At 69.4% G+C, this 55,542-nt stretch carries 55 protein-coding genes, 2 tRNA genes and 1 pseudogene (1 of these 58 only partly in view); 24 read left to right on the top strand and 34 right to left on the bottom strand.

Annotation, left to right across the window (positions count from 1 at the left end; genetic code table 11):
* The 4 genes and pseudogenes from B0293_RS43965 to B0293_RS23160 all read right to left on the bottom strand — a co-directional run.
* Positions 1 to 303: pseudogene (locus B0293_RS43965) on the bottom strand (hypothetical protein); the annotation flags it as partial.
* Positions 304 to 520: 217 nt separating this feature from the next.
* Positions 521 to 1,249, bottom strand: a complete 729-nt coding sequence (locus tag B0293_RS23150; RefSeq protein WP_005168191.1) for a GGDEF domain-containing protein — start codon at positions 1,247 to 1,249, stop codon at positions 521 to 523.
* Between the two features lie 65 nt (positions 1,250 to 1,314).
* Positions 1,315 to 1,926: an isopentenyl-diphosphate Delta-isomerase gene (idi, locus tag B0293_RS23155; RefSeq protein WP_039920036.1), complete on the bottom strand. Its 612-nt coding sequence runs from the start codon at positions 1,924 to 1,926 to the stop codon at positions 1,315 to 1,317.
* Positions 1,927 to 1,984: 58 nt separating this feature from the next.
* Positions 1,985 to 2,818: an alpha/beta fold hydrolase gene (locus B0293_RS23160; protein WP_005168195.1), complete on the bottom strand. Its 834-nt coding sequence runs from the start codon at positions 2,816 to 2,818 to the stop codon at positions 1,985 to 1,987.
* Between the two features lie 123 nt (positions 2,819 to 2,941).
* On the opposite strand from B0293_RS23160, the gene B0293_RS23165 reads away from it, so the two are divergent.
* Positions 2,942 to 3,226, top strand: coding sequence for a hypothetical protein (locus B0293_RS23165; RefSeq protein WP_005168197.1), 285 nt, complete (start codon positions 2,942 to 2,944; stop codon positions 3,224 to 3,226).
* 52 nt (positions 3,227 to 3,278) lie between these two features.
* Here B0293_RS23165 and dusB read toward each other — a convergent pair whose 3' ends face one another.
* Positions 3,279 to 4,424 (bottom strand): tRNA dihydrouridine synthase DusB, encoded by a 1,146-nt coding sequence (gene dusB, locus B0293_RS23170; RefSeq protein ID WP_039920029.1) that lies wholly within the window; start codon positions 4,422 to 4,424, stop codon positions 3,279 to 3,281.
* 264 nt (positions 4,425 to 4,688) lie between these two features.
* On the bottom strand, positions 4,689 to 5,078 hold the full coding sequence (locus B0293_RS23175; protein WP_005168200.1) for a hypothetical protein: 390 nt from the start codon (positions 5,076 to 5,078) through the stop codon (positions 4,689 to 4,691).
* 323 nt (positions 5,079 to 5,401) lie between these two features.
* Here B0293_RS23175 and uppS point away from each other — a divergent pair, with 323 nt between their 5' ends.
* From uppS to B0293_RS23195, 3 genes are all read left to right on the top strand, one after another.
* Positions 5,402 to 6,172, top strand: coding sequence for a polyprenyl diphosphate synthase (gene uppS / locus B0293_RS23185; protein WP_005168201.1), 771 nt, complete (start codon positions 5,402 to 5,404; stop codon positions 6,170 to 6,172).
* 72 nt (positions 6,173 to 6,244) lie between these two features.
* A complete protein-coding gene (locus B0293_RS23190; protein WP_005168203.1) occupies positions 6,245 to 8,245 on the top strand; it encodes a DUF2339 domain-containing protein in 2,001 nt (666 codons plus the stop codon).
* A gap of 44 nt (positions 8,246 to 8,289) precedes the next feature.
* Positions 8,290 to 8,691 (top strand): TIGR03667 family PPOX class F420-dependent oxidoreductase, encoded by a 402-nt coding sequence (locus B0293_RS23195; RefSeq protein ID WP_005167177.1) that lies wholly within the window; start codon positions 8,290 to 8,292, stop codon positions 8,689 to 8,691.
* Here the strand turns inward: B0293_RS23195 and B0293_RS23200 are convergent.
* Positions 8,688 to 9,239 carry a superoxide dismutase family protein gene (locus B0293_RS23200; RefSeq protein WP_005167174.1) on the bottom strand — a complete coding sequence of 184 codons (552 nt, stop codon included), beginning with the start codon at positions 9,237 to 9,239 and terminating at the stop codon, positions 8,688 to 8,690. The two genes, B0293_RS23195 and B0293_RS23200, sit on opposite strands and share 4 nt — an antisense overlap.
* An 83-nt stretch (positions 9,240 to 9,322) precedes the next feature.
* Between B0293_RS23200 and B0293_RS23205 the strand changes: the two genes are divergently transcribed.
* Together B0293_RS23205 and B0293_RS23210 are read left to right on the top strand one after the other, a co-directional pair.
* Positions 9,323 to 10,285: a DMT family transporter gene (locus B0293_RS23205; RefSeq protein WP_039919773.1), complete on the top strand. Its 963-nt coding sequence runs from the start codon at positions 9,323 to 9,325 to the stop codon at positions 10,283 to 10,285.
* Positions 10,230 to 10,694, top strand: a complete 465-nt coding sequence (locus B0293_RS23210; RefSeq protein WP_039919772.1) for a DUF6328 family protein — start codon at positions 10,230 to 10,232, stop codon at positions 10,692 to 10,694. Before B0293_RS23205 ends, B0293_RS23210 begins: the two co-directional genes overlap by 56 nt.
* Here the strand turns inward: B0293_RS23210 and B0293_RS23215 are convergent, their stop codons facing one another.
* Entirely contained in the window at positions 10,695 to 11,237 is a 543-nt protein-coding gene (locus B0293_RS23215) for a hypothetical protein (RefSeq protein WP_005167166.1), read from the bottom strand.
* A gap of 77 nt (positions 11,238 to 11,314) precedes the next feature.
* Here B0293_RS23215 and B0293_RS23220 point away from each other — a divergent pair, with 77 nt between their 5' ends.
* Together B0293_RS23220 and helR are read left to right on the top strand one after the other, a co-directional pair.
* Positions 11,315 to 13,129, top strand: coding sequence for a LamG-like jellyroll fold domain-containing protein (locus B0293_RS23220; RefSeq protein ID WP_005167164.1), 1,815 nt, complete (start codon positions 11,315 to 11,317; stop codon positions 13,127 to 13,129).
* 189 nt (positions 13,130 to 13,318) lie between these two features.
* Entirely contained in the window at positions 13,319 to 15,529 is a 2,211-nt protein-coding gene (gene helR, locus B0293_RS23225) for an RNA polymerase recycling motor ATPase HelR (protein WP_005167160.1), read from the top strand.
* A gap of 75 nt (positions 15,530 to 15,604) precedes the next feature.
* Here helR and B0293_RS23230 read toward each other — a convergent pair whose 3' ends face one another.
* The 9 genes from B0293_RS23230 to B0293_RS23265 form a co-directional block, all read right to left on the bottom strand.
* Complete coding sequence (locus B0293_RS23230; protein WP_005167158.1) at positions 15,605 to 16,099, bottom strand: Lrp/AsnC family transcriptional regulator; 495 nt, start codon at positions 16,097 to 16,099, stop codon at positions 15,605 to 15,607.
* Between the two features lie 168 nt (positions 16,100 to 16,267).
* A complete protein-coding gene (gene lysA / locus B0293_RS23235) occupies positions 16,268 to 17,611 on the bottom strand; it encodes a diaminopimelate decarboxylase (protein ID WP_005167155.1) in 1,344 nt (447 codons plus the stop codon).
* Positions 17,612 to 17,752: 141 nt separating this feature from the next.
* Positions 17,753 to 17,911 carry a DUF6307 family protein gene (locus tag B0293_RS43750; protein ID WP_005167153.1) on the bottom strand — a complete coding sequence of 53 codons (159 nt, stop codon included), beginning with the start codon at positions 17,909 to 17,911 and terminating at the stop codon, positions 17,753 to 17,755.
* Between the two features lie 9 nt (positions 17,912 to 17,920).
* Complete coding sequence (locus B0293_RS23240) at positions 17,921 to 18,100, bottom strand: RGCVC family protein (protein ID WP_005167151.1); 180 nt, start codon at positions 18,098 to 18,100, stop codon at positions 17,921 to 17,923.
* A complete protein-coding gene (locus B0293_RS23245) occupies positions 18,097 to 19,122 on the bottom strand; it encodes a fatty acid desaturase family protein (RefSeq protein WP_005167150.1) in 1,026 nt (341 codons plus the stop codon). The genes B0293_RS23240 and B0293_RS23245 overlap by 4 nt, the downstream gene beginning before the upstream one ends.
* Before the next feature lie 435 nt (positions 19,123 to 19,557).
* Positions 19,558 to 20,493, bottom strand: coding sequence for a dihydrodipicolinate synthase family protein (locus B0293_RS23250; protein WP_039919769.1), 936 nt, complete (start codon positions 20,491 to 20,493; stop codon positions 19,558 to 19,560).
* A 260-nt stretch (positions 20,494 to 20,753) separates the two neighbouring features.
* Positions 20,754 to 21,842 (bottom strand): chitinase, encoded by a 1,089-nt coding sequence (locus B0293_RS23255; protein WP_005167147.1) that lies wholly within the window; start codon positions 21,840 to 21,842, stop codon positions 20,754 to 20,756.
* A gap of 165 nt (positions 21,843 to 22,007) precedes the next feature.
* The gene (locus B0293_RS23260; protein ID WP_005167145.1) at positions 22,008 to 22,469 is read right to left on the bottom strand and encodes a heme-degrading domain-containing protein; all 462 of its coding nucleotides are present in this window, start codon (positions 22,467 to 22,469) and stop codon (positions 22,008 to 22,010) included.
* 33 nt (positions 22,470 to 22,502) lie between these two features.
* Positions 22,503 to 23,732, bottom strand: a complete 1,230-nt coding sequence (locus B0293_RS23265) for a M20 metallopeptidase family protein (protein WP_039919767.1) — start codon at positions 23,730 to 23,732, stop codon at positions 22,503 to 22,505.
* A 76-nt stretch (positions 23,733 to 23,808) separates the two neighbouring features.
* Here B0293_RS23265 and B0293_RS23270 point away from each other — a divergent pair, with 76 nt between their 5' ends.
* From B0293_RS23270 to B0293_RS23280, 3 genes are all read left to right on the top strand, one after another.
* A complete protein-coding gene (locus tag B0293_RS23270) occupies positions 23,809 to 24,291 on the top strand; it encodes a tRNA adenosine deaminase-associated protein (protein WP_005167143.1) in 483 nt (160 codons plus the stop codon).
* Positions 24,292 to 24,314: 23 nt separating this feature from the next.
* Positions 24,315 to 24,767, top strand: coding sequence for a nucleoside deaminase (locus B0293_RS23275; RefSeq protein WP_039919781.1), 453 nt, complete (start codon positions 24,315 to 24,317; stop codon positions 24,765 to 24,767).
* Positions 24,768 to 24,852: 85 nt separating this feature from the next.
* Positions 24,853 to 25,059 carry a CsbD family protein gene (locus tag B0293_RS23280; RefSeq protein WP_005167141.1) on the top strand — a complete coding sequence of 69 codons (207 nt, stop codon included), beginning with the start codon at positions 24,853 to 24,855 and terminating at the stop codon, positions 25,057 to 25,059.
* 48 nt (positions 25,060 to 25,107) lie between these two features.
* Here the strand turns inward: B0293_RS23280 and B0293_RS23285 are convergent.
* Together B0293_RS23285 and B0293_RS23290 are read right to left on the bottom strand one after the other, a co-directional pair.
* Positions 25,108 to 25,195 (bottom strand) — tRNA-Ser (locus B0293_RS23285).
* Between the two features lie 42 nt (positions 25,196 to 25,237).
* The gene (locus B0293_RS23290) at positions 25,238 to 25,789 is read right to left on the bottom strand and encodes a DUF305 domain-containing protein (RefSeq protein ID WP_005167140.1); all 552 of its coding nucleotides are present in this window, start codon (positions 25,787 to 25,789) and stop codon (positions 25,238 to 25,240) included.
* Positions 25,790 to 25,882: 93 nt separating this feature from the next.
* Between B0293_RS23290 and B0293_RS23295 the strand changes: the two genes are divergently transcribed.
* Positions 25,883 to 26,329 (top strand): limonene-1,2-epoxide hydrolase family protein, encoded by a 447-nt coding sequence (locus B0293_RS23295; protein WP_209437365.1) that lies wholly within the window; start codon positions 25,883 to 25,885, stop codon positions 26,327 to 26,329.
* A 152-nt stretch (positions 26,330 to 26,481) separates the two neighbouring features.
* Here B0293_RS23295 and B0293_RS43755 read toward each other — a convergent pair whose 3' ends face one another.
* Entirely contained in the window at positions 26,482 to 26,652 is a 171-nt protein-coding gene (locus B0293_RS43755; RefSeq protein WP_005167138.1) for a hypothetical protein, read from the bottom strand.
* A gap of 124 nt (positions 26,653 to 26,776) precedes the next feature.
* The gene (locus B0293_RS23300) at positions 26,777 to 28,105 is read right to left on the bottom strand and encodes a BNR-4 repeat-containing protein (protein WP_005167137.1); all 1,329 of its coding nucleotides are present in this window, start codon (positions 28,103 to 28,105) and stop codon (positions 26,777 to 26,779) included.
* Positions 28,106 to 28,342: 237 nt separating this feature from the next.
* Between B0293_RS23300 and B0293_RS23305 the strand changes: the two genes are divergently transcribed.
* Positions 28,343 to 30,784, top strand: coding sequence for an endonuclease/exonuclease/phosphatase family protein (locus tag B0293_RS23305; RefSeq protein WP_005167136.1), 2,442 nt, complete (start codon positions 28,343 to 28,345; stop codon positions 30,782 to 30,784).
* Between the two features lie 61 nt (positions 30,785 to 30,845).
* Here B0293_RS23305 and B0293_RS23310 read toward each other — a convergent pair whose 3' ends face one another.
* The 6 genes from B0293_RS23310 to B0293_RS23335 form a co-directional block, all read right to left on the bottom strand.
* Positions 30,846 to 31,217, bottom strand: a complete 372-nt coding sequence (locus B0293_RS23310; protein WP_005167135.1) for a hypothetical protein — start codon at positions 31,215 to 31,217, stop codon at positions 30,846 to 30,848.
* Entirely contained in the window at positions 31,210 to 33,951 is a 2,742-nt protein-coding gene (locus tag B0293_RS23315; RefSeq protein WP_005167134.1) for an FtsK/SpoIIIE domain-containing protein, read from the bottom strand. Before B0293_RS23315 ends, B0293_RS23310 begins: the two co-directional genes overlap by 8 nt.
* A 190-nt stretch (positions 33,952 to 34,141) precedes the next feature.
* Positions 34,142 to 34,387 carry a hypothetical protein gene (locus B0293_RS23320; protein WP_005167133.1) on the bottom strand — a complete coding sequence of 82 codons (246 nt, stop codon included), beginning with the start codon at positions 34,385 to 34,387 and terminating at the stop codon, positions 34,142 to 34,144.
* Positions 34,388 to 34,389: 2 nt separating this feature from the next.
* On the bottom strand, positions 34,390 to 34,650 hold the full coding sequence (locus B0293_RS23325) for a hypothetical protein (protein ID WP_005167132.1): 261 nt from the start codon (positions 34,648 to 34,650) through the stop codon (positions 34,390 to 34,392).
* 139 nt (positions 34,651 to 34,789) lie between these two features.
* Positions 34,790 to 34,874 (bottom strand) — tRNA-Ser (locus tag B0293_RS23330).
* Positions 34,875 to 34,946: 72 nt separating this feature from the next.
* A complete protein-coding gene (locus B0293_RS23335) occupies positions 34,947 to 35,693 on the bottom strand; it encodes a PP2C family protein-serine/threonine phosphatase (RefSeq protein ID WP_005167129.1) in 747 nt (248 codons plus the stop codon).
* 77 nt (positions 35,694 to 35,770) lie between these two features.
* On the opposite strand from B0293_RS23335, the gene B0293_RS23340 reads away from it, so the two are divergent.
* The 5 genes from B0293_RS23340 (at position 35,771) to B0293_RS23360 (ending at position 44,938) form a co-directional block, all read left to right on the top strand.
* Positions 35,771 to 37,429: an N-6 DNA methylase gene (locus tag B0293_RS23340; RefSeq protein ID WP_005167128.1), complete on the top strand. Its 1,659-nt coding sequence runs from the start codon at positions 35,771 to 35,773 to the stop codon at positions 37,427 to 37,429.
* Positions 37,429 to 38,313, top strand: coding sequence for a serine/threonine-protein kinase (locus B0293_RS23345; protein ID WP_005167127.1), 885 nt, complete (start codon positions 37,429 to 37,431; stop codon positions 38,311 to 38,313). Before B0293_RS23340 ends, B0293_RS23345 begins: the two co-directional genes overlap by 1 nt.
* 93 nt (positions 38,314 to 38,406) lie before the next feature.
* Positions 38,407 to 39,069, top strand: a complete 663-nt coding sequence (locus B0293_RS23350; protein WP_005167125.1) for a L,D-transpeptidase — start codon at positions 38,407 to 38,409, stop codon at positions 39,067 to 39,069.
* 141 nt (positions 39,070 to 39,210) lie between these two features.
* Positions 39,211 to 42,033 carry a PQQ-dependent sugar dehydrogenase gene (locus B0293_RS23355; RefSeq protein WP_039919764.1) on the top strand — a complete coding sequence of 941 codons (2,823 nt, stop codon included), beginning with the start codon at positions 39,211 to 39,213 and terminating at the stop codon, positions 42,031 to 42,033.
* 85 nt (positions 42,034 to 42,118) lie between these two features.
* Complete coding sequence (locus B0293_RS23360; protein WP_005167122.1) at positions 42,119 to 44,938, top strand: PQQ-dependent sugar dehydrogenase; 2,820 nt, start codon at positions 42,119 to 42,121, stop codon at positions 44,936 to 44,938.
* Between the two features lie 12 nt (positions 44,939 to 44,950).
* Here the strand turns inward: B0293_RS23360 and B0293_RS23365 are convergent, their stop codons facing one another.
* Positions 44,951 to 46,474 (bottom strand): 3-hydroxyacyl-CoA dehydrogenase, encoded by a 1,524-nt coding sequence (locus tag B0293_RS23365; RefSeq protein WP_005167121.1) that lies wholly within the window; start codon positions 46,472 to 46,474, stop codon positions 44,951 to 44,953.
* 170 nt (positions 46,475 to 46,644) lie between these two features.
* Between B0293_RS23365 and B0293_RS23370 the strand changes: the two genes are divergently transcribed.
* Both B0293_RS23370 and B0293_RS23375 read left to right on the top strand, forming a co-directional pair.
* Entirely contained in the window at positions 46,645 to 46,839 is a 195-nt protein-coding gene (locus tag B0293_RS23370) for a hypothetical protein (protein WP_005167119.1), read from the top strand.
* A 9-nt stretch (positions 46,840 to 46,848) separates the two neighbouring features.
* Positions 46,849 to 47,472 carry a TetR/AcrR family transcriptional regulator gene (locus B0293_RS23375; RefSeq protein WP_005167117.1) on the top strand — a complete coding sequence of 208 codons (624 nt, stop codon included), beginning with the start codon at positions 46,849 to 46,851 and terminating at the stop codon, positions 47,470 to 47,472.
* On the opposite strand, the gene B0293_RS23380 is transcribed toward B0293_RS23375, so the two are convergent.
* Entirely contained in the window at positions 47,456 to 48,145 is a 690-nt protein-coding gene (locus B0293_RS23380) for a TetR/AcrR family transcriptional regulator (RefSeq protein ID WP_005167115.1), read from the bottom strand. The genes B0293_RS23375 and B0293_RS23380 overlap by 17 nt on opposite strands.
* A 117-nt stretch (positions 48,146 to 48,262) precedes the next feature.
* On the opposite strand from B0293_RS23380, the gene B0293_RS23385 reads away from it, so the two are divergent.
* Positions 48,263 to 48,715 carry a nitroreductase family deazaflavin-dependent oxidoreductase gene (locus tag B0293_RS23385; protein ID WP_005167113.1) on the top strand — a complete coding sequence of 151 codons (453 nt, stop codon included), beginning with the start codon at positions 48,263 to 48,265 and terminating at the stop codon, positions 48,713 to 48,715.
* 21 nt (positions 48,716 to 48,736) lie between these two features.
* On the opposite strand, the gene B0293_RS23390 is transcribed toward B0293_RS23385, so the two are convergent.
* From B0293_RS23390 to B0293_RS23400, 3 genes are all read right to left on the bottom strand, one after another.
* A complete protein-coding gene (locus B0293_RS23390) occupies positions 48,737 to 48,943 on the bottom strand; it encodes a hypothetical protein (protein WP_005167111.1) in 207 nt (68 codons plus the stop codon).
* A gap of 67 nt (positions 48,944 to 49,010) precedes the next feature.
* A complete protein-coding gene (locus B0293_RS23395; protein ID WP_005167109.1) occupies positions 49,011 to 49,667 on the bottom strand; it encodes a response regulator in 657 nt (218 codons plus the stop codon).
* Positions 49,664 to 50,839: a sensor histidine kinase gene (locus tag B0293_RS23400; protein ID WP_005167108.1), complete on the bottom strand. Its 1,176-nt coding sequence runs from the start codon at positions 50,837 to 50,839 to the stop codon at positions 49,664 to 49,666. The genes B0293_RS23395 and B0293_RS23400 overlap by 4 nt, the downstream gene beginning before the upstream one ends.
* Before the next feature lie 52 nt (positions 50,840 to 50,891).
* Here B0293_RS23400 and B0293_RS23405 point away from each other — a divergent pair, with 52 nt between their 5' ends.
* Positions 50,892 to 51,965, top strand: coding sequence for an AAA family ATPase (locus B0293_RS23405; RefSeq protein WP_005167106.1), 1,074 nt, complete (start codon positions 50,892 to 50,894; stop codon positions 51,963 to 51,965).
* Here the strand turns inward: B0293_RS23405 and B0293_RS23410 are convergent.
* Positions 51,959 to 52,606 (bottom strand): hypothetical protein, encoded by a 648-nt coding sequence (locus B0293_RS23410; RefSeq protein ID WP_005167104.1) that lies wholly within the window; start codon positions 52,604 to 52,606, stop codon positions 51,959 to 51,961. The two genes, B0293_RS23405 and B0293_RS23410, sit on opposite strands and share 7 nt — an antisense overlap.
* Positions 52,607 to 52,775: 169 nt before the next feature.
* On the opposite strand from B0293_RS23410, the gene B0293_RS23415 reads away from it, so the two are divergent.
* Entirely contained in the window at positions 52,776 to 53,525 is a 750-nt protein-coding gene (locus B0293_RS23415) for a response regulator transcription factor (RefSeq protein WP_005167102.1), read from the top strand.
* Entirely contained in the window at positions 53,503 to 54,975 is a 1,473-nt protein-coding gene (locus B0293_RS23420) for a sensor histidine kinase (RefSeq protein ID WP_039919762.1), read from the top strand. Before B0293_RS23415 ends, B0293_RS23420 begins: the two co-directional genes overlap by 23 nt.
* A gap of 1 nt (position 54,976) precedes the next feature.
* Here the strand turns inward: B0293_RS23420 and B0293_RS23425 are convergent, their stop codons facing one another.
* Positions 54,977 to 55,542: the 3' portion of a serine/threonine dehydratase gene (locus B0293_RS23425; protein ID WP_039919760.1), read on the bottom strand. The gene runs 325 nt beyond the window's last position; 566 of the gene's 891 nt are visible here — the last part of the coding sequence; its start codon lies beyond the right edge, outside the window — the gene reads right to left on this strand; it ends in the stop codon at positions 54,977 to 54,979.

The raw sequence follows: 55,542 nt of genomic DNA on the forward strand, positions 1-55,542 counted from the left end.
GGCCGGGCGGGGACGGCGGGGTGCCGGCGGCTCCGCCCGGTTCGTGCGCGGACCGGGTCTCGGAGGCTCGGGCGCGGGCTCGCTCTGCCGGAGGCGGCGGGGAGCGGGCGCCTCGGCGGCGGGGTCGAAGACCGGGCGTTCACCCGTATGACGTGCGACGACGTCGGAAACGCTGATACCGCCGTGGGTCTCCATCGAGCGGCGCCTGCCACTCTTTTGACGACCCGAACGGCCGCGCTCACCGGCACTTCTGTCCAGGTGGGTGTGGCGACCGGTCCCCGGGGTGTGGTGCTCGTCGGGCACTCGGTCTCCTTTCACAACGGGCGTCGAAGCTCTTTCGTTATCGTACGGACACCTCAGGTTCGTGACGACAACCATCCCGGAATTTTCTTCACCCAAGGTACCGACAAGCGCCGAACGGTCCATGCGATCGGGTGAGCGGTCCTGGTTAAAGCTGCGTTAAAAGGTGAGAAACCGTCACGCAGAGTGTGACCGATGTCCGTGTTGCCCCAGTGAGTGGCTATGTGCCCGTGGACTCGGCGGTGTTCATCGGCTGAGGAATCATCCGTGATGATTCTTTATCCTGATACGCCACTTTGTTGCGACCCGCCCGTTTCGCCATATACAACAAAGCGTCGGCGTGGCGCAACTGTCGTTCCGGTTCGCCTTCGCGACCTGGTTCCGTCCGGCCCTCGTGCGCGAGTCCGACGCTGATCGTCACCGAGAGGCCGGGCCGGATCCGGCGCCACGGATGGCGGGCGACCCGGATGCGGGCGGTGTCGGCGATCCGCACCGCGCGGGCGGCGTCGACGTCCGGGATGACCAGTGCGAACTCCTCGCCGCCGTAGCGGGCGCAGAACGCTTCCGGGGGAAGTCCCTGTTGCAGCAGGTCGGCCACCTCGCGCAGCACGCGGTCGCCGACCAGATGCCCGAAAGTGTCGTTGACGTCCTTGAACAGGTCGAGGTCGACCAGCGCGATCGCGATCCCGGGCGGGCCGCGGTGGCCGGCGGCCGGGCCGTGCAGCCACTGGTCGAGGTAGCGGCGGTTGTAGCTGGACGTCAGGGTGTCCCGCAGGCAGCCGGCGCGGGCGAGGTCGAAGGCGGATTTCAGATGGTGGTAGGCGCGCCGCCAATCACCCTGGGTGGCGAGCACTCCGGCGATCGATTCGTGCAGGCTGAGCAGATCGGTGGCCGGCGCGCTCGGGGGGAGCGCGGCCTCGTCGTCGGCTACCACGCTCACCTCCGCCACGAATTGGTTTTCGTCGTATAGGAGGCGCGTCTTGAGGTATCGGTACGGGCCAAAGTGAATATCGCTCAAGTGGACGACGGATCCGCGCCATTGTCACGCACCGAAGTGCCGTTCTGTAAGGACGAAAACGGCTCGAACTCTTTGAGCTGCGAAAACTGATCTTTCGCCCAGTAACTCACGTCAGTCACATCGTCATTCAGCAACAGTGCGTAATCATTCCAGCTCACCCACCGCCAGTCGCCGACCTCGTCCGGATGCGGGGCCGGATCGTCGTCGATCCAGGCGACGAAGACCGGGCAGAATTCGTTCTCGACCACACCGTCGAACGGTGGCGTGCGGTACCGGTACGCCGGAAGGACGCAGCGGAGCCCGTCCAGCCGGGGCAGTCCGAGTTCGAAGGCGGCCCTGCGCCGGACGGCCTCCTCGATCGGTTCACCCGGTGCGGGGTGCCCGCAGACACTGTTGGTCCAGACGCGGGGCCACACCTTCTTCGACGCGGCGCGGCTGGTGATCAGCAGGGCCTGATCGCTGCTGCGCAACAGGTAACAGGAGAAAGCCAGGTGCAGCCGGGTGTTCTCGTGGTGCGCGGCCAGTTTGGGCGCGGTTTCGCCGGTCGGCTCGCCGTCTTCGGTCACGTAGACGATGCGTTCGGTCTCGAGTGCGGTCGTGTCGTTCACCGGACCCACTGAACCAGCAGGCTGTCCGTAACCGGTACCGCGACCAGAGTTACCCCTGTTAGTGGGACGAAAGGTGCTCTACTAGCAAAGAAGTGACGGCCTCGGGAGCCTCCTCCACCACCCAGTGGGAGACGTCCTCGATCATCTCGAAGCGGTACGGGCCGGTGACGCGGTTCGCCGTGTCGAGCGCGGCCGTCGACCCGAACGCGGCGTCCTCGGTGCTCCAGATGTAGAGCGTCGGCACCTCGATCGGCCCGATCTTCCCGCCGGGACGGCCGGCGCGGTACCAGTTGAGCGCGGCGGTCAGCGCGCCCGGTTCGGACAGGCGCTGGACGTACTCCTCGACCTTGCTCGGCGGCACCTTCCAGTCGAAGATGCGGCGGAGCGCCTCGGCGTTGTCGTCGAGCATCCGCCGTTCGGTGACGCGGGTCTGGCGCCACTCGGTCATGTACGCCGAACGGAGGTGCTGGTCCTCGTCGGTCTTCATGGCCTCGGCCAGCGCCGCCGGATGCGGCGTCGAAACGACGGCGAGGCTGCGAAGCCTGCCGGGATGCGCGTCGGCCGTCCACCACGCGACGGCGCCGCCCCAATCGTGTCCGACGAGATCGAAGTCGTTCCATCCCAAACGATCCGCGATCGCGAGGACGTCGCCGACGAGATCGTCGATCCCGTATTCGGACGCCTGTTCCGGCCGGACGCCCGGCGAGTAGCCGCGCTGATCCGGTGCCACCGCGCGATATCCGAGCACGCCGAGCGTCGCGACCTGGTGCTCCCATTCCACCGCGGCCTCGGGAAACCCGTGCAGCAGCAGGACAGGACGGCCGTCTTCGGGACCCGCCGCGATGGCGTCGAAGGAACCGGCCGCGGTGGGGATGCTCAGCTGCTCGATCACGACGCCGACTCTACGGGCCGCCGGTTTCGGGCGGACGGCAAGGGATTGACGTGGAGTGTCCGATTCGCATCTAATGCTCACCGCGGTCGATCTTCGGTCGCACTGGGGAAACTGGGGTAATACATGTCGAACAGTTGGAGGCGCCGGCTCGCCGCCGGTGCCGCTTCCGTCGCGCTCGCGGGCGGGATCGCCGTCACGGCGGCGAATGTCGCGGTGGCCGAAGGGTCGCCGGTTTCGGTCGCCGGGGTCTGTGACGGGAATCCGGGTTGCCATCTCGGGCCGTACCCGACCTTGGCCAGTTGCCAGATCGAACAGAGCAACATGGCCCGGTACTACACGATCACCATGCGCTGCTTCGAGGTCGACCACGACCAGTGGAAGTTCGCCTACAAGACCAGGGGCACCTGAGTCGTGAACGAAAACGCTCCCGCCGGTTCCTCCGGCGGGAGCGTTTTTCGTTTCAGCCGCCCGAGTGCATGTCCTCGGTCTCGGGGACGCAGTCGTCGTCCGGGTCGTCGAGCCAGCCGTGCGGCAGCGTGACCTTGCCCGGCGACCCCTGCCGCCCGCGCGGCCCGTCGGCGTTGTCGGGGAACGGCGCGTCGTGGTCGAGACGGGCGATGAGATCGTCGAGTTCGGCCAGGCCGGACACCATCGCGAAGCCGCGGCGCAGTTCGGAGCCGACGGGGAAGTTCATGAAGTACCAGGCCATGTGCTTGCGGAGGTCGCGCAGGGCCTTGGTCTCGCCGTCGTGCTGGATGAGCAGCTCGGCGTGCCTGCGCAGCACCTTCGCGACCTCGCCGAGGTTCGGCGGGGTGGGCAGCGGGCGCCCGGCGAAGGCGGCTTCCAGCTCGCCGAACAGCCACGGCCTGCCCAGGCAGCCGCGTCCGACCACGACGCCGTCGCAGCCGGTCTCGTCGACCATGCGCAGCGCGTCCCCGGCGGAGAAGATGTCGCCGTTGCCGAGCACCGGGATGCTGGTGACGGCTTCCTTGAGGGCCGCGATCTTCGTCCAGTCGGCCTGGCCGGAATACCGCTGCGCGGCGGTGCGCGCGTGCAGGCTGACGGCGGCGGCGCCCTCGGCCTCGGCGATGCGCCCGGCGTCGAGGTAGGTCAGGTGGTCGTCGTCGATGCCCACACGGAACTTGACCGTGAACGGCACACCGGCCTCGGCCGCGGCCTTCGCCGACTCGCGCACGATGTCGGCGAACAGCTTGCGCTTGAACGGCAACGCCGCGCCGCCACCCTTGCGCGTCACCTTCGCCACCGGGCAGCCGAAGTTGCTGTCGATGTGGTCGGCGAGCCCCTCGCCGGTGATGATGCGGACGGCCTCGGCCATCGTCTTCGGGTCGACCCCGTAAAGCTGCATGGACCTGGGCTTTTCGTTCTCGCCGAAGGTCATCATGTGCATCGTGCCGGGGTGGCGCTCGACCACCGCGCGGGCGGTGATCATCTCGCAGACGTAGATGCCCGCGCCGTACTCCTGGCACAGCTGCCGGAAGGCGACGTTGGTGATGCCCGCCATCGGAGCGAGCACGACCGGGGGATCGACCTCGTAGGGGCCGATCTTCAGGCTGGGCTTGCTCAGGGTGGCTGTCACGTCCTCCATTGTCGCCTGTGGTGTCTGTCACTCGCAGGTGGGCCGGGCTTCCAGTCCGAAGACGCGCTGGCAGAGTCACGGGCAGGTTGCCGGCAGATCAGCGACGGATAGTTCGGCAGATCGACGGAAGTCGGTATGGCCGAGTGCGCGATCGAACTGGAGGTCGATACGCGTGCCTGATCCTGGACACGCGTAAGGCCAGGGGCTCGGTATTCCCCGGGGCACCCAGCCCTGCGACTCGTGTGACGCCCGCGGCATCGGTTATTCGGAATGTCAAGACGAGCGCGCCAACTGACTGACCCGCTGGAACGACATGCCGAGCACCTCGCCCGCTTCGCGCTGTGAAACGCCGAGGGCGAGGAGTTCCTGAACCGCCGCACGGTGTTCTGCGGCGGCCTCGGCCTGCTTGCGCTGAGCCTCTTCGCGCAGGACTTCAGCGCGGGCTTGGTGATCCTTCACCGAACTTGGAAGGTGAACCTCGAGGTGGAGGTCGTACTCGTCGTCCTTGACGCCGTCCATGATTTCGATGAGCTCGTTGGCCATCGTCACGACGTCTTTGTAGCGGAGAGCTTGGGTCGAACGGTCGATCTCGCGGACGCGGATGAGCCAGAACCTGCCGTCACGAGTGACTTCGGCGTGATAGGTCTTCACTTCCTCCACCATCCTTTCCCGAGGACCTCCTCGCATTCTTTGAAGATGTCAACGGCGAAGACCTCGCCCAGTTCGGTATGGCGCGGGATGGGCACCACGACACCGTTGAGGGTGTAGATGGTGTGGTTGGCACCTTCCCGCTCGAGAATCCACGCCGCGCGTTGCCGCCTGGCGGCGACCGCGATCTTCTTGATGACCTCTCGCCTCTTCGCAGCATATGTCTAGGCAGGGCTAGACGCAACCGTCAAGGGTGGGCTAGACAGTTCGTGAGATGAGGTGAAAATCGTCCACTTGTCGCCGCCGCGCAAGTCCCCGATTTCGGTAGCTTCGCTTCCATGAGCGTCCGGAACAGACTCGACGACCTCTACGCGCGACGCCTCCGCGCAAAGCTCCGCCAGGGCCCGTTGCCCCGCCACATCGGCGTGATCATCGACGGCAATCGCCGCTGGGCCCGGCGGATGGGTTTCGAGGACGTCCGTGAGGGGCATCGGCACGGCGCCCAGCACATCGCGCGGTTGATGACGTGGTGCGAAGGCCTCGGCATCGGGCACGTGACGGTGTACCTCGCCTCGGTCGACAACCTGACGAAGCGCGCGTCGCCGGAGATGGCCTTCTTGATGCGGGTGATCGAGGACGTCGTCCGAGACCGGCTCGCGGCGCCGGGCGCGAACTGGCGCGTCGAGCCGGTGGGGCGGCTCGACATGCTGCCGTCGTCCACGGCCGGGGTGTTGAAGCAGGCCGAAGAGGACACTCGCGGGGCGACGGGGCCCGAGCTGACCCTCACCATCGGGTACGGGAGCCGCGAGGAGATCGTCGACGCCGTCCGTGACCTCGTGCTCGAAGGGGCGGCGGACGGCAAGTCCCTCGCGGAGATCGCCGAAACCGTTTCAGTCGACGCCCTTGACTCGCATCTGTACACGGCGGGCAGCCCCGAACCGGAGCTGATCATCCGGACCAGTGGCGAGGTCCGGCTGTCCGGATTCCTCCTCTGGCAGGCCAAGGATTCCCAGCTGTACTTCTGCGACGCCAACTGGCCGGGTTTCCGCTATCTCGACCTGCTGCGGGCGCTCCGGATCTGGGCGCGAAAGGCCGCCCCTTCGCGATGATCTTGCAGGTCGCGACCACATCGTCACCTCGATTGAGTAGTGCTACGGATCCATCGGCGGCCCTCAGGCCGCATGCTGATCGCCATGACCACCGATGGGGATGTGCTCCTCAGGCTCGCCGGGGAGATCGACGACCTTGGGGCCCGCCTCGCGCGGGTCGGTACGGAGCTGCGGACCGTCCAGACGGAGACCGCGCAGGAGCAGCCGGCCGCACCGGCTCCTGAAGCGCAGGCGCCGGAGCAGGCCACGACGCCGCCCGAGCAGCCGCAACAGCCCGAGCCGCAGGTGCCGCCTCAGCAGGCCGCCCAGCCGATCCCGCAGCCTCAGCAGGCCCAGCCGCAACAGCACCAGCAGGTGCCCCAGCAGCAGCCGCCGCGCTACTTCACGCATCCGCAGCACCCGCAGTACCAGGCCCAGTACCAGCAAACCCAGTACCAGCAAACCCAGTACCAGCAGGCCCAGTACGCGCAGTGGCAGCAGCAGTACCGCCGGCAGCACCCGCAACCGCAGCAGCCGTACCGCCACCACTACCAGCCCGCCCCGAAGGTCAGCCTCGCCGAGAGGCTGAGCAAGGAAGGCGCCGGAAGCAGGCTGCTGGCCTGGGTCGGCGGCGCGGTCACGCTGCTCGGCGTCGTGCTGTTCCTCGTGCTCGCCATCCAGCGTGGCTGGCTCGGCCCGCTGCCCCGGGTGATCGGCGGCGCCGTCCTCGGCGCGGCGCTGGTCGGGATCGGCCTGAGGCTGCACCGCAACCCGGCGGGCCGCACGGGGGCGTTCGCGCTCGCCGCGACCGGGATCGGCGCGTTGTACCTCGACGCCATCGCCGCGACGACGATGTACGAGTACCTCCCGGCCTACGCGGGTCTCGCGCTCGGGCTGCTGATCGCGGTCGGCGGGCTGCTGCTGGCCGTGCGGTGGAAGTCTTCGCTGCTCGCGGCGGCCGTCGTGCTCGGCTGCGTGGTCTGCGCGCCGATCATCACGCAGGGGTTCACCCCGGAACTGGTCGCGTTCCTGCTGGTGGTCCAGGTCGCTTCGACGCCGGTGCAGCTGCGCCAGTCGTGGCCGTCGGTCGCGGTCGCCGCCGGGATCCCGCCGCTGGTCGCGTCGGTCTTCAGCACCGCGTTCACCGGTTTCGGCGGCAGCACGGCCAACACCGCCGCCGCGCTGGCCGCGGGGGCCGTCGGGCTCGTGCTCGCCCTGATCGTCACCCTCAAACGCGCGGGTGACGCCGCCGCGCTCGCCTTGCTCGCCGTCGCCCCGGCGCCGTCGTTGCTCGCCGCGCTGTTCCTGCCGAAGACCCCGGCCGTGCTCGTCACCGCGTCGGTCGCGCTGGTGCTGCTCGCGGTGTGGGCGGCAGGGCAGTGGCTCGACGGCTGGACGGGTGACCTCGCGGGTGCCGCCGGTCTCCTCGCGGCCTTGCAGACGACGATGACGCTCTTCGACGGCAGCGCCCGTTCGGCGATCCTGATCAGCGAAGGTGTCTTGCTGGCCCTGGTCGCGCTGTGGACGAAGAAGCACGTGGCGCTCGCCGGCGGGCTGGTCTTCGCCGTCATCGGCGGTCTGATCGCGCTGGCCTTCGACGTCCCGCCGACGCTCTTCTTCCTGATCCGGAACCGGCCGGACGCCGACCTCGCCGCCACGTTGCTGGTGGCCGTCGCGATCCTGGTCGTCGCGATCACGCTTCCGTGGGTCGCGCACCGGCTCGGGCTGTTCAAGGCCCCGGCCGAGAACGTGGTGCCGTGGCTCTTCGCCGGGGTCGTCGCGCTCTACGGCGCGGGCGCGATGGTGCTGAGCGGCGCGCTGCTGGCCGTTCCCGGCCGCTCGGGCTTCCTGCTCGGCCACGTGGTGATCACGGTGTCCTGGACGGTCGCCGCGCTGGTGCTGCTCATCCGCGGCATCTCGGTGGTCGGCCTGCGGGTGATCGGCCTGGTGCTGGTCGGCGCGGCGGTGCTGAAGCTGGTCCTGTTCGACCTCTCCGCGCTCGACGGCCTGGCCAGGGTCGCGGCCTTCCTCCTCGCCGGTCTGGTGCTGCTCGGTGCCGGGACGCGCTACGCGAAACTCGTCGCGTCTCGCTGAGCAGGACGCGGAAGAAAAGCCGCCGGGTCGTGGTTGGTCGGTTCATGACCTACCAACCCGACCCGCGGCTCGCAGACCGGGCGAAGGAGAACGTCGCCTGGCTGACCACGATCAGTCCGAAAGGCCGTCCTTCGCCCCGCCCGGTGTGGTTCGTGCTCGACGGTGAGGATTTCATCGTCTTCAGCCAGCCGGACACGGCGAAGACACGGCACGTCGAAGCCAACCCCGAGGTCAGCCTCCACTTCAACAGCGACGAGCACGGTGGCTCGATCCTGGTGATCGGCGGCAAGGCCGAGATCCTGCCGGACGGTCTCGCGTCGGAGCAGCCGGGCTTCCTCGACAAGTACGAGAAGCACTATCCGGCGATCGACTACGACGTCCCGAAATTCGACCGGGAGTACCGCGTCCGGATCAGGATCCGGCCCGAACGCACCTGGGGCTTCTAGAAACCGACCGTCACACAGGCCAGCCGGGCGCCCGCCGTCCCGGCGTGGCCGGGGTCGGTGTGCGTATGCGTTTCGTGGATCACGATCGAACCCGCGCGCCGATCGGTGAACGTCCAGTCCACTTTGGACACAGCGGCGCCGCGGCCGGTGGCGTCGGTGGTGAGGTCGAGCCAGATCTCGTTCTGGGGGTTGGCGTAGGCCGGATCCACCGAAGGCTTCACCGGGTCTTCGACGTTCTGGTAGTGCGGTCCGGCGAGATCACCGGTGGCACCACACGGCTTCGTGTGCGCGTGGGCGCCGTATTGGCGGTTCGGCAGCAGACCGGTCACGAGTACCGCGGTCGAGGTGCCGAAAGCCTTGGAGGTCAAGCCGAACACGTGCGCGCGGGAGCCGGGCGGGGCCAGGTCCGGCCGGTAGATCGTGAGGCCGCTCTTGGCGGTGATGACGTGGACCCGGGACCCGGGGGTCGCGGTGGCCGCCTCGGCGCCGGAACTGAGCGCCAGTGCGGCGGTGGACAGGGCAAGGACGAGTACGGGGACGGGGCGCATGCCCCTTGCCTAGTCCGCACGAATCGGACACGCCAGACAGGTCACTCGGTCGGGCGATCATTCTCAAACTATGGGCAGGAAAAGTGAGTAGCAACCCTCCGGATCGTACTTGGCTGGTCGCGGTCGCCGCCGCTCTTTGGGGCACAGACGGGCTTTTGCGGCTCCCGCTCGCCGAGGCGCTCCCGGCGGCCACGGTCGTCTTCTGGGAGCACCTGCTCGTGGTGCTCGTGCTGAGTCCTTTGATTCCCGGCGCTTTCCGCGCCCTGCGCCGGTGCGGACCGCGGGAATGGCTGGCCGTGCTCGCCATCGGCGGTGGTTCCTCCGCGCTGGCGACGGCGATGTTCACCGCCGCCTTCAAACTGGGCGACCCCGTGACGCCGTTGGTGCTGCAAAAGCTCCAGCCGGTTTTCGCCGTGCTGGCGGCATATTTCGTACTCCGTGAGCGAGTCCGCCCGGGATACGCGTTCTTCGCGATCCCGGCGCTGCTCGGCGCTTGGCTGCTGGCGTTCAAGGATCCGCTGAACATCCAGCTCGCCGCGGCGAAGGCGGCGCTGCTGGCGATCGGCGCGGCCGCGTTGTGGGCGGCGGGCACGGTGCTCGGCCGTCTGCTCTCCACCGAGCTGGCGCCGAAGGAGGTCACCACCCTGCGCTTCACCGTCGGGCTCCCGGTCGCGGCGGGCATCGTGGCGTACCAGGGCGGTCGGTTCGCGGTCGGCTGGGACAACGCGCTCGGCCTCGGCCTGCTCGCGCTGGTCCCCGGCCTGCTGGCGCTGAGCCTGTACTACCTGGGCCTCCGGTCGACACCGGCCGCCAGGGCGACGCTGGCGGAGCTCGCGTTCCCCGTCACGGCGGCCGTCATCGGCGTATCGTTCCTGAACGCGCATCTGTCCGGTACGCAGTGGCTGGGCCTCGCCGTCGTGGTCGCCGCGGTGACCTCGCTCGGCTGGCACGAGAAGGTCAGGCGTCAACCGATGGTCCTGGAGCCGCCGCATGGTCGAGCACACCGGCGAGACGAAGAACGAACGCCTGACCCGCAACGTCAGTGAACTCCTGCAAGAGCTCCGGGTCGCGCAGGCCGGCGTCCAGATCCTCTTCGGTTTCCTGCTCACGGTGGTGTTCACCGACGAGTTCCACGAGGCGAGCGGGTTCGAGAAGGCCGTCCACCTGACGGCGGTCCTGCTCACGGTCAGCTCGACGGTGCTGCTGACGGCGCCCGCCGCGTGGCACCGGCTGCTGTTCCGCACCGGCAACCGGGAGCGGATCCTCACCTACGGCAACCGTTCCGTCCTGGTCGGGCTCGGCTGTCTCGCGGCCGCGATCAGCACGACCGTCGCGCTCATCGCCAAGGTCGTCTACGGCCCGGTCGCGATGGCGATCCTGGGCGTGGTGTCGGCCGCGCTGTTCGTCGGCATGTGGTTCGTCGTGCCGAGGCTGATCGACGGGAACGGCGACTGATCAGCGCCAGGCCCGGACCGGGGTGCCTTCGGGCAGGCCGAACGCGGCGGGCGTCACGCTCCGCGGGTCGTCCGGGCTCGCGCCGTCGAGTACGCGACGGGCGCCGAGCCACGAGAACATCGCTTTGACCGAAGGCGAGTAGCCCGCGCCGTCCTTCGCGAGTTGCCGGTCCAGGACGCGGTAACCCCGCTCCCCGCGCTCGACGAGGTAGACCATCGGTTGCCGGAAGCCGCTGCCCGTGACGAGCCCGGCGCCGTCCCGTGCGGTCTCGTCGCAGCCGGCGACCAGGCCGACCTTGACCCGGTCGCCGTCCGGCCGGGTTTCGATCACCTTCTGGGTGCACACCCAGCGGACGTCGGCGAGGCCGGAGCCGGCGAGCACGCCGGTCCACGCGTGCGTGCGCAGATGTTCGTCGATCGACGGCAGCGCCTCGCGCGCGACGGTGTCGTCCACCGTCGGCATCTCGTCCACGATCCACCAGCCTGCCGCGGCCACCACCACACCGACCCCGGCGAGCACGGGCCAGCGTTTGACGTTCCCCATGGGACGAAGCTACCGAGCGGGGCAAGTGTTCACCCGCGGTTCGGGACGCGTTGCCTGAGCGACCGTAGGTTTCGGCCGTGAACGACTCCTCCAGACGGACCTTCCTGCGCGGCGCGGGCCTGCTCGGCGCCGGTGCGGCGGTGTCCGCGTTGCCCGCTCTCGGCGCCCCCGCGGCTTCGGCGACCTTCGGCCACCACGGCCCGGACGCCGAAGACGGCCGCTTCACCCTCGCGGTCCTGCCCGACACCCAGTACCTGTTCGACGCCGACCGCGGCGACCCCGCGCCGCTCGACGCCACGCTGCGGTACGTCACCGGCGGCGACGAGAACATCGTCTTCCTGGCACATCTCGGCGACCTCACCGAGAACGGGCAGCCGGGCGAGTTCGACCAGATCAGCCGGACGTTCGGGTACCTGGACCGGCGCCGGTTCCCGTACAGCACCCTCGCGGGCAACCACGACATCAAGTCCTCGACCGACGACCAGCGCGGCCGCACGCCGTACCTCGACGCGTTCGGCCCTCAGCGGCAGCGGGGTTCGCGGACCTTCCGCGGCGCGAGCCCGGACGGCTACAACAGCCACCACGTGTTCCGTGCGGGCGGGCGTGAGTGGCTGCTGCTCGCGCTCGACTGGCGGCCGTCGGCAGGCGGCCTGGAGTGGGCGCGTTCGGTCCTCGCGCGGAATCCGCGGCTCCCGGCGATCCTGACCATCCATGAATTGGTATGGGCCGACGAGGCGGGCCAGGCCCAGTTCTCGGAGTTCGGGCAGAAGGTGTGGGACGAGCTGATCGCCGGGAACGACCAGATCTTCCTGACGCTCAACGGGCACTACTGGCCGCCCGGCCGCGCGGTGAAGCGGAACAAGGCGGGCAACGACGTCCACCTGCACATCACCAACTACCAGGACCGCTACTACGGCGGCAGCGCGATGATCCGGCTCTACCGGTTCGACCTCGCGCGGAACGTGATCGACGTCCGCACGTTCTCGCCGTGGCTGGCGGAGCAGGCGCCGCGGCTCAACGAGTTGCAGCGGCAGGAGATCGAGCGCACCGGCCCCTCGGACTACTTCAGTCTGGAGATCGACTTCGGCACGCGGTTCGCCGGGTTCGCACCGGTCCCGGTCCCGCCCGCGCGGCCCGCCGAACGGCAGCTGATCCGCGGGACCGTGGCGTATTGGCGGTTCGAAGGCCGGGACGGCGCCGCTGTCGACGGGGTCCGTGACCTGTCCGGCCGGGGCAACGACCTGGTCCGGGTGACCCTGCCCGGCAGCGCCCCCGAAACGCTGCGCTTCTCCGGCGAGTTCTCCGGGCGGCAGCCGTCGAGGTCGAGCCTCCGGTTCGAGGGCGGCAAGAAACCAGCCCGCGGCGCGTATCTGCGCACGGCGGACACGGCGCCGATGAACGCGGAGACGTTCGCGCGCGGCTACACCGTCGAGGCGTTCGTGAAGCTGCCCGAGGATTTCAAGGACGGCAAGCATTCCTGGGCCGCGATCTTCGGCAGGCAGGGTTCCGGCGGCAAGGCGGGCAAGACCGGGGACGACCCCGGCGAGCCGTCGGCCACACTGTCCCTTTCGGACGGTGCGGCGTTCCAGTGGGCGGTGTTCCCGGTGAACCAGAACGGGATCTCGACCGCGTGGGGCCACGAACTGCCGCTGAAGGAATGGATCCACGTCGCCGCCGTCAACGACGGCAGGCGGACGACGCTGTACGTCGACGGCTGCCCGGTGCTGCGGAATCCGAAGACGGCCGCGGCGGGGATCGCGAATCCCGGCGGCTCGTGGCTGATCGGTGCCTACGCCTACGACTCGATCGTCGAGCAGGCGTTCCACGGCTGGCTCGGTGACGTCCGCGTGGTGGGCCGGGCGCTGGAACCCCGCGAGTTCATGCTCGGCTGAGGGCGGCGAAGGCGTCGCGGATCGTGCGCGGTAATGGCGGATGTCCGTCCCCATTATCGCGCACGATCGTCTTCCGGGGAATGCGGGGTCCCTCTTGACAAGTGGTGGACAATGAAAAATCGGCGCCCGATCAAGAATGCTTGATCAGTGCGCCGAATGTGTTGTCAGTCTAACCGCTGTGAGGGGAACTTGTCAAACCAGGGGTACGACGAGGAATTGCGGTCCGAACGGGAGTACGTCGCGTCGCTCTACGGGCGACTGGACACGGAACGCCTGCGGGTGAGCGAAGCGTACGCCGGTGCGCTGCGGGGAGAAGGCTTCGCGCTTTCCGACCGTGAAGTCTCCGTCGGTACGAAAGCACGCGAGATGACAAGGCTGAAGATCGCCGACGAGGGCCTTTGTTTCGGCCGATTGGACGCCCTTTCGGGCGCCCGGTCCTACGTCGGCCGGATCGGCCTTTTCGACGAAGAGAACGACTACGAACCCTTGGTGCTGGATTGGCGGGCGCCGGCGTCGCGCGCGTTTTACTGCGCGACGGGCGCGTCACCGGAAGGAATGTCCCGGCGTCGCCAATTCCGCACCCTCGGCCGCGACGTCCTCGACTTCACCGACGAGGTCTTCGGCCGTCCGGAACCGGGGGAACGGGGCGACGTCGCGCTGCTGGCCGCGGTCAACGCGCCGCGCGGCGAGGGGATGCGGGACATCGTCGCGACGATCCAGGCCGAGCAGGACGAGATCATCCGCCTGGACCACGCGGGTGTCGTCGTGGTGGAGGGCGGCCCGGGCACCGGCAAGACGGCGGTGGCGCTGCACCGGGTGGCGTACCTGCTGTACACCAAACGGGAGCGGATGGAACGCCGCGGTGTGCTCGTGGTGGGGCCGAGCAGCGGCTTCCTCGACCACATCGGCCGCGTCCTGCCGTCGCTCGGCGAGACCGCGGCCGTCTTCGCGACGCCTGGCGGCCTCGTCGCCGGGCTGCGCACCGAACGCGAGGATTCGCCGCGGGTGCAGCGGCTCAAGGGCTCCCTGGCGATCCTGGACGTGCTCGCGGCGGCGGTGGCGGACCGGCAGGAACTGCCTGTCGCGCCGGAGCCGATCGAGCTCGACGACGTCACCGTGCCGTTGGACGCCGAGATCGCGGCGGCCGCGCGCGAGGTGGCCAGGGACAGCGGCCTGCTGCACAACGAGGCGAAGTCCGTCTTCGAACGCGAGGTGATCACCGCGCTCGCCGGACGCGCCGTCGACCGGGTCGGCGCGGGGTGGCTGCCGAAGGACGACCAGCGCACCCGCCCGGAGATGCTCGAGAACCTCCGGCGCGACCTGGAGGGCAGCGTGGCGCTCGGCGCGGTGCTCGATCGCCTCTGGCCGGTCCTGACGCCCCAGCGGCTCCTCGCCGACCTCTATGCCTCCCCGGAGCGGTTGCGGGCGGCAGAGGCCGATCCGGCGCTGTTCCGCGCGGACGCCGCGGCGTGGACGGTCTCCGATGTGCCCTTGCTGGATGAGGCCGTCGAACTGCTCGGCTGGGACCGCGCCGCCGAGCGGCGGGCGGAGGAACGGCGACAGCTGGCGCAGCGGGAATACGCGGAGCGGGTGCTGGAAATCGTCGAGGTCGAAGAGGACCACGACGACTACGAGTTCGCGCTTCGCCCGGTGGACGTCTTGAAGGCGGAGGAGCTGGCGGAGCGGTTCGCCGAACGCGACGAACGGGATCTGGCCGAACGCGCCGCCGCCGACCGGGAATGGACCTACGGCCACGTCGTGGTCGACGAGGCGCAGGAACTGTCCGAAATGGACTGGCGGGTGCTGATGCGGCGCTGCCCCAGCCGGTCCTTCACCGTGGTCGGGGATCTAGCGCAGCGTCGTTCGCCGTCCGGCGCGCGGTCGTGGGACGCGATGCTCTCCCGGTACGTCGCCGATCGCTGGCTGTACCGGAAGCTGACCGTCAACTACCGGACGCCGTCGGAGATCATGGCCGTGGCGGCTTCGGTGCTGGCGAGTTTCGCCCCGGACGTCGTACCGCCGGAATCGGTGCGTTCCTGCGGGGTTCGGCCGTGGGCCCGCCGACTGTCCGAAATGGACTCCGCGGGCATCGAGGACGCCGTCGCGGAGTTCGTCCGCGAGGAATCGGGGCGCGAGGGGACGGCGGTGGTCATCGGGCCGCCGGGAGTGCCGGGCGCGATCGCGCCGTCCGCGGCCAAAGGGCTGGAGTACGACGCCGTCCTGGTGGTGGAACCGGGGCGGATCCTCGCCGAAGGCCCGAGCGGTGAGGCGGAACTGTACGTCGCGCTGACGCGGGCGACGCAGCGGCTCGGGGTCCTCTACAGCGGGCGGCTGTCGAAAGTCCTCCGCGGTCTTGATTCCGGGCGGCGGACTCCCGACGCGTTCTTGCGCTGTGTCTAGGCGCTGTGTCTAGGGGGAGCCAAGGTGTCGTGAGGGTTCTGGCGATCCAGAACACTCACGACTCCCCCGCCGGGGTCATCGGGTCAGATTACCCCAGGCATATGTCTGTTTTGCGAGTTTCAAGTAGACGAGCGTTTCGGTGCTGACGACTCCCGGAATGGGCCGGATGTCGTCGTTGAGCACACTCAAGAGGTGTTCGTCGTCCCGGCAGGCCACCTCGGCGAGCAGGTCGTAGCCTCCCGCGGTGAGCACGACGTAATGGACGTCCGGCAATCCGGAGAGCTGGTCGGAGACAGCTCTCGGATCGCCTTGGACTCTGATTCCGACCATCGCCTGACGGCCTAGCCCGACGTTGGCCGGATCCGTGACCGCGACTATCTGCATGGTCTCGTCCCGCAGCAGCCGCTGGACGCGCTGCCGCACGGCGCCCTCCGACAATCCGACGGCCTTGGCCAGTGCCGTGAACGAGGCCCGCCCGTCGACTTGCAGTAGAGCGATCAGAGTGCGATCGGTATTGTCCAACCCTCTAGGTGTGCGCTGCTCCATCTGCGCGCGTGGTTCGTCACCCATGCCGTCCCTCCCTTTGTTTCGGCATGCGATTCTTGTCGCGCAGCGTATCGATCAATGTCCAGAATGCTACCGCCGTTAAGTTGTTTGTCGCGATTCTCTTTCCCGGCGCCGTCGCGCGAAGGAATCGGTCGTCCGACAGGGAGGGTGCCGAGCTTTTCGGAAGGTGACTCAGCCCAGATCGCGTTTCAGCAGGTCCTCCTCGGTTTCGCGGCGGACGAGCAGGGTCGCGGTGCCGCGGGAGACACCGACGACCGGCGGCCTGCCGACGAGGTTGTAATTCGACGCGAGCGAGTGGTGGTATGCCCCGGTGCACGGGACGGCGAGCAGATCCCCGGGGTGGACGTCGTCGGGGAGCGCGAGCCCGTCGGCGAGGACGTCGCCCGATTCGCAGTGCCGTCCGACCACCGTCATCGGCCGCCGGGCCGCGCGGCTGCGCCTGCCGATCAGGCGCGCGGTGTACGCCGCCCCGTAGAGCGCGGGCCGCGCGTTGTCGCTCATCCCGCCGTCGACGGCGACGAACGTGCGCGAACCGCGTTTCACCGCGCAGACCCGGTACACGGTGATCCCCGCCGGTCCGACGATCGCGCGGCCCGGTTCGATCGTCAGTTTCGGCAGTGGGAAGCCGCGCGACGTGCATTCGTACGCGAGCGCGACGCGCAGCCGGCGCACATAGCCGTCGATGTCGAAACCCGTGTCGCCGGGCAGATAGCGGACCGCGTGCCCGCCGCCGAGATCCAGTTCTCGCAAGGTGATCCCGTGGGTCTCGCGAAGTCCGGCGAGCACCCCGATCATCTTGCGGGCGGCCAGTTCGTAGAAGTCCACCCGGGACACCTGCGAACCGATGTGGCAGTGCAGCCCGGCCAGGCGCAGCCCCGGTTGCGCGAGTACGGCCGAGACGGCCCGGCCGAGGTTGTCGCGGACCTCCTCACGGAGTGAGAAGCCGAATTTCTGTCCTTCGGTGCCGGTGGTGATCGCCGCGTGCGTGCCTGCCGAGACGTCGGGCGTCACGCGGATCAGCACCTGCTGCGCGCCGGTCGCCAGCGCGCCGAGCTGCTCGATCTCGTCGAGCGAGTCCACCACGATCCGGCGGACGCCGTAGGACAGCGCGGCCTTGAGGTCTTCGGGGGTCTTCGCGTTGCCGTGCAGCAGGATCCGCTCGGCGGGGAAGCCGACCGACCGCGCCACCGCGATCTCGCCCGCCGAACAGGTGTCGAGGGAAAGCCCTTCCTCCGCGACCCAGCGCAGCACCGCGCGGGTGCACAGCGCCTTGCTCGCGTACGCCACTTCGGCGTCCGGCAGCGCCCGGCGGTACGCGCGGGCGTTCTGCCGGACCTCGTCCTCGTCGAGCAGGTACGCCGGAGTCCCGAACCTCGCGGCGAGGTGGGACACCGGCGCGCCGGCGAACAGCAGTTCCCCGCCGGGCCCGAGCCGGGTGCTCCGCGGCCAGACCCCGGGTTCGAGGTGGTCGGCGGCCTCGCAACCGAGGCTGGGCAGGAGCTCGCTGAGCGTCACGGTTACCTCCGCGTCGATCGGTCAGTGCTCCGCCAGCACAACTCCGATCGACCCGGCCCGGCCGCTCCGCCAACGTCTCCCTGACGCGTCGCGCGGGCTCGCTGACGCCTTGTTAACGCGCGAGTAACCCCGGCCACACCGTCAGCGGACGTGCTCCGGGACGGTGTCGAGCGCCCGCACCATGTGCACGGCCAAGGCGAACGCCGCCTCGTTGCCGAGGTCGGTGTGCTCGGTGACGATCTTCTTCACGGTGTCGACCCGGATCTCGTAGCGGGAGACGGGGACGGTGTCGGCGTTCATGGTGATCCTCTATTCGGTTGTTTCGGGTTTCGTGGCGCAGGTACAGCCGCGGCTGAAGCCGCCCGCCGCGGTGGCGAGGCAGAACCGCCTCGCGATCACGTCGTGCAGGGACAGCGGATGCGGGCAGCACGGGCACCGGTCGTCGGCCGCAGGCTCGGCCACGTCGCCGAGGGACCGGACGGAGGTCATCGCGCCGCCAGCGGTTGAGCGCGCAACGGCGCCCCGACTTCGTGCAGATGCCGGAGGACGTACCCGTAGGACGCCGCCCAGCCGCACTGCGCGTAGTCGATGCCGTGCTTCGCGCAGAACTCCCGGACGATCACCTGCGCGTGCTTGAGGTTCGGCCGGGCCATGTTCGGGAACAGGTGGTGCTCGATCTGGTAGTTGAGGCCGCCGAGGGCGAAGTCCACGACCGGACCGCCGCGCACGTTGCGCGAGGTGAGCACCTGCTTGCGCAGGAAGTCGAGCTTGTGCCCGGCCGACAGCGTCGGCATGCCCTTGTGGTTCGGGGCGAACGAGCAGCCCATGTACACGCCCCAAAGGCATTGGTGCACGGCGATGAAGACGAAGCCGACCCCGGGCGAGAGGACCACGAACACCGCCGTCAGGTACGCGGCGAGGTGAGCGAGCATCAGCGTCGATTCGAGCTTCCGGCGCTTGAATCCGCGCTGGAAGATCGCCGTCACGCTGGACACGTGCAGGTTCAGGCCTTCCAGCAACAGCAACGGGAAGAACAGGAACGCCTGGTACTTGGCCATCCAGCGCAGGAAACCGCGGCGTTCGGCGCCCTGGGCCTTGGTGAAGATCAGCGCCGCGAGGTTGACGTCCGGGTCCTCGTCCTCGTGGTTGGGATTCGCGTGGTGCCGGTTGTGCGTTCCGAGCCACCAGCCGTAGCTGAGGCCGGTCAGTCCACCGTGGACGAAACCGGTGATGTCGTTCGCCTTGCGGCCACGGAAGATCTGCTTGTGTCCCGCGTCGTGGCCGATGAAGGAGAGCTGGGTGAACATCATCGCGAAGAACGCGGCGAGGAACAGCTGCCACCAAGAGTCGCCGAGGTGGGCGAAGGCGACCCAGCCGCCCGCGAAAGCGAGCAGGTTCAAGAAGATCTTCGTCGCGTAGTACACGCGCCGCCGTTCGAGCAGGCCGGCCTCTTTGACCAAATGGGACAGTGCGGCGAAGTCGCTGCCCTGCCTCGTCTGTGTGGAGGTCATGGGAGATCACACCGTTCTGGTTCGTGAAAGTGGGCAATCCAGCAACGGTTTTCAGAACACCGAAAGGGTCCGGTCCGGCCGAGAAAGGCACTGGTACCACAACACGCCACGGACGCTCCGTGGTCTTCTTCCAGCGTCCCACGCCGGCGGTGCGGAAAGCAATTCACCGAAGCAGCACGATCTGGCGTACAGTCGAGGTCATCGAGGGAAACTTCCCCCGGTTCCGTCCGGTCGCGAGGCTCGACCGGAGACAGGAGCACCGGCCAGAAATCGATCCTCCGCGTTCATGGTCCCGCCGGCTCCGCCGGTGAGCAGCCGCCCGCCGCGCCTCACGGCGCGCCCCGAGGCGCCCATCAGGGCCACGCCGCGCTCATCGATACCCGGTCTCTGACCTGTCGCCGTGTGCACGTCCGTTCCCGGCGGGCGTGCACACGGTCAGAAGACATTCCGGCGCGGGGGCCGGTTTTCGAGTGCTCCGGCGACCTTCCCGCGTTCTTCACCGGTCAGCGGGCGGCTCGGCGGACGGACGTCGCGGCGGCACAAGCCCAGCTGCGCCAACGCTTCCTTCACCACGCTCACGTTGTTGGCGTTCCCGTCCGCGGCCCGCAGTTCCTCGAAGGGCCGGACACGTTCCCAACAGGCCATCGCGGCGCCGAAGTCGCCGTCCCGCAGCGACCGGAACATCTCCAGCGAGAGCGACGGCGCGACGTTCACCAGTCCCGAAGTGAACCCGGTCGCGCCGACGGCGAAGTAGCCCGGTGCCGACAGCTCCGCCAGCCCGGCGATCCACACGAAGCGCGCGAGCCCCGCGTCCCGCGCCACCGACGCGAACCGCACCGGATCCGGCACCGCGTACTTCACCCCGATGACGTTCTCCGCGGCGTCGCCGAGCCTGGCCAGCTGTTCGCCTTCGATCCGCGCGTCGCGCACGTACGGCACGACACCCAGCTCAGGGACCGCCGCCGCGATCGCGCGGTGGTACTCGACCCAGCCCTCCGCCGAGACGTACGGATGCACGGGCTGATGGATCATGATCAGCTCCGCGCCCGCCTCCCGCGCGTGCCGCGCCGCGGCGATCGCGGTCCGGAGGTCGTGCCCGACCCCGGCGACCACGATCGCCCGCCCGGCCGCGGCCTCGACCGTCAGTTCGAGACAGTGCCGCGTCTCGGCCTCGTCCAGCGCGTAGAACTCACCGGTGTTGCCGTTCGGCGTCACGACCTCGACGCCGGCGGTGATCACCCGGTCCACCAGCTTCGCGTAGGTCTCCGTATCCACGGCGCCGTCCGCGCCGAACGGGGTCACCGGGACGGCCACGACCCCGGAAAGCCGCCGTTTCCGCTCGTCGAACCGTGAAGAAGAGGGCACTGGCATGTCCGATCTGATATATGATGTGACGTCTCACGGTAGCACGGTGAGAGGATCGGGTCAGTTGTCCTGAAAGTTGGGACGGTTGGCCCTTTCGCAAGTCCGTGAAGGCCCCTTCCCGCGGCTCAGCCGAGGAAAGGGGGCCTTCATGTACCTCGAGGTGGGGAGTTTCGTGTGCTTGGAGGGACGACACGCGTGACTGGAGGGACGACACGCGTGTCCAGGCGGACGACTCGCGTCGGTAGCGGAGCTCCGGGTCCCGCGCCTCAGCCGAAGTAGGAGTCGAAGTTCTTCGAGAACTCCCAGCCGGTGAACTTGTCCCAGTTGATCGACCAGGTCATCAGCCCGCGCAGCGCCGGGAAGGTGCCGTGCGGCTGGTAGGCGCCGCAGCCGGTTCCCTTGGTCAGGCAGTCCAGCGACGCGCGCACGTCCGCCGGTGTCGTGTGCCCGTTGCCCGCCGACGGCGCCGCCGGCAGGCCGATGGCGACCTGCTCCGGCTTCAGCGCGGGGAAGACGTTCGCGGCGTCGCCCGCGACGGGGAAGCCGGCGAGCACCATGTCGGTCATCGCCGTGTGGAAGTCCGCGGTCCCCATGGTGTGGTACTGGCCGTCGAGGCCCATGATCGGGCCGGAGTTGTAGTCCTGGACGTGCAGCACGGTCAGCGAGTCCCGCAGCGCGTGGATCACCGGCAGGTACGCCCCGGAGCGCGGGTCGGCGCTCCCGTTCGGACCGGGGCCGTAGAACTGGTGTCCGAGTTGGACGAAGAACGTCTCCGGTGCCATCGTCAGCACGAAGTCGTTGCCGTACTTGGCTTTCAACGTCTTCAGCGCGGAGATCAGGTTGACCACCACGGGAGTCTTCGGGTTCTTGAAGTCGGAGTCGCCCGCGTCCAGGGACAGCGAGTGGCCCTCGAAGTCGATGTCGATCCCGTCCAGGCCGTACTTGTCGATGATCGCGCTCGCCGAGCTGACGAAGGCGTCCCGTGCGGCGGTCGTGGTCAGTCGCACCTGGCCGTTCTGCCCGCCGACCGAGATGACCACCTTCTTGCCCTTTTCCCGCTGTGCCTTGATCCCGGCGATGAACTCCGCCTCGGATTCGACGTTCGGGCATTCCGCCGCCGGGCAGAGGCCGAACCGGAGTTCGCCCGAGGTCACGGAAGTCGGCTCGGCGAAGGCGAGGTCGATGATGTCCCAGTCATCGGGGACGTCGGCGATCCGCGTGTAGCCGGAACCGTTCGCGAAGCTCGCGTGCAGGTAGCCGACCAGGGCGTGGGCCGGGATCGCGGCCTGCGCGGTGGCGGGCAACAGCAGGCCCAGTAAGAGGAAAACGATGCCGACGGCGGATTTCCGGCGCATGGGGACTCCCTCGGATGTGGTTCACGTCACGTCAGAGATTGGACTAGACCACCGGGGAGTTTGTCAAGAAGTAACCGGAACTCGTCCGGTTTTGTCGTAGCCGAACGGAGTTGTCCACACGTGAACAACCTGTGGACAACTCCGTGGATTGTCTACTTAGGACAGTTAGGCGAGGAAGATCTCCAGCTGCTCGACGACGAACGCGTGATCGTCCGCCTGGGGCAGTCCCGAGACGCCGACGGTGCCGACCGGGCCGACGCCCTCGACGATCACCGGGAACACCCCGCCGTGCGCGGCGTACAGGTCCGGATCGAGGCGCGAGTCGGCCTCGAACGTCGTGCCCTTCGCGCGGAATCGCTCGCCGACGAGGAACGAGCTGTGCCCGTAGCGGTCGACGACGCGGCTCTTGCGGTCGATCCACGCGTCGTTGTCGGCCGAGGTGCCCGGCAACGCCGCGTGGAACAGCCGCTGGCCGCCGCGGCGCACGGAGACCGTCACCGGAAGGGCGCGGTCCCGTGCCGCCGCGAGCAGGTGGGCGCCCAGCTCCAGCGCGGTCTCGTTGTCGAACCGGCGGAAGACCAGGCGCTCCTCCTGGGCGGCCAGGACGGCCAAGGTGTCATCGCTCATGACACCTATTAAATCAACAGCGTTGTGTAATGGCTACCGAAGCGAGTCCAGGGCGAACGCCGCGTACATCGCGACGCCGTTGGCCATCGCGTCCTCGTCGAAGATCACCCGGTTCGAGTGGTTCGCCTCGACCGTGGCCGGGTCGGAGCCGGGCGGGGCGGCGCCGAGGAACGCGAAGGCGCCCGGAACGCGTTGCAGGACATACGAGAAATCCTCCGCGCCCATCACCGGGTGCTCCATGAACTCGGAGTTCTCCGCACCGAGGACCTCGGCCGCCAGTTCCAGTACCCGGCCCGCGACCTGCGGATCGTTCACCGTGGTCGGGTAGCCGGCGGGCACTTCGGCGTGCACGCGGACGCCGTGCGCCGCGCCGACCGCCTCGCACACCTTCGGCAGTTCCTCGCGCACGAACGCCTGCGTCCGCTCGGACAGCGTTCGGATCGTGCCCTCCAGGAACGCCGTCTCCGGGATGATGTTCGTCGCGGTCCCGGTCTCGATGCGGGTCACCGACACCACCGCGGGCTCGAACACGCTCACCTTGCGGGTCACCATCGTCTGCAGCGCGGTCACCATCGCGGCCGCCGCCGGCACCGGGTCGATCGCCTGGTGCGGCGCCGAGCCGTGCCCGCCCCGGCCGGTGACGGTGACGTGGAAGGTGTTCGCCGACGCCATGATCGGACCGGGCCGCGTCTGCACGACGCCGGTCGCGGCCGAGGTGAAGATGTGCAGGCCGAACGCCTTCTCGACCCGCTCGCCCGCGGCGTCGAGCACGCCTTCGTGGATCATGTGGCGCGCGCCGTGCTCGCCCTCCTCGCCGGGCTGGAACATGAACACCACCGACCCGGCCAGCTCGTCCACGTGGTCGCTGAGCAGCCGCGCGGCCGACGCCAGCATGGCGACGTGGGTGTCGTGCCCGCAGGCGTGCATCGCTTCGTCGTCTTCGGAGGCGAAGTCGAGGCCGGTGTCCTCGTGCAGCGGCAGCGCGTCCATGTCGCCGCGGAGCAGGATCGCCGGGCCCGGCTTCCCGCCCCGCAGGATCGCGGTCAGCGAAGTGGTCGATTTGCCCTCGATGATCTCCAGCGGCAGGCCATCGAGGGCCGCTTTGATCGAGGCCTGGGTCTTCGGCAACTGGAGGCCGATCTCCGGATTCCGGTGGATCTCCCGGCGGAGTTCCACGGTTTTCGTTTGAAGAGCGCGGGCCTCGCCCAGCAATCCGGCGAAGCGCGCATCGGGGAGAGTGGGAAGGTCGGTGGGTCCGGTCATGTCTCGATAGTGGCGCATGCGGCGCTTCGGGTGCACCGTGCGTGCGTTCCGAATGCGGGCGGAATACGGTGTGCGCATGGCGGTGCAAGAGCCGATCACGGGGTTCGCGGTGGCCGTGGTGCGGGAGGACGGTCGATGGCGGTGCAGCTCCCTTGATCAAGGGGCGCTCGCCGAACTCGACGCTGCGATCACCGAGCTGGGAAAACTGCGTTCGACCGGTGCCGCGTTCGGCCTGCTGGCGATCGACGACGAGTTCTTCGTGATCGTCCGGCCGAGTCCCAGAGGTCCCTCGCTGCTGTTGTCCGACGCCGCCGCGGCGCTCGACTACGACATCGCCGCCGACGTGCTCGACGTGCTGAGAGTCGATCCTCCGGACGAGGACGACGACGCGGTCTGGCCGGAAGGCGATCTGGAGATCCTGTCGGATCTCGGACTGCCGGGGGCCGAGCTCCAGGTGATCGTCGGCGAGGTGGAGCTCTATCCGGACGAGCAACTCCAGATGGTCGCGCAGCGGTGCGGATTCGCCGCCGAGTTCGCCAAGATCCTGGACGAGATCTGAGCCCCGCCGCCTCCGCCGCCGACATCGCCGCCGTCCGGGCGGCGATCGTCGCGGCGCGGGGCGCGGGCGATGACGTGCCGATCGGCGCCGTCGTGCTGTCCCCCGACGGGACGCCGCTGGCCTCCGCGCGCAACGCCCGCGAAGAACTCGGCGACCCGACGGCGCACGCGGAGATCCTCGCGCTGCGGGCCGCGTCCGAGATCTACGGTGACGGCTGGCGCCTCGAAGGCTGCACGCTCGCGGTCACGCTGGAGCCGTGCACGATGTGCGCCGGCGCGCTCGTGATGGCCCGGGTCTCGAAGCTCGTCTTCGGCGCCTGGGAACCCAAGACGGGGGCCGTGGGGTCGCTGTGGGACGTCGTCCGCGACCGGCGGCTCAGCCACCGCGCGGAAGTCGTCGGCGGGGTCCTGCAGGCCGAATGCGCGGCCCTGCTCGAAGACTTCTTCCACGGGCAGCGGGGTAACCGCACCGGGTGACGGATGTGTCGGTCGAGGCTTCGCGGGTAACCCTCCTGGAAGGCGGCCGCAAACGGTGGCCGCGGTCGAAGGAGGAACATCCGCCATGAGCGTGTTCGACAAGGCGAAGGACAAGGCCGAGCAGGCCATCGGCGCCGCCAAGGAGAAGCTCGGCGAGAAGACCGGCAATCAGGACCTCGCGAACTCCGGCCGGGCGGACCAGACCGAAGGTCAGGTCAAGGAGGCCGGGCACGACCTGCGCGACCGCGCGGAAGGCGGCGTGCAGGACCTCAAGGACAAGTTCACCAAGTAGCTTTCACGCGGAAGAGCCCGGTCTCCGTGGAGACCGGGCTCTTCGCTGCGGTGGCGGTGGGATTTGAACCCACGGACGGTTATTAGCCGTCACACGATTTCGAGTCGTGCTCCTTCGGCCGCTCGGACACGCCACCGCCGAGAACAATACCGGAGGGGCTTCCGGGGTCTTCAGGGGGTCAAGAAAGCTGCGCGGTGATCTCGTCGATCGCCGCCGTCTGGTTCTCCACGATCTCCTGTGCGAGCGCTTTGGTCTCGGCGTGCTCGCCGGAGGACAGCACGGTCTTGGCCATCGCGACGCCGTTGCGCAGGTGTTCCGCCATCAACGGGAGCCACGTCTTGTCGAACTCGGCCCCGGTCAGGTTCTGGAGCGAGGCGACCTGTCCTTCGGTGATCATCCCCGGCATCGCGTGCCCCGCGTGTCCCGCCGCCGGGAGCACGGCGGCGTTCCAGGACTGGAGCCAGGCGGTCATCGTCCGGACCTCCGCCGACTCGGCCTTGACGATCTTGGCCGCGGTGGCCTTCACGTATTCGGAAGCCGACCGTTCCGAAGCCAGGTTCGCCACTTGGATCGACTGCTGGTGGTGCGGCACCATCTGCTGGGAAAAGGTGACGTCGGCCTGGTTGGCGCCGGGAGTGCCCGCCGCCGGTGCCGCGCCCGTGGCCGTCGAGCAGCCCGCGAGCACCCACACGACCAGCGCGAACAGTGCCATCGGCAGTCGCCGTCGCATCGATACCTCCGTAGTCAGGGGAAAGCGGCCCCTCCGTTCTGTGATACGGCTGTGACCTTCCGGCGGTTCAAAACCGGATTAGCCTTGGCTGACATGACGGATCCGAAGACCGTGGTGACCGGTTTCCTGCAGGCCCTCGAAGAGCTCGACATCGACCGCGCGCTGGGCTTCGTGGCGATCGACATCGTCTATCAGAACGTCCCGCTTCCCGCGGCCCGCGGGCTTTCGGCGGTGGAGAAGCAGTTGCGCACCATGGCCCGCTACGGCAGCGGGTTCGAGGCGCGCACTCACCACATCGCCGCCGACGGCCCGATCGTGCTCACCGAGCGCACCGACGTCCTCCGGCGTGGTTCGTGGGAGGCGGAGTTCTGGGTGTGCGGCACCTTCGAGGTGCGCGACGGCCGGATCGTGCTGTGGCGCGACTACTTCGACTGGACGACGTTCCTGGCCGCGAGCGCGAAGGGCGCGGGCAAGGCGGCGGTCGCCGGGGCGAAGTCGCTCATCGGGAAGGTCAAGGCGCGACAGGAACTCGAGCCCTGACCCAAGGCCTTCTGGCGTGTTTAGTCCTCTGAAGGCCGCACCCACGACGTGAAATGACGCACCGCCGGTGTACGGGCTCCGTCCTCCCCCGACGGGTCCCGTGCACCGGCGGTGCGCCCCCAGTTCCCCCCGCTCACCCTCCCCGGTGAGCGTCAGGAAGTCAGATGCCGTTCGCGCCGATCGGCTTCGCGCAGCACGGCGTCGAGCCGTGCGCCGCCGAAGTGGGCCACTGGGCGCCTGCCGCGGCCGCGGTCGCGCAGGTCGGTGGCCAGCGCGATGCCCAGCAGCAGAACCAGTGCCGTACCGACGATGAGCCAGCTCATCGGACACCTCCTCCGGCGACGTGAGGGAGGATTGTGTCCTCGCTCACGCCGCCAAAGGTAACTCCGGAAATGCCGGGCTGAACCCGGACTTGAGGTTCATTTAAGGCAGGGGAACACCAATGGGCTATTTCCGCGGGGCTCCTGCCACATAAATGTCACCGTCGGCCACCGAGACGTCACGCGCGCTGGACGCGCCGGTCGCCAGAATGCGGGCGGGGTCCCGGAAACCGGCGATCACTTCGACGCGCTGGACCGGTTTCGCCGTGGTGATCAAGGTTTCCGGCTTCCAGCCCCGGCCGTTCTCGAGCAGGAACGTCTCGATGTTCGGCTGCCCGTCCCGGGTTCCGTAAACGCGCCAAGTGCCGCCATTGAGCTGTTCGATCTCGCGCATTCGGAGCCCGTTCGCGACTTCGCGCACTTCCCAGTTCCGGCCGTTCCACGCGCCCGCGAAATCGCGTGGCGAGCCCGCGGCGTCGAACTGGAACCAGGTGACGAACGGTTTCCCGTCGCGCTGGGTACCGGTCTGCAGGATGTAGTCCGGCGACTTGAGCCCGCCGGGGAGTTCGAGCGGGGTCTCGACGACCTTGAGGTACCGCTCCTGCTCGGCGTCGTCGACCTGCGTGCCGAGGTCGTGCCCGGCCGCGGAGAAGAAGCGCAGGGTGTGGACGTCGAACGACAGGTAGTAGACGTTCCGGTGGTAGACGTCGTGCTTGTGCTGCTCCGGCCCGCCGCCCGCGAGCGTGTAGACGAACTGGATCCGCCCGGACGACGGCAGGTAGCGCAGCTGCCCGACGTAGATCTCGTCCATGTGGTCGGCCCGGCCCAGCGAGCCGAACGCCCACCGCTTCCCGGTCAGCTGAACGGAGTTCTTCCACGTCTTCCCGTTGTCCCGCGAGACGATGTACTTCATCGGGCGGAAGTCGGACGCGGCCGAAGGATCGAGTTCGTCGGTCGTCTCGCGGTAGAACATGAACAGCGTGCCGTCGCCTGCCTTGACCGGCATCGGGTAGCTCGCCGAGTCGCCCTCGGGGACCTCGGTGTCGGTCCAGGTGCCGTCGAGGGAGTGGGCCAGCGGCGCGCGGCTGATCACGGTCCGCGTGTTGTGCATGCCGCGGAAGATCAGCAGGTGCCCGTCTCCCGCCAGCAGCATCGTCGGGTAGTTGTGCGGATCGGACTCGCCGCCGGCGATCTTCTTCGGCGCGGTCCAGGCGCCGGTCCGGTGGTCGTAGGCCTGGACGTAGGTGTCCGCCGCCTTGCCGGACCACGAGATGAAGGTCTTGCGCGCGACCGGGTCGAAGATCCCGCCCGCGTTCGGCCGCCGGTCGGTGCGGGACGCGACCGCGCTCGCCGGGGTCATCACCTCGAAAGCGGCCTTTCCGGGCGGCTTGGCGGCCGCCTGGGGAATCGGGAACACGAGACCTGCCATGACGAGCGCGCAAAGAAGTCCGCGCATGAAGACGCCTCCTGGTGCTTCGCAGGCGGCGGAGCTTGATCCTCTCACGTAAGAACACGGCAAAACCAGCCCCGAAACCTGCGAAAGCAGGGGTCCGAACGGGCTAGCGGTGACGAATCGTTGTCTTGTCGTCTTCCTCATTTCACTTGTTCGGGGGAGTATTCCTCGACCGATCTGGCGAAAAGGGGACTCAGCGTGACCATATCCCGACGTGCTGCCCGGAGAAGGGCCCTGACCGTGGCCGTCACCTCCGGGCTGGTCGTGAGCGGTACTGCCATCACAGCCGCTCCGGCCGCGCTCGCCGCGCCCAGCGCCGACGCCGTGATCGCCGAGGTCTACGGCGGTGGCGGCAACTCGGGCGCCACGTTGACGAACGACTTCGTCGAACTCGCCAACCGTGGCGCGGCGGCCGTGAGCCTCGACGGTTTCAGCGTCCAGTACGCGCCCGCGTCGGGGAACAGCTGGCAGGTCACGCCGCTGACCGGCGGCGTCGCGCCGGGCGCGCGGTACCTCATCGCGCAGGCGAAGGGCTCGGGCGGCACCGTCGCGCTCCCGACGCCGGACGCCACCGGCTCGCTGGCCCTGTCCGCGACCGCCGGCACCATCGCGCTCGTCCAGGGCACCACGGCCCTGACCTGCAAGACCGCCGCCGACTGCGCGGCCGACAGCCGGATCAAGGACCTGGTCGGCTTCGGCGGCGCGACCATCCGCGAGGCGACCGCGGCGCCGGCGCCGTCCAACACCGCGTCCGTCGCCAGGGGGACGACGCTCGCGGACACCGACGACAACGCCGCCGACTTCACCTCGGGCGCGCCCACTCCGACGAACAGCAAGGGTGAGACGCCGGGCGAGACCGGCCCGCCCGCGGTGAACGCCAAGATCCACGACATCCAGGGCACCACCCGGATCTCGCCGTTCAAGGACCGGAAGGTCGCCGGGGTCACCGGCGTCGTGACCGCGATCCGGAGCTTCGGTTCGGCCCGCGGGTTCTGGATCACCGACACCGCGCCCGACGCCGACCCGCGCACCAGCGAGGGCCTGTTCGTCTTCACCGGCTCGACCACGCCCGCCGTGGCCGTCGGCGACGCGGTGACCGCCACCGGCACCGTCCGCGAGTTCTACCCGGACGCTCCGGCGACCTCGCCGTACCAGTCGCTCACCGAGCTGACGAGTGCACAGTGGACGGTCGATTCGAGCGGGAACGCGCTGCCCGCGCCGACCGTCGTCACGCCGGACTCGGTCCCGGACACCGTCGCCCCGGCGCCGGGTGGCAGCATCGAACCGCTGCCGCTGGAGCCCGCGAAGTACTCGCTGGACTTCTGGGAGTCGCACGAGAGCGAGGTCGTCAGCGTTTCCGACGCGCGCGTCGTCGGCCCGACGTCGTCGTTCAACGAGCTTTACGTGACCACCAAGCCGAAGCAGAACCCGAGCGTCCGCGGCGGCGCGGTGTACCTGGACTACGACCGGCTCAACACCGGCGTGCTCAAGGTCGCGTCGCTGATCCCGTTCGCCGAGCAGCCGTTCCCGAAGGTCAACACCGGCGACGTGCTCACCGGCGAGACCTCCGGCCCGGTCGAGTACAGCAACTTCGGCGGCTACACGCTGTTCGCGTCGAAGCTGGGTGCCGCCAAGGACAACGGATTGCAGCGCGAGAGCACTCGCGCTCAGCGCAGTGGTGAGCTTTCCGTGGCCACCTACAACGTCGAGAACCTGTCCGCTTTGGACGGTGACGAGAAGTTCGGCGAGCTGGCGAAGGCCATCGCCACCAACCTGGCGAAGCCGGACATCCTGAACCTGGAAGAGATCCAGGACAACAACGGGCCCGCGAACGACGGCACCGTCGCCGCGGACCAGACGCTGAAGAAGTTCGCCGACGCGATCGTCGCCGCCGGCGGCCCGCGCTACGAATGGCGTCAGATCGACCCGGAGAACGGCAAGGACGGCGGCCAGCCGGGTGGCAACATCCGCGTCGGCTTCCTGTTCAACCCGGCCCGGGTGTCCTTTGTGGACCGCAAGGGCGGCGACGCGACCACCCCGGTCGACGTGGTCAAGGAACGCGGCAAGACCCACCTGACCGTCTCGCCCGGCCGGGTCGACCCGCTGAACGAGGCGTGGGAGGCCAGCCGCAAGCCCCTGGTCGGCGAGTTCGTCTTCCAGGGCCGCACCGTGTTCGTCGTCGCGAACCACTTCAACTCCAAGGGCGGCGACCAGCCGACCCACGGCCGCAACCAGCCGCCGGTCCGGAGTTCCGAGGTGCAGCGGGCCAAGCAGGCGACCGTGCTCCGCGGGTTCGTCGACAAGCTGCTCGCGTCGGACAAGAACGCGAACGTCGTCGTCGCCGGTGACCTGAACGACTACCCGTTCTCGCCCGCCGTGAAGACGCTGACCGCCGGTGGCGCGCTGAAGGACCTCATCGCGTCGCTGCCCGAGAACGAGCGGTACAGCTACGTTTTCGAGGGCCAGTCGCAGGTGCTGGACCACATCCTGGCGTCGAAGGCGCCGCGTGGGGCCGACTACGACGTCGTCCACCTGAACGCCGAGTTCGCGAAGCAGGCGAGCGACCACGACCCGCAGGTGCTGCGGTTCCGGCCGAGCGCGGGCAACCCGGTCCAGGACGCGTTCTACGACCTGGCGGACTACCTGGAGAAGGTGCTCGGCCCCTACCTGCCGAAGCCGTAACCCATGCGCGTGAAGGCCCCCTTCCCTCGGCTCAGCCGAAGGAAGGGGGCCTTCACGCGCTTCAGGAGCGTTTCGCGCGCCAGCCAAGGGAAAGGACGGCCTGGACGAGTTCCTGGTAGCTCGGCTTGACCTCTTCCAGGTACTTCTCCAGGTACCCGGGCCGCGCGGTCGGCACCGGCGCCGGGTCTTCGTCCTCCGGCAGCCAGGTCAGGCCTTCGACGTTGTGCTGGGCCATCTTCCACCACCGGGAAGCCCGGTCGACGGCGCGCTGCTCGCGTTCGGCCGCGTCCGCGACGGCCTGGTGCGCCTCGGCGAGCCGGGCCTCCAGTTCGTCCGCGCGGGCGACCTCCCAGCTCCGCAGGTTCTCCGCCGAAGCGCGGGCGAGGCCGACGATCTCCTTGTACCGCATGGCCGCGGTGATGTCGTCATCCATCGAGAAGCCCTTCCGGACGCTGGAACGGGATGATCACCTCGGGGGCGCCGTGGGTGGTGCGGTCGAAGAACAGGGCCCGCCCCGGCCGCGGCGACCAGTGCACGACCTGCCCGGCGGCGAACGGCGACAGTTCGTTGCCCTGGACGTCCAGCGCCGCCCAGCTCCCGATGTCGTCGGTGCCCGCGAACCCGAGCGTGTCCTTCAGCCGCGCGATGCTGCGCCACCAGCCGACGGTGTGGACGCCGTGCGCCGGACCCTGCTTCAGCAGCACTCGCAGCTGATCCAAACCGCTCTTGAGCTGTCCGGGCGCCTTGGCCTCCAGCGCGGGGATCGAAGCGTCGACGCCGTACAGCAGCAGCACTCGCGGTTTGTCCAAAGAGGACAGTTTCTCCGCGATATCGATTACCCGGCCAGGTAAATCGTCGACCAGCTCCGCGCGGTGTCCGTCCGCCCGCAGTCGCTCGGCCAGTTCCTGCACCGCCGGGATCGACGCCTCGATGGGGCACGAAAGCACGAATTCCACGGCCCCTTCAGCGTGCTGCTTGGCCAGCGACCGCGCGGCCGAGTCCATGATGGACAGTGCCTCCGCCGTGGCCGCGCCGAGCACGGCGATGTTCCGTCCCGGCGCCTTCGGCAGGTCGACCCCGCAGGCGGCCTCGTCGACGTCGATGGACTGACCGAGCAGCGCGCGCGGCTTGCTCGTCAGCTTCAGATCGGTGAACGCGGGGAACTGTTCCAGCACGGGGGAATGCGCGCCGTCGAACAGCCGGGGTCGCTTGAAGGACTCCGAGTACCGCTCCCACAGCCGGTGCTGCAGCTTGTTGAAGACGTCCTTGCTGCTCGCGTCCGGGACGTGGGCCAGCTGGTTCCCGTGCGCCACCCCGGAATCGTGGTTGATCACCGCGTGCCACTTCGGCGCCGAGACGGCCGCGTTGTTGGTCTCGGACAGCACGCGCCGCGCCTTCGGCATCGCGATCCGCAGCGTGCACTGCTCGAACACCGCCGGTTTGCCCCAGAACGCCTCGATCCCGGCGACGTCCTGGCTCGCCAGCACCAGGTGGATGCCCTGCGACCGGCCTCGCCGCGCGATGTCCTCCAGCAGCTGGGTCGCCGTCGACGTGACGCCGTCGCGCCCGGCGAACAGGTACTGGAACTCGTCGATGACGGCGACGATCCGCGGCCAGTGCCCGCCGGGGTCCTGCTCGCGCAGGTCCGCGAGGTTGGTGACCTCGTACAGTTTCGCCGCGGCGGACCGGCGGCGCAGCTCGTCGGCGAGGTACCGCAGCAGCGCCAGGCCGAACTCGCGGTCGGTGTTGACGTTGACCCCGATGAGCTTGGCGTGCGGAAGCCAGCTGGAGTCCCGCCGCCCCGGCGCCAGCCCGGCGAACGACACGCCTTCCTTGAAGTCCAGCAGGTACAGCGCGAGCTCGTCCGGCGAGTACCGCGCCGCGAAGCTGCCGAGCAGCGAGTACAGGAAGTTCGTCTTCCCCGAACCGCTCGGCCCGCCGATGAGCACGTGCGGGCTGGCGTCGCCGATGACGACCTCCACCGCCTCGCCCTCGAAGAACCCGACCGGCGCCCGCAGTTCCCGCGCCGAGCTCTCCTTGCCCAGTTCGGTGGGCAGGAGGTCGGCGAACGCGCGGGGCCCGCCCTGTTTGGCGATCAGCGCCTCGGCGATCCGCCCGGCGGCCCGGATGACCTGACCGGACGGCATCGGCGGATCGAGGTCGACGATCAGGTCGGGGCCGGTCATGCTGCTGACCGCGCGCCGTTCGTCGTGCAGGCTCAGCGATTCGACCGACGTCGACAGCATGGTCGGCACGTCGATCAGGATCAGGCAGATCCCGGCGGCCAGTGCCCCGGTGGCGACGCGTTTCAGTTCGCGGGCGCGTTCCGGTTCGAGGGTCTCCCCGTTGCCGTAGAGCACCGCGACGCGGAACGGTTCGACGCGCTGGCCGGTGGCCTGCCGGATCTCCCGCAGCGACGTGTGCCCCGCCTGCATCCCGGTCGCGTGGATGCGGCGGATGTGGCCCGCCAGTTCGTCGAGGAGGTCTTCGAGCCGTCCCGGGTCGTACAGGGTGAGCGCGCTCGTGCGGCTCAGCGGGTAGAGGTCGGGCAGGATCGCGGTCAGCTGCCCGACGTCCCACAGATGGACGCGCACCGCGCCGGGTTCGAACGTGCTCAGGATCCGCATCAGCAGGTTCTGCACGATGCCGTCCACGGTGGCCCGGGTCTTCGGTGCCGACTGGATGGACAGATGCGACTCGTCGAGCAGGGGCGTCGCGACGTCGAACGTGCGCGGGACGTCCCGGCCAGGCACGGTCGCCGAACCGATGCGCCACAGTCCGGGCGCGGTGATGCCGGGGTTGGTGCCGACCCGGCCCAGCCAGTCGCCCGGCTGCCGGCTCGCGGGCCCCGGCGCGTTGTTCGCGACCAGTTCGCGCAGAGTGTTCGGGCCCGCTTCCCACTCCGAGTAGAACTGGCCGCGGATGCTGGAGAGCTGACCGAACACCTCGTTCGAGGCGGGATGTCGCGACCACTCGGCGTACTGCTCCGAAGTGGAGTTGTTCATCCCCACCCGGACTATGTGCTGTTCGAGTTCCAGCTTGGCCAGGTCCGCTTCGGCGGCCTGGCGGGCGCCGGCGGCGGCGCCGAGGACGAGCCCGATCTGGTGGCGGACCCGCTCCAGCGCCGTGGCGACGCGATTGCGCTGTTCACTCGCTTTGCTGCCCATACCGGCTCGCCGATCTCAGTGTCCGATGGTGAACCCGCGACCGCGATCGACGTCGGCAGGACGCGACCTGGTCATCCACGTCACCGACGCGGACAGGGCGTCCTGCCACCGCGATAGCGGGGCCTTCGGCCGGGCGGGTTCAACCCTTTGTGGCCATTTTTCCAAGTACATGGCAGCTCCGCCCGCAGTCTCAGAGGCGTGATTGGTAGCCGCTGACCAGGTCGTCAGCGGCGGAAAGGCGCGTCAGGAGATTTTCCATTCCCTCGTCGGCCTGTGCCAGCTGCGGCGGTACCCAGGGGACGGCTTGGGCCTGCGGTTCGACCATGGCGCGCCGGGACTCCTCGAGCAGGCTCCTGGCCCGCTCGGCATGGGCGCGCCCGTCGGCGAGCCCGGTCTGGACGGCCGTCAGCAGCTGGTGCAGTTCTTCGAGGTACATGCTCAGAGGCGGGTCGAGTACGACTCGGCCGACGAGATGCCTGCCTGGATGGTGCTCTGCATCCCGGTGATGCCCTGCAGGGCTTCGGCGAGCAGTCCGTGCGCCTGGCTCACCTCGTGCTGGGTGCTGCCCTGAGTGGCCTGTGACAGGGAGAGCTGGGCTTCTTCGAGAGACTGCGCTGCCTGCTGAAGAGCGGCGATGCTCGCGGATGCCTTCTCGTTCGCGAGCGCGATACCAGCGCGGATCTCTTCGACTCCGGCCATTTTGGCGGACTCCTTGGGACGTCGGGGGCTGGAACGACCACACTTAAACTTAGCGTGATCATCTGACTCTGTTAAGTGAAGGTCCTGCGAAGTAATCAACAAGGCCCCGGACGTCGAGACGTCCGGGGCCTTGTTGCGGCGGAGGATACAGGATTCGAACCTGCGAGGGCGTGAACCCAACACGCTTTCCAAGCGTGCGCCTTAGGCCGCTCGGCCAATCCTCCGTGGACAACTTTACCGGATGCCCTTTCGCCCCTTCGAAGGCGGGTCTGACCTGGACTTCCGGCTGGTGGGCCTCACGTGTGCGCGGGCGGTAGGACGTCGGCGACGACGCAGGTGATGTTGTCCGGTCCGCCGCCCTCGTTGGCCAGGTCGATCAGCCTCGGGACGGTCTCGGCGGGAGCTTGGAAGGCGCCCAGGACGTCCTTGATAACGGTTTCGACAACCGTTGCCGTTAACCCGTCCGAGCACAGGAGAAGGCGGTCTCCGGGAGCCGCTTCGAAGGTCCAGATGTCCGCTTCGCCGCTTCCGGTGCTCAGAAGCGCCTTCATCAGCAGGGAGCCTCGAGGGTGCCCTTCGACCTCTGACGGGTCGATGCGCCCGTCGTCCGCGAGAGCCTGTGCGAGGGTGTGGTCGCGGGTGAAGCGCTGAAGCGTCCCGTCGCGTAGGAGGTAGCCCTTCGAGTCGCCGATGTGGACGGCGGTGAAGTGCGCGCCGTCGAACAGCAGGCCCGTCAGGGTGGTGCCCATGCCCCGCGTCTCGGGCTGTTCCTCGGCCGTCGCGGCCAGCCGGTCGTCGATGGCGCGAAGGCCGCCGGTGAGCACCTCGTACAGGTCGACGTCCGCGAGGTCGAAGCCGCTGAGATCCGAGTCGAGCCGGGACAGGACGCCCACCGCCTCGGCGCTGGCGACCTCACCGTGCGGCTGGCCGCCGATGCCGTCGGCGACCGCCAGCATCCTCCCGCTGGCGTAGACCGAGTCCTGGTTGACCTGGCGTCGCTGCCCGACGTCCGAGCCGGCGGCGTACCGAAGGGTGTACCTCATGGACCCCAGTAAAGCAGTTGTGTACTGAGTTCACAAACAAAGGGCTGGAATGGTCGACTTTCGGTTACGATGCGCCGATGGAGGAGCAAGCCACCGTCAGCGCGGCGGACATCGCGCGGATCGCCGGCGTCGGCCGCGCCGCGGTGAGCAACTGGCGTCGACGGTACGGAGATTTTCCGCCGCCCGTCGGCGGGACGGCGTCGAGCCCCCTCTTTTCCCTGTTCGCCGTCGAAAACTGGCTGCGTGAACGGGGGAAACCGGTCGAAATATCGCTCGGTGACCGGGTCTGGCAGCGGCTGCGCAACCTCGGCGACGATCTGGAACTGGGCGACCGGGTGGGCCGGGTGGGCTCTTTCCTGTCAGGGCGAGGTGTCCGCGAGTGGACCTTCTCGCCCCGCTACGACGACGCCGAGCTGCTCGACCTGCTGGACCGCTTCGCCGACGAGGTGGGTGCGCGCGAGGCCTTCGAGTTCCTGCTCGAACGCTACGTCGAGGCGCACTCCCGTCAGCTGTCCGTCACCGCGGGACCGGTGGCCGCGCTGATGTCCCGGCTCATCGGCCCCGATCCCGGCGTCGTGCTCGATCCCGCGTGCGGGATCGGGACGCTGCTCCTCGCCTCCGGCGGCGGCCGCCTGCTCGGCCAGGTCGGCGATCCGGCGACCTCGTGCATCGCCGCGCACCGGCTGCTGCTCGCCGGGGCGGACATGGAGATGTACGGCGCGGACGCCCTGTCGATGGACTCCTACGAAGGACTCCTCGCGGACGCCGTCGTCTGCGATCCGCCGTTCAACGAACGGGAATGGGGATACGACGAACTCGTCGGCGACCCGCGCTGGGAGTACGGCCAGCCGCCGCGCGGCGAACCGGAACTGGCGTGGGTGCAGCACTGTCTCGCGCACGTGAAACCCGGTGGGCTGGTCGCGATCCGCATGCCGCCCGCCGCCGCCGGACGCCGCACCGGGCGGCGGATCCGCGGGAACCTGTTGCGGGCCGGGGCCTTGCGCGCGGTGGTGACGGTCGGCGGCGCGGATCTCTGGCTGCTGCGGCGACCGGAACCCGGGGAGCGGCCGCCGTCCCGGCTGCTCCTGCTGGCGGATCCGTCCACTGTGGAGGAACAGTGGCAGGAACACCTGCGCGGCGCCGAGGTTCCGGGCGCGGTCCGGATCATCGACCTGCTCGACGAGGTGATCGACCTTTCCCCCGCGCGGTATCAGGCGCGGGACGAACACGCGGGTGAGGCGTTTCTCGAAGTGCGGCGGCATTTCGAGAAGATCCGGCCGGAACTGCCGCCGCTGGCGGTGTCCGGCGGGAAGCTCTCGTTCACCACGATCGGCGAGCTGCTGAAGTCCGGTGTCCTCACCGTGCCGGAATCGGTGGAGGCGGGGGACGTCCTCGCGGCGCCCGCCGTGCCCGCGTATGTCCACAGTGGAGCTTCGTTCGCGGCGGAGCCGACGATGTCGAAGTACCGCACCGATCCCGAACGGCTGGACGCCGCTTTCCTCGCCGGCTGCCTGCGCGCGGCCGGGCAGCTCGCGCCGTCCTCCTCGACCAGGATCGACCTCAGGCGCACCCGGATCCCTCGCCTGCCGATCGAAGCGCAGCGTGCCCACGGGGCGGCGTTCACCCGGCTCGCCGCCTTCGAGGACGCCATCCGCGAGGCGGCGGAATCGGGTCTGGAGCTGGTGAGGCTAGGCTTGACGGGACTGACTGAAGGCCAGCTCAAGCCGGAGAACTAGTGCTTATCTCGGACCGCTACGAACTCGACGAGCTGCCGCTCGGCCGGGGTGGGATGGGCGCGGTCTACGCGGGCCACGACCGGCATCTCGGCCGCCGCGTCGCGGTGAAGTTCCTCGGGCTTCCCGGCGGTCCGGACGCCGAACTCGAACAGCGCTTCATCCGCGAGGCGCGGATCCTCGCCACCCTCGAACACGCGGGCGCGCCGACGTTGTACGACTTCGGCACCTACGACGAGCGGTTGTACCAGGTCATGCAGTTCATCGAGGGCGTGACCGTCGCCGATCTCGCCGCCGAACACGGGCCGCTGCCGGTGCCGTGGGCGGCCGCGATCGCGGCGCAGGCCTGCGCCGTGCTGTCCGCCGCGCACGCGCTGTCCATCTGCCACCGTGATCTCAAGCCCACCAACCTGATGCTGTGTCCCGACGGCAGCGTGAAGGTGCTCGACTTCGGGCTCGCGATGCTGCGCGAGACCGACGTCGCCCAGTTCACCCGCGCCGGGCAGATCCTCGGCACCCCCGCGTACATGGCGCCCGAGCAGATCCAGCGCGGGATCGCCGGGCCGCGCAGCGATCTGTACGCGCTGGGCTGCGTCCTGCACGAGATGCTGACCGGCAGGCAGCTGTTCACCGGCCCGACGGCGTACGCGGTGTTCGAGAAACAGGTCAAGGACAGTCCGGCCGAAGTGGACGGTGTCCCGGACGGACTGAACGTGCTGCTCGCGGACCTGCTGGAAAAGGACCCCGGACGACGTCCCGCCGACGCGGACGAACTGTTCGGACGGCTCGCCGTGTTCGCGCGGGACCTGCCGCCGCTGCCCGGATACCTGGACGAAGGCGCCAATCCGGGCCGCATGTACGCGCGGGTAGTCGGCCGCGTGCCCTGAGACGTGATCGTGACCTTCCGATCAACAACCCCGAACCGGTGACTTCCGTCTTTACCCATGTCAGACGGACCACGACATTCGGGGGTAAGGGTTGTGAAGAAGTTCCTGGTGGGGGTGACCGCACTGGCCACGGCGCTGGTGCTGACCGCGTGTTCCGGCAACTCCGGCGGCGGTACGCCGGGCGGCGGAGCCGTCGCGCAGGGCGACCCGGCCGGTGGGGCCACGACCACGTCGGCACCGGCCACGTCGGCGCCGTCCACCTCGTCCGCCGCGCCGACCACCTCGTCCCAGCCGCCGAGCAGCAGCTCCACGCCGAAGCCGACGTCCTCGAAGCCCAAGCCGACGCCGAAGCCCACCCCGAAACCCGAGGTGAAGCCCGCCGCGAACGCCGCCGACGTGCCGTGCAAGGCCGCGCTGGCCTCGCCCGGCGTGAGCGCCTGCGTGGACCTCTCCTCGCTGAAGACGTGGCTGCTGCAGGACGGCAAGGTCATCTACGGCCCGGTCAAGCAGCTTCCCGGCAAGAAGGGGCACGCGACGCCGACCGGCGTCTTCCACGTTTCGAACAAGGTCAAGAACTACCACTCGAAGGCCTTCGACGCGCCGATGCCGAACTCGGTGTTCTTCCTGCCGGGGATCGCGTTCCACACCGGCAGCCTGTCGGTGTACTCGCACGGCTGCATCCACCTCTCGGCGGCGGCTTCGCAGAAGTACTTCACGACCTTGCAGAGCGGCGACGTGGTTCAGGTAGTGGCCTGACCCGCACGTACCCGATCGGCTGCACAGCGTGAGAGTCGATTGCGGTTCGGTTGCTTTGAGATAAATGAAAGCTTCGGGCGGCAATGGCCTCCCCGTTTCCGGCGACGTGCCCAGGAACACGCCGGAAGTGGGGAAACGCCGATGATCAGGAGCCGCGCACGCGCTCGTACCTTCGTCGCACTGTCGGTTTCGATCCTGCTTTTCCCGGGATGGGTGGGCGCTCCGGAAGCAACCGGGGCGCCCACTCTGCCATCCGGCTTCGTCCTGCGTGACCAGCCCAGCGGCCAGGCCGCGTTCGACCTGACCGATTTCGCCTACCTGCCGGACGGTTCGGTGCTCAGCACCGGAAAGAGCGGCAAGGTCGCCTGGGTGCCCGTCACCGGGCAGGCGCGGACGCTCGCGACCCTTCCCGTCCACGACGACGGCGATCTCGGCCTCGTCGGCCTCGCCGTCGCCCCGGATTTCGCCACTTCGCGCCAGATCTACCTCGCGCGGTCGTTCGACACGAGCGGCGGCGCGTTCACCATGCGGGTGGCGCGCTGGACGGTGACCGGCACCGACGTCCCGACCGGACTGACGAACGAACGGGTGCTCGTCGACCTTCCCGGGTTCTACGACGTCCACGGCATCACCGGGCTCGTCGCGGCGCCCGATGGTACTTTGTGGATCTCCATCGGCGACGCCGCCGACTTCACCAGGATGGATCCGGGCGCGTTGCGCGCCCTCGACCTCGATCAGCTCTACGGCAAGATCCTGCACGTCACCTCCGACGGCGCCGGCGTCCCCGGCAATCCGTACTACTCCGCCGCGGCCCCGGATTCGAATCGTTCCAAGGTCTTCTCCAGCGGCTACCGCAGCCCGTTCCGGTTCTCGCTCGACCCGCGGCTCGGCCTGCCGGTCGTCGGCGACGTCGGCTGGAACACCTGGGAAGAGGTGGACGTCGTGCGGCCGGGCGCGAACCACGCCTGGCCCTGCTGGGAAGGAAACGCGCCGACACCGGGGTACTCCGGCCTCGCCGGCTGCGCGGGCGTCGTCAACACCCCGCCGATCACCGCGTACCACCACGGTTCCGGGGTGGACGAAGGGAACAGCGTGACCGCCGGGATCGTCTACAGTGGATCGTCCTATCCGGACGAATACCGGGGCGCGTTCTTCTTCGGCGACTACGTCACGCAGAAGATCTGGACGATGACCTACGACAGCCAGGGCAGGCTCGTCCAGGCGCCGCAACGGCCGCCGAAGTTCACCGGCGTCGGCGGCCCGGTCAAATTCGCCGCCGCGGCCAACGGCGACATCGTGTACGCCGACATCATCAGCGGGAACCTGCGGCGGCTCAGCTATCCGGGGACGAACGCGGAACCGGTCGCGGTGGCGACATCGAGCACCGATCCGGCCACGAGGACGGTGACCTTCGACGGTTCCGGTTCCTACGACTTCGACGGCGATCCGTTGAGCCATCACTGGGATTTCGGTGACGGCACGAGTCAGGACGGCGTCCGGGTGACGCACTCCTACGACGCCGCGTTCGCGCGGGCGACGGCGCGGCTCACCGTCACCGACCGGCTCGGCGCCACCGACGGCGCGGATGTCGTCGTGGTGCCGGGAAACCATTCGCCGGACCTGGTGATGACGGATCCCGGAGCACGGACCTTCGCGGTCGGGGAACCGGTCGTCGCCGCGGCGACGGCGATCGACGCCGAGGACGGCCTGTTGCCGGTCGGCTGGACCACGCTGATCCGGCACTGCCCGGAAGAGGCGACCTGCCACGCGCATCCCGGTTCGCCGGGCGGCGGTCCGGTCTTTTCCTTGCCCTTCACCGATCATCAGGACTCGCGGGTCGAGATCACCGCGTCCGTGACCGACAGCGCCGGGGTGACGTCGAGCAGGACCTACGTCGCCATGCCGCGCGAACACCGGCTGACGCTGACTTCCACCGTCCCCGCGGCGCTGAGCATCCCGGCGGAGGGCGGGGTCAACACCGCGATGGTGACCGAGGGCGCGACGTTCGAGATCGTCGCGGAAGAGGTCGCCGCCGACGGCGTCTCGACGTTCGCGAACTGGTCCGACGGGCGGACCTCGCGCACGGTGACCATCACCGTCCCGGCGCGGGACCTGACCATGACCGCGACCTACCTCACCCCGATCGACCGGCGCTACCAGGCGGAACCCGCGCTGCGCCAACGACTTGGCGCGCCGACCGGGCCGGAGGTCGCCGACGGGAACGTGCGCTACCGGCCGTACGCGGGCGGCAGGCTCTACTGGAGCACCGAGACCGGCGTGAAGCAGATCGAAGGCGAGATCCTCAAGAAGTACCTCGCGCTGGGCGGGCACCGGAAGTTCGGTCCACCCGCGACGGACGAACTTCCGACCCCGGACGGGATCGGCCGGTTCAACCACTTCCCGGACTGGCCGGGCACCCAGCGGTCCTCGATCTACTGGACGCCGTCGACCGGCGCGCATCCGGTGTACGGGCGGATCCGGATCAAGTGGGAGGCGCTGGGCTGGGAGACGGGTCCGCTCGGCTATCCCACGACGGACGAGCTTCCGACGCCTGACGGGATCGGGCGGTTCAACCATTTCAGCAAGAACTCGTCGATCTATTACACGGTGCAGACGGACGCGCACGCGATCTGGGGCCGGATCCGTGTCCGGTGGGAGGCACTCGGCTGGGAGACGGGTCCGCTCGGCTACCCGACGACGGACGAGCTTCCGACGCCCGACGGGATCGGCCGGTTCAACCACTTCAGCAAGGCGGGCTCGATCTACTGGACGATGGCCACCGACGCGCATGCGGTCTACGGGGCGATCCGGCAGCGTTGGGAGGCGCTCGGCTGGGAGACCTCGTACCTGAGATACCCGACGACCGACGAGTTCACCATCCCCATCGGACGGCAGAACAGCTTCCAGAACGGGTACGTCACCTGGAACCGGAACACCGGGCAGGTGCTCGACAGACGGTGGTGATCACAGTTCGGTAAAGCCACTCGAAAGTGTGAAATGCGCAGCTAGACCCCGTCGATGAGACGTTCGACTGGGGAAAGGGGCGTCCATGCCTTCGAAATTCCGCGTGCTCTGTCGCGCGGTCGTGGCGTCGCTGATCGCGCCTTTGCTGGTGCCGTTGACGTCGACGCCCGCGTCCGCGGCGCCCGTGTTGCCGCCGGGCTTCGTCCTGCGCGATCAGCCGAGCGGACAGGCTCCGTACGACCTGACCGACTTCGCCTACCTGCCCGACGGCTCGATGCTGACCACCGGGAAGCAGGGCAACGTCGCCTGGGTGTCCGCCACCGGGCAGGTGCGGAACATCACCACCCTTCCCGTCCGGGGCACCAGTGACCTGGGGCTGGTCGGGATCGCGATCGCCCCCGACTACGCCACCTCCCGGGCGGTCTACACCGCCCGCGCGATCGACGTCCCCGGTGGAATTTCGCTGCGCGCTTCGCGCTGGACGGTGTCCGGCACCGCCGAGCCCACCGGGCTGACGGACGAGAAGGTGCTCATCGAGGGGCCCGCGAACACCGAAGTCCACGCCATGACCGGCCTCGTGGCCGCCCCGGACGGCACCGTGTGGATCTCGACCGGCGACAGCTCCGGCTTTCAGGAGGAGGCCGACCCGTTCGCGCTGAACGTGTACGACCTCGACAAGATCTACGGCAAGATCTTCCACGTCACCGCGGACGGCGCCGGCGTGCCGGACAACCCCTACTACGCCGCGGACAACCCGGACTCGGTGCGCTCCAAGGTGTTCGCGAGCGGCTTCCGCAGCCCGTTCCGGTTCAGCCTCGACGACGGCACCGGTCTCCCGGTGGTCGGCGACGTCGGCTGGGTCACCTGGGAAGAGATCGACTTCGTCCAGAAGGGCGCGAACCACGGCTGGCCGTGCTTCGAGGGCAACCAGCCCACCGACGGCTTTTCCGTGATGCCGCAATGCGCTTCGGCCGTGAACACCCCGCCGATGCTGGCGATCCGCCACGGCGAGGGCGTCGACCACGGGAACAGCATCACCGCAGGAATTGTCTACAATGGAGAGTCGTACCCGGAGGAATACCGGGGAGCGTACTTCTTCGGTGACTACGCCACCCAAAAGCTGTGGACGGCCGAATACGACACGCAGGGCCGGGTCGTCCGCCCGCAGGAGACGCCGCCGAAGTTCACCGGCATCGGCGGTCCGGTCAAGTTCCTGGCCGCGGCCAACGGCGACATCGTCTACGCCGACCTCTACAGCGGCATGCTGCGAAGGCTCAGCTACACCACCGGGAACAAGGAGCCGGTCGCGGTGGCCACGTCCGAGACGGACCCCGAGACCCGCACGGTCTCCTTCGACGGCAGCGGTTCCTACGACTTCGACAACGACCAGCTGACCTACGAATGGGACTTCGGCGACGGCGAGATCGGTACCGGGGCGAAGGTCAGCCACACCTACGCGGCGGGCCTCGAGAAGTTCACCGCCAAGCTGACGGTGAAGGACGGCTTGCAGTCCTCCGGGACGACGGACATCGCCGTGGCGCCCGGGAACCACTCGCCGAAGCTGACCATGACCGACCCCGGTGACCGGCTGTTCGCGGTCGGCGAGGAGGTCAAGGCCGGCGCCACCATCACCGACGCCGAGGACGGTGAGCTGCCGGTCACCTGGACCACGCTCGTCCGGCACTGCCCGGAGAACGCGGTCTGCCACGCGCATCCGGACCGCGGCGCCACCGGCCCCGAGTTCACCATGCCGTTCACCGACCACACGGACTCCACCCTGGAGTTCACCGCGTCGGCGACCGACAGCGCCGGTGTCAAGGTGTCGAAGACCTACATCGCGAAGCCGAAGGAACACCGGCTCACGCTGACCAGCAACGTCGCCGCGGCGCTCGGCATCACGCCGGAAGGCGGGGTCGCTTCGGCGATGGTGGTCGAAGGCGCGACGGTGGAGATCCAGGCGGCCGAGGTCGCTTCGGACGGTTCGTCGACCTTCACCGGCTGGTCCACCGGGGCCACCGGGCGGCTGACGAACATCACCATGGGCGCGGCCGACCAGACGATCACGGCGAACTACGACACGCCGATCGACAAGCGCTATCGCGACGAACCCGCGCTGGCGCAACGACTCGGCGCGCCGACGGCCCCCGAGGCGGTCGACGGCACGGTCCGGTTCCGCACCTACGAGGGCGGACGGCTGTACTGGTCGAAGGAGACGGGCGTCAAGCAGATCGAGGGCGAGATCCTCAAGAAGTACCTCGCTCTGGGCGGCCACCGGGAATTCGGCCCGCCCGCGACCGACGAGCTGACCACCCCGGACACCATCGGCCGCTACAACGACTTCCCGATGTGGCCCGGCAAGATGGAGACGTCGATCTACTTCACGGGGAGCACGGGCGCGCATCCGGTGTACGGGCGGATCCGGCTGAAGTGGAAGGAATTGGGTGCCGAGGCGGGTGAACTCGGCTATCCGACGACGGACGAGCTTCCGACGCCCGACGGGGTCGGGCGGTTCAATCACTTCAGCAAGAATTCGTCGGTCTATTACACGGTGCCGACGGACGCGCACGCGATCTGGGGCCGGATCCGCGCCAAGTGGGAAGAGCTGGGCTGGGAGGCCGGGCCGCTCGGTTACCCGATGACGGACGAGCTTCCGACCCCGGACGGGATCGGCCGGTTCAACCACTTCAGCAAGGCCGGGTCGGTCTACTGGACGATGCAGACCGACGCGCACGCGATCTACGGCGGCATCCGGCAGCGTTGGGAGGCGCTCGGCTGGGAGACCTCGTACCTGAGGTACCCGACGACCGACGAGTTCTCCGTGGACGGTGGACGGCAGAACAACTTCCAGGGCGGGTACGTGTACTGGAACGCCTCCACCTGGGCGATCACCGACCGCCGCTGGTAGCGGCGATCCAAGTCAGCCGAGAAGATCCGACGGCGAGGTGCCCGACGAGGTGAGCGGCAGGCCGAGCGCGACCCGTTCGGTGAGCCAGCCGCTCGGCCGGTAGCGCTGGTCCCCGGTGCTCGCGACGAGTCCGCGCAGGACCCGCAGCACGAAGTCCGCGCCCGCTTCCTCGCCGAGCGCCAGCGGTCCGCGCGGGTAGCCGAGGCCGAGCCGGACGGCGGTGTCGATGTCCTCCGGCGTCGCGAGCCGCTGCCCGGCGATGAAACAGGCGGTGTTGACGATCGACGCCAGCAGCCGCTGCGCGATCGGCGCGGGTCCGTCGCGGACCACGGTCACCGGCAGCCCGGTCGCGGCGAGCGCGCCCCAGGCGGTGCGGCCGGCGGCCGGGTCGAGCGCGGGATGGACCGAAAGCGTCAGGCGTTTCGTGTAGCCGCCGAGGGGATCGACCCCGACGACCCGTTCCGCCGGGAACCCCGCGGCGAGCGCGGTGTCCACAGTGGACGATCCGACCGGGCTGACGATCAGGACCGTGTCCGGGTAGGCGGAGTGCACGACCTGGATCCCCGCGGCCGAGAGCAGCGTGCCGAGCCGTTCGTCGTCGACCCACACCGGCGTGGCCGGGGCTTCCGGCGCGGCCGGCTCCGGCTCCGCCTGCTGTTGCCCGTCGACGTAGCTGTAGAAGCCCTCGCCGTTCTTGCGCCCGAACAGTCCGGCGGCGACGCGGGGACGCGTCAGCCACGACGGCCGCAGGCGCGGTTCGCCGTGGAACCCGCTCCAGATGCTTTCCAGCACGGCGTGCGAGACGTCAAGGCCGGTGAGGTCGAGCAGTTCGAACGGGCCGAGTTTCAGGCCCAGCACGTCCCGCGCGACGCGGTCCACCTCGGCCGGGCTCGCGATCCCTTCGGCGAGGATCTGCAGCGCCTCGGTGCCGAGCCCGCGTCCGGCGTGGTTGACCAGGAACCCCGGGGCGTCGCGGGCGAGGACGGGTTCGTGCCCCCAGCCGCGGACGAGTTCGGTCACGGCGGGCGGCAGCCACGCGGCGGTCCGCGCGCCGGGCACGACCTCGACCAGCCGCATCAGCGGGACCGGGTTGAAGAAGTGGAGACCGAGCAGCCTGCCGGGTTCGGTCAGCGCGGCGCCGATCTCGGTGACCGAGAGCGAACTGGTGTTGGTGGCGAACACGGTGTCCGGCCCGCAGACGCGCTCCAGTTCGGCGAACAGCGCGCGTTTGATCTCCAGGTCCTCGCGGACCGCCTCGACGACGAGGTCGACGCCGTCGGCGGGAGCCAGCGGGCCGTCGGCCGCGATCAGCCTGCCTTTCGCGGCCGCGGCGGCTTCCTCGGTGATCTTGCCCTTCGCGGCGAGCTTGCCGAGCATCGCGCCGACGTGGTCGATGGCCTCGCCGACCGCCTCGGGCCGGGCGTCGGCGAGTTCGACCTCGAGCCCCGCCGTCACGGCGAGCTGGACGATGCCCCGGCCCATCACCCCGGTTCCGATGACCCGGATCCTGCCGACCTGCTCCGCCCACTTCTCCACCGCGAGCCGCCTTTCCCTCGATGCCGTCTCCGGCGTGACGCTAGCCGCCACGCCGGTATCTCGCCCGGAAGGGTGATCTCCGCCCCGTCCGGCGTAAGGCCACCGAACCGGTGAGGTCCCTTCCGCGAAAACCGAGTGTTCCGCGCACCACCCCCGAAGGGAAACCTCCCATGGCCACCGTCCCCGCCGCCGCAGCCGTCCGGACCACGCCGTTGCTCCTCGTCGCGGTTCTCTTCGGTGCCGTCGCCGCGTTCTTCGCCAGCCAGGCGCTGTGGCCGCTCACCGCGCTCGCCGTCGTGGTCGCCGCCGCCGTCCTCGCGGGCGGTGTGTGGATGACCGGCCGCGGGGGAAATCGCGAACTCTAGGATCGCCGTGTGACGGCGAGACGCTTGACGCGGGAGGAAAGCCGCGAGCAGACCAAGCAGCGCCTGCTCGCGGCGGCCGCCGAACTGTTCTCCGAACGCGGGGTCAACGGCACGTCCGTCGAGCAGATCGCCGAACGGGCCGGGTTCACGCGCGGCGCCTTCTACGGCAACTTCGACGGCAAACACGAGCTGGTCGTCGAGCTGCTGCGCCGCCGGACCCAGCGGGAGGCCGAGGAGGTCACCGCGCTGGGCGCGGGTGTCGGCTCCTTCGCCGAGATGATGGACCGGCTGCGCGCCTGGAACGTCGAGCGCGCCGAACACCTCGCCGGGTGGCTGACCCTGCGCACCGAGCTGGCCCTTTACGCGCTGCGCAACCCCGAGGCGCGGCCGCTCGTCGGCGAAGGCGAGAAGTCGACAAGGGCACTGCTGGAGACGTCCGTCCGGACCGAATTCGCCGCGCGCGGCACGGAACCGCCCGCCGACCCGGCCTTCCTCGCTTTGATCCTGCACGCGCTCGAGGACGGCCTCCTGCTGCAGCGCTTCCTCAGCCCCGAAGGGACCGGCGACGAGGACGTGGTGGACGCCGTCCAGCTGCTGATGCGGTCGTGGACCGCGCTCAGCCGGTCATCCTGATCCCGGTGAACTCGGCCATCTGACGGGTCCCGTGCGCGAAGAAGGCGTCCGACGGGTCCACGGAGCCGACGTACTGGCCGAACAGTTCGAAGTTGATCATCCCGAACAGCTGGGTCCACGCCATGATCAGCCGTGAGGCCGTCTCGGGAGCCAGGGTGACCTTGAGGATTCCGGTGACGGTGCCGAGCTGGCGCTGGAGTTCGGCGGGCAGCTCGCCGACCTCGGTCTCGACCCGGAGGTTCGCGTCGCGCAGGACCGCGACCAGCGCGAACGCCACCCGGCCCGCGGGCGTGACGGTGTCCTGCGGGGCCTGGTAGCCGGGGATCGGCGAGCCGTAGATCAGCGCGTACTCGTGCGGGTGCGCCTTCGCCCAGGCGCGGACCGCGAGCCAGATCGCTTCCCAGCGTTCCAGCGACGTCTTCGTGGGGTCGTCCGCGGCTTCCGCGGCCTCGCCGACGGCGTTGTAGGCGTCGACGATCAGGGCCGTCAGCAGTTCCTCGCGGCTGGAGAAGTACCGGTAGAGCGCTGAGGAGACCATGCCCAGCTCCCGCGCGACGGCACGGAGCGAAAGCCCGTGGGCGCCGACTTCGGCGAGCTGGCGCCGGGCCTCGTCCTTGATCTCGCGGGTGAGCTCGGCGCGGGCGCGTTCCCGCGCGGTCTGGGTGGCAGCCATGCTCTCACCATAGAGCATCGCACCTAAATGAGAGCACTGCTCTTGACACGATGCACCGCTCTGGTGTTCACTGCTCTTAATAGAGAGCACTGCTCTCGCCTACTTCGAGGAGACGACATGACCGGCACCTACAACGCCGCCCGCTACATCAAGCCCGCCGCGGCGACCAACGCGTTCAACGAATTCGTGCTCAAGCTGACGAAGCTCGGCGTCAGCGTCCTGGGCAGCCGGGTGCTTTCGGTCCGCGGCCGCAAGAGCGGCGAGCTGCGCTCGGTCCCGGTCAACCTGCTGAAGCTGGACGGCGAGCGCTACCTGGTCGCGCCGCGCGGGGTCACGCAGTGGGTGCGCAACCTGCGGGTCGCGGGCGAGGGGCAGCTCAGCGTCGGGCGCCGCACCGAGACGTTCACCTACACCGAACTCGCCGACGACGAGAAGCCCGAGATCCTGCGTGCCTACCTCAAGCGCTGGAAGTTCGAGGTCGGCGTGTTCTTCGACGGCGTCGACGCGAAGGCGTCCGACGAGAAGCTGCTGGAGATCGCGCCCGGCTACCCGATCTTCAAGATCGCGTGATGCCGCTCGCCGAACACGCGGCTAGTCGTCGGTGGGGGTCCGCCGCGTGCGCCGGGCGGTGGCCGCCACCAGCACCACGCCGACCAGGAACGCGACGAGCCCGATCAGGAACCACAGTTTCTGCCCGGTCATGAAGCTGCCGGTCAGCACGCCGGCGCCCTGGAGCACCCAGACCCCGCCGACCAGCAGGAAGACCAGCCCGATCGTGAGCGTGACCCAGCGCTTCATTCCCAGCTCCCAGCCTCGACGTGCCCTCCGGCGATTCTGGCAGGAGCGGCCCGGCCAGGCGAACCGATCACCGGCCGCCGACGAGACCGTTGCGGTAGGCGTAGACGACGGCGTGCACCCTGTCGCGCAACCCGAGCTTCGCCAGGATCCGGGAAACGTGGGTCTTCACCGTCTCCTCGCCCACGTGCAGCCGCTCGGCGATCTCCGCGTTGCTGGACGCGTCGGCGACCAGCAACAGCACTTCACGTTCGCGTGAGGTGAGCCGTTCCAGCTCCGCCGGTTCGGCGGCCACGGGTTCGATGCTGGTGGCGAAGGTCGACACGAGCCGCCGGGTCACCGTCGGATCGATCAGCGCGTCGCCGCGTGCGGCCACCCGCATGGCCGAGACGAGTTCCTCGGGGGCGAGGCTCTTCAACAGGAACCCGCTCGCCCCGGCCCGCAGCGCGCGGTAGACGTACTCGTCCGAGTCGTAGGTCGTCAGCACGAGGACACGGGTGTCGTTGCCGGGCGCGGACATGATCGCCTCGGTCGCGGCCAGACCGTCCAATTTGGGCATCCGGACGTCGAGCACGGCGACGTCCGGGCGCAGCGTGGCCGCCTGCGCGACGGCTTCGCGCCCGTCCGCGGCCTCGCCGACGCAGGCGAAATCCGCCTGGGTGTCCAGCACCGCGCGCATCCCGGACCGGAACATCGCGTGGTCGTCCGCCAGCAGAACCCGGATCACTCCGCCTCCAAAGGAAATCCGACTCGAACCCGCCAGTGCCGCCCGTCGTCGAGCGGCCCGCATTCCACCTGCCCGCCGAACAACGCGACCCGCTGCCTGATCCCGGCGAGGCCGCGTTTCGTCGACTCGGCGGGGGAACCCCGGTTCGGGCGGCCGATCTCGTTCGTGATGGCGAGGACGATCTCCGTCTGCCGGTAGGCGAGGTCGATCTCGACCGTCCCGCCGGAGCCGTGCCGGAGCGCGTTCGTCAGCGCCTCCTGCGCGATGCGGTACAGCGCGACGTCCACCGAGCCCGGGAGTTCCCGCGGCCCGCCGTGACTGGTCAGCCGCGCGGGCAGCCCGGCGGTGCGCAGGTTGTCGAGCAGCTCGTCGAGGTTGTCCAGCCCCGGTTGCCGTTGCGCGTCGCCGTTCTCCTTGCCGTGCAACAGATCCAGCAGGCGCCGCAGATCGGCCATCGCGGACCGGCTCGACGATTCGACGGCGGAGAGCGAACGCCGCGCGGCCGGTTCTCCCGCCGGCAGTCCGAGCCGCGCGGCGCCGGCGTGCACGCCGATCGCGCTGACGTGGTGGGAGATCACGTCGTGCAGGTCGCGGGCGATCGTCGTGCGTTCTTCGGCGACGGCGCGGCGGACCGCTTCGGCTTCGTGTTGCCGCCGTTGTTCTTCCGCACGTTGGAGATCGGCGATGTACGCGCGCCGCGCGGTCGTGTAGCGGCCGACCATCCACGGCAGCAGCCCGCTTATGCCGACGTCGATGAGCACCAGCCGCCAGTCCCGGTTGCCTCGGTCGACAGGGATGAGGATGCACGCGAAGAGCCCGATGAGCATCGCCGCCAGCGCCGCCAGCGCCGGTTTGGTCGCGAGCCAGGCGCCCGCGCGGTATCCCGCGATCAGCACGCCCGCGTTGGTGGCCTGGAGGTAGTGGTCGAACGGGTACAGCAGGAGCGGCGCGGCGACGAGCAGCGCGCCGTGCGCGGCCGAGACCCAGCCGGAATAGCGCGAAGGCCCGGCGAGCGCGGCGTTGGCGAGTATCCCGCCGATCAGCACCGCCCACGCCTGCCAGCCCTGCGAAAGCGGCGGTCCGTCGATGAGGAACAGCCCGGCGTCGGCGACCAGGCAGACGGCCGCGACCGCGCACGCCTGCCTCGCCAACGACCCGCTGATGTCCCGCACGCGCCCAACTCTGCCCTATTTCGCTGGACAGGGGTCCCTAAGCTGAGAAGTCATGGGGATCGAGAAGACGCCTGTGCTCTGGACGACCGGCGCACCGGGCGCGGGGAAATCGACCACCGCCTGGGGTGTGTACAGCCGCATCGCCGAAGCCGGCGGCAACGTCGCGTACGTCGACATCGACCAGCTCGGGCTGATCGGCCCGCCGCCGGGCGGCGGAGAAGCTTCGCACGCGATCAAAGCGGCCAATCTGCTGAGAGTGCTCGAGATTCTGCGTGGCCGGGGCGCGAGGCAACTCGTCGTGTCCGGGGTGCTCGATCCCGAAATCGGGATCGAGCCGTACTTCGAGGGCCGGGACTTCGACGTCACGCTCGTCCGGCTGACCTGCGATCGCGACGAACTGCGGAGCCGCTTCCTCGGCCGTGGTTCGCCCGAAGGCGCTCTGCCCGACCTCTTCGAGCTGGTGGACATCTACGACCGCGCCGCTTTCGGCGAAGAGATGGACACGACCGGGCAGTGTCCGGAGGAGACCGTCGACGCGCTGTTCCGGCGGTGCGTCGTCGAAAGCGGTCCGGTCCTGCCGCCGGACGTCGTCGAGCCGCAGCCCGGACCGGTGACCGTGGTGACCGGTCCGACGGCGGTCGGCAAATCGACGGCCGCGTGGAGCGTGCTGTACGAAATGTGGCAGCAGGAGAGTCCGGTCGCCTACGCCGACATCGCGCAGTTCGGGTTCGTGCACCCGGGCCCGGATCCGGCCGTGGAGGCGGCGATCCTCGCGGCCGTCCGGCGTGGCTACCGCGAGGCCGGAGCCGAGCGCTTCATCGCCGTGGCCAGGGAATTCCTTCCCGAGCACCGGCAGGTCTTCAAGGAGGCCACCGTCGTCCACCTCGACGCGGACGACGCGACGCTCACCGAACGCGTCCGGCGCCGGGCCGAGGGCGAATCCGCGCTGCTGGCCGGTGACGAACTCCGCGGCGCGCCACCCGGTGTGCGGGACCGGGTGGCCGCCCGTGCGATCGCCGAGGCGGCCCAGGCTCGGGACTCCGGCGGCGATCGCGTCATCCTCGACACCTCCGGACAGGAAGCCACCGAGACGGCCGCCGCGCTGAGGGCGCTCGTCCGTCAGTAACCGGGCGGCGGTCCGCCCTGCCCGTCCTGGCCCGGGAAGCCTTGCCCCGGTTGACCTTGCTGACCCTGGCCCGGCTGGCCCTGCTGCCGCTGACCCCGCTGGCCGCCGTTCTGGCCACGCTGGCTCTGCCCGGGGTTGCCGATGCTCGTCGCGGTCGCCTTGTCTCCGGTGACCTTGGCGTTCACCGTCACCGTCTGGCCGGTCTTGGGGTCGCCGGTCTTCTTGGTCGCCGCGTCGATCGTGTAGACCTGTTTGTAGCCGTCCTTGCTGGTCAGGCTGATGGTCGTCGCGCTGATCTCGGTCACCTCGCCGGTCTGCATCCGCTCGGTGCTGTATCCGCCGTTGCCGTCGGAGACGACGAAATCGCCGTGCAGCGCGTCACGGGGCATACCCCCGCCGGGGCCGAAGATCATCCGGCCGCCGCCGGGTCCGCCCATCATCTGGCCCTGTTCGGCGCCGTTCGCGGCGGTCCCGGCCCAGATCGCGGCCCCGCCACCGGCGGCGATCACCACCGCCACCCCGGCCGCGATCGCGGTCTTGCGGCCCGACCAGGCCTTCTTCGGTTCACCAGCCGGTGCGGGCGCGCCCCACGCGGCGGTCTCACCCGCCGGGGGTCCGGCGGGTTCGGTCGGTTCGGTCATCTGGTCGCCTCCGTGTACTCGGTTGCGGCCATGCTCGGCGCCGTCGCTGTGCGGAAGCTGTGCCGCCGGTGGGCGGCCGCTGTGATTCCCGCCCGGCCGGGTGATCGTTCACAGGAAACGCACAGCCGGGACACAGAGAGGGCTCATCGGCGCCGCCCAGGATGGCACCATGACCAGTGTGAACCTCCCCTCGTCCGGTTCCGCGAAGGCAGGCCTGCGCCGTGCCGACGGCAGCCCCGTGCGCGTGCTGGTCGTCGACGACGAGGCGACCTTGTCCGAGCTCGTGTCGATGGCCCTGCGCATGGAGGGCTGGGACATCCGCACCGCCGGTGACGGCACCGAGGCCGTCCGCGTGGCCAGGGAATTCCGGCCGGACGCGGTGGTCCTCGACGTCATGCTGCCGGACATGAGCGGCCTCGACGTCCTGCGCCGCCTGCGGTCCGAGGTGCCCAACCTGCCGGTGCTGTTCCTGACCGCGAAGGACGCGGTGGAGGACCGGATCGCCGGGCTCACGGCGGGCGGCGACGACTACGTCACCAAGCCGTTCAGCCTGGAGGAGGTCGCGCTGAGACTGCGCGCGCTGCTGCGGCGTGCGGGCGGGGTCGCCGGGCCGAGCGGGTCGACGCTGGTCGTCGGCGACCTGACCCTGGACGAGGACAGCCGCGAGGTGCACCGCGGCGGCGATCTCGTGCCGCTGACCGCGACCGAGTTCGAACTGCTGCGCTACCTCATGCGCAATCCGAAGCGCGTGCTGTCGAAGGCGCAGATCCTGGACCGGGTGTGGAGCTACGACTTCGGCGGCCAGGCCAACATCGTCGAGCTGTACATTTCCTACCTCCGCAAGAAGATCGACGCCGACAGGGAACCGATGATCCACACGATGCGCGGCGCCGGGTATGTCCTCAAGCCCGCGGGGTAGGCGGCCTTGGTCCCTGCGGCGGCGCCTGATCGCGCAGGTCGCGGGGCTGCTCGCGCTCGTCTGCCTGGTGGTGGGCGTGGTGACCGAACTGGCGTTGCGGGACTTCCTGATCGGCCAGCTCGACGCCCGGCTCCACGAGACCAGTGAACGCGCGAGCCGTCCGCCGCCACCGGGCCGTCCCGGCGGGGAAAGGGTTCCGGAGGGCCTGCGCGCGTACGGGCAGAGCACCGGGTCGCTGTTCGTGAACGTGTTCCCGGACGGACGCGTGCTCGCCGCCGTGCTCCGGTCCAGCTACGACGCGAAGGTCACCGACCCGTTCCCCCACGACGAGATCAGCCCTGCCCAGGTCGCCACTCTTGTGCGGTCGGGGCTGAGCAACGAACCTCGCGACGTGGAACTCGGGTCGCTCGGGGAGTACCGCGTGGTCGCGAAACAGATGTCCAACGGCGGCGTCTCGATCACCGGGCTGCCCACCAAGGACGTCACGGACACGTTGTGGAACCTCGGTTTCATCTTCGGCGGGGTGGCCGTCGGCGGCATCCTGCTGGCGGGCGCGCTCGGCGCGGTGACCGTGCGGCGCACCATGAAACCCCTCGACCGGCTGGCCGCCACCGCGACCAGGGTCTCGGAACTCCCGCTCGACCGCGGCGAGGTCGCGCTGTCCGAACGAGTGTCCGAAGTGGACACCGACCCGCGGACCGAGGTCGGCAAGGTCGGGTTCGCGCTCAACCGCATGCTTGGCCACATCTCGAACGCGCTTTCCGCCCGCCAGGCCAGTGAAAGCCGGGTGCGCAGGTTCGTCGCGGACGCCAGTCACGAACTGCGGACCCCGCTCGCGGCCATCCGCGGCTACGCGGAACTCACCCGGTGGTCCGGTTCCGAGGTGCCGCCGGACATCGCGTTCGCGATGGGCCGGGTGGAGTCGGAATCGACGCGGATGACCGGTCTGGTCGAGGATCTGCTGCTGCTCGCGCGGCTTGACTCCGGCCGCCCGGTGGTGCACCAGCCGGTCGATCTCTCGCGCCTGGTCGCGGACGCCGTCGCCGACGCGCACGTCGCCGGGCCGGAGCACGAATGGCGGCTGGAGGTCCCGCCGGAGCCGATCACCGTCCTCGGCGACGCGGATCAGCTGCACCAGGTGGTGATCAACCTGCTGGGCAACGCGCGCACGCACACCCCGGCGGGCACCGAGGTCGCCACCTCACTGTCCATTGTGGACTCGACGGTCACACTGTCCATTGTCGACTCCGGACCGGGGATCCCGCCGGAGATCCTTCCCGAGGTCTTCGAACGTTTCGCCCGCGGCGACGACTCACGGTCGCGGGCGGCGGGCAGCACCGGGCTCGGCTTGGCCATCGTCGCGGCCGTCGTCGCCGCGCACGGCGGGCAGGTCGGGGTCACCAGCCGTCCGGGGCGGACGGAGTTCCGGGTCGTGCTGCGGGCGGGCTGACTCAGGGAGTCCACTCGCTGTTCGCGCCGCACAGGATGACGCACGGCAGCTCGCCCTCGGTCCGCCCGGCCAGCCACGCGGCGAACCCGACCGCGGCGGCCGGTTCGACGGCGAGGCGGAACTCCTCCCAGAGCCGGTCCCGCGCGGCGAGCAGCTCCGCGTCGCTGACCAGCACGGACGTCACCCGATCGCGGAGCGCGGCGAACGGCACGTCGCCGACCCGGGTCGCGCCCAGCGCCGACGCCGCCACCGAGTCGATCTCCACGTCCACCGGCTCACCCGCCTCCAGCGCCGCGCCGAGCGCGCGGCACCGCTCCGGTTCGACGGCGAACGTCGGCAACCCGGCCAGCGAAGTCCCCGCGACCAGGCCGCCACCGCCGACCGCGACCAGGAACGCGTCGACGTCCGGCGCGTCCTGCACCACTTCGGCCGCGACAGTGCCCTGACCGGCGACGACGGCAGGGTCGTCGTACGCGTGCAGGTACCGCGTACCCGGCTCAGAGGCGGCTTCGAGCGCCTTCGCGGCCGCCTCGGCGTACGTCGCGCCATGACGGACGAGCTTCGCGC

The organism is Amycolatopsis azurea DSM 43854 (assembly GCF_001995215.1).
Taxonomy (GTDB): Bacteria; Actinomycetota; Actinomycetes; order Mycobacteriales; family Pseudonocardiaceae; genus Amycolatopsis; species Amycolatopsis azurea.

Bases quoted from the DNA above. Each gene is read 5' to 3' on its own strand.
- B0293_RS23320 (WP_005167133.1), bottom strand. From the start codon at position 34,387: ATGTACCTCGAAGAACTGCACCAGCTGCTGACGGCCGTCCAGACCGGG.
- B0293_RS23415 (WP_005167102.1), top strand. From the start codon at position 52,776: ATGACCAGTGTGAACCTCCCCTCGTCCGGTTCCGCGAAGGCAGGCCTG.
- B0293_RS23340 (WP_005167128.1), top strand. From the start codon at position 35,771: ATGGAGGAGCAAGCCACCGTCAGCGCGGCGGACATCGCGCGGATCGCC.
- B0293_RS23405 (WP_005167106.1), top strand. From the start codon at position 50,892: ATGGGGATCGAGAAGACGCCTGTGCTCTGGACGACCGGCGCACCGGGC.
- B0293_RS23255 (WP_005167147.1), bottom strand. From the start codon at position 21,842: ATGCGCCGGAAATCCGCCGTCGGCATCGTTTTCCTCTTACTGGGCCTG.
- B0293_RS23190 (WP_005168203.1), top strand. From the start codon at position 6,245: ATGCTGATCGCCATGACCACCGATGGGGATGTGCTCCTCAGGCTCGCC.
- B0293_RS23165 (WP_005168197.1), top strand. From the start codon at position 2,942: ATGTCGAACAGTTGGAGGCGCCGGCTCGCCGCCGGTGCCGCTTCCGTC.
- B0293_RS23385 (WP_005167113.1), top strand. From the start codon at position 48,263: ATGACCGGCACCTACAACGCCGCCCGCTACATCAAGCCCGCCGCGGCG.
- uppS (WP_005168201.1), top strand. From the start codon at position 5,402: ATGAGCGTCCGGAACAGACTCGACGACCTCTACGCGCGACGCCTCCGC.
- B0293_RS23270 (WP_005167143.1), top strand. From the start codon at position 23,809: ATGGCGGTGCAAGAGCCGATCACGGGGTTCGCGGTGGCCGTGGTGCGG.
- B0293_RS23315 (WP_005167134.1), bottom strand. From the start codon at position 33,951: ATGGGCAGCAAAGCGAGTGAACAGCGCAATCGCGTCGCCACGGCGCTG.
- B0293_RS23310 (WP_005167135.1), bottom strand. From the start codon at position 31,217: ATGGATGACGACATCACCGCGGCCATGCGGTACAAGGAGATCGTCGGC.
- B0293_RS23195 (WP_005167177.1), top strand. From the start codon at position 8,290: ATGACCTACCAACCCGACCCGCGGCTCGCAGACCGGGCGAAGGAGAAC.
- B0293_RS23175 (WP_005168200.1), bottom strand. From the start codon at position 5,078: ATGGTGGAGGAAGTGAAGACCTATCACGCCGAAGTCACTCGTGACGGC.
- B0293_RS23245 (WP_005167150.1), bottom strand. From the start codon at position 19,122: ATGACCTCCACACAGACGAGGCAGGGCAGCGACTTCGCCGCACTGTCC.
- B0293_RS23335 (WP_005167129.1), bottom strand. From the start codon at position 35,693: ATGAGGTACACCCTTCGGTACGCCGCCGGCTCGGACGTCGGGCAGCGA.
- B0293_RS23295 (WP_209437365.1), top strand. From the start codon at position 25,883: ATGACGGATCCGAAGACCGTGGTGACCGGTTTCCTGCAGGCCCTCGAA.
- B0293_RS23420 (WP_039919762.1), top strand. From the start codon at position 53,503: ATGTCCTCAAGCCCGCGGGGTAGGCGGCCTTGGTCCCTGCGGCGGCGC.
- B0293_RS23250 (WP_039919769.1), bottom strand. From the start codon at position 20,493: ATGCCAGTGCCCTCTTCTTCACGGTTCGACGAGCGGAAACGGCGGCTT.
- B0293_RS23230 (WP_005167158.1), bottom strand. From the start codon at position 16,099: ATGGGTGACGAACCACGCGCGCAGATGGAGCAGCGCACACCTAGAGGG.
- B0293_RS23280 (WP_005167141.1), top strand. From the start codon at position 24,853: ATGAGCGTGTTCGACAAGGCGAAGGACAAGGCCGAGCAGGCCATCGGC.
- B0293_RS23410 (WP_005167104.1), bottom strand. From the start codon at position 52,606: ATGACCGAACCGACCGAACCCGCCGGACCCCCGGCGGGTGAGACCGCC.
- B0293_RS43750 (WP_005167153.1), bottom strand. From the start codon at position 17,911: ATGAACGCCGACACCGTCCCCGTCTCCCGCTACGAGATCCGGGTCGAC.
- B0293_RS23240 (WP_005167151.1), bottom strand. From the start codon at position 18,100: ATGACCTCCGTCCGGTCCCTCGGCGACGTGGCCGAGCCTGCGGCCGAC.
- dusB (WP_039920029.1), bottom strand. From the start codon at position 4,424: ATGGAGGACGTGACAGCCACCCTGAGCAAGCCCAGCCTGAAGATCGGC.
- B0293_RS23325 (WP_005167132.1), bottom strand. From the start codon at position 34,650: ATGGCCGGAGTCGAAGAGATCCGCGCTGGTATCGCGCTCGCGAACGAG.
- B0293_RS23390 (WP_005167111.1), bottom strand. From the start codon at position 48,943: ATGAAGCGCTGGGTCACGCTCACGATCGGGCTGGTCTTCCTGCTGGTC.
- B0293_RS23215 (WP_005167166.1), bottom strand. From the start codon at position 11,237: ATGGGGAACGTCAAACGCTGGCCCGTGCTCGCCGGGGTCGGTGTGGTG.
- B0293_RS23260 (WP_005167145.1), bottom strand. From the start codon at position 22,469: ATGAGCGATGACACCTTGGCCGTCCTGGCCGCCCAGGAGGAGCGCCTG.
- B0293_RS23300 (WP_005167137.1), bottom strand. From the start codon at position 28,105: ATGCGCGGACTTCTTTGCGCGCTCGTCATGGCAGGTCTCGTGTTCCCG.
- B0293_RS23210 (WP_039919772.1), top strand. From the start codon at position 10,230: ATGGTCGAGCACACCGGCGAGACGAAGAACGAACGCCTGACCCGCAAC.
- B0293_RS23370 (WP_005167119.1), top strand. From the start codon at position 46,645: ATGGCCACCGTCCCCGCCGCCGCAGCCGTCCGGACCACGCCGTTGCTC.
- B0293_RS23290 (WP_005167140.1), bottom strand. From the start codon at position 25,789: ATGCGACGGCGACTGCCGATGGCACTGTTCGCGCTGGTCGTGTGGGTG.
- B0293_RS23265 (WP_039919767.1), bottom strand. From the start codon at position 23,732: ATGACCGGACCCACCGACCTTCCCACTCTCCCCGATGCGCGCTTCGCC.
- B0293_RS23380 (WP_005167115.1), bottom strand. From the start codon at position 48,145: ATGGCTGCCACCCAGACCGCGCGGGAACGCGCCCGCGCCGAGCTCACC.
- B0293_RS23200 (WP_005167174.1), bottom strand. From the start codon at position 9,239: ATGCGCCCCGTCCCCGTACTCGTCCTTGCCCTGTCCACCGCCGCACTG.
- B0293_RS23360 (WP_005167122.1), top strand. From the start codon at position 42,119: ATGCCTTCGAAATTCCGCGTGCTCTGTCGCGCGGTCGTGGCGTCGCTG.
- B0293_RS23355 (WP_039919764.1), top strand. From the start codon at position 39,211: ATGATCAGGAGCCGCGCACGCGCTCGTACCTTCGTCGCACTGTCGGTT.
- B0293_RS43755 (WP_005167138.1), bottom strand. From the start codon at position 26,652: ATGAGCTGGCTCATCGTCGGTACGGCACTGGTTCTGCTGCTGGGCATC.